Annotated in this window: 57 protein-coding genes, 1 tRNA gene and 1 riboswitch (1 of these 59 only partly in view); of the genes, 25 read left to right on the top strand and 33 right to left on the bottom strand. The window is 70.4% G+C overall.

Features of this window, described 5'->3' with window-relative positions:
- A protein-coding gene (locus F0L68_RS07915) for a cytochrome P450 (protein ID WP_223198585.1) crosses the window boundary here: on the top strand, nt 1–6 show its final stretch. The gene continues 1206 nt to the left of window position 1, outside the view; the window shows 6 of its 1212 coding nt (coding positions 1207–1212); its start codon lies beyond the left edge, outside the window; its stop codon occupies nt 4–6.
- Between the two features lie 21 nt (nt 7–27).
- Nucleotides 28–225 carry a ferredoxin gene (locus F0L68_RS07910; RefSeq protein ID WP_149848818.1) on the top strand — a complete coding sequence of 66 codons (198 nt, stop codon included), beginning with the start codon at nt 28–30 and terminating at the stop codon, nt 223–225.
- Between the two features lie 93 nt (nt 226–318).
- Here F0L68_RS07910 and F0L68_RS07905 read toward each other — a convergent pair whose 3' ends face one another.
- From F0L68_RS07905 to F0L68_RS07885, 5 genes are all read right to left on the bottom strand, one after another.
- Nucleotides 319–1230, bottom strand: coding sequence for a zinc-binding dehydrogenase (locus F0L68_RS07905; RefSeq protein ID WP_149848817.1), 912 nt, complete (start codon nt 1228–1230; stop codon nt 319–321).
- 122 nt (nt 1231–1352) lie between these two features.
- Nucleotides 1353–1649: a hypothetical protein gene (locus F0L68_RS07900; protein ID WP_149848816.1), complete on the bottom strand. Its 297-nt coding sequence runs from the start codon at nt 1647–1649 to the stop codon at nt 1353–1355.
- A 200-nt stretch (nt 1650–1849) separates the two neighbouring features.
- Nucleotides 1850–1924 (bottom strand) — tRNA-Val (locus tag F0L68_RS07895).
- Between the two features lie 43 nt (nt 1925–1967).
- Nucleotides 1968–2432, bottom strand: coding sequence for a peroxiredoxin (locus F0L68_RS07890; RefSeq protein WP_149848815.1), 465 nt, complete (start codon nt 2430–2432; stop codon nt 1968–1970).
- 121 nt (nt 2433–2553) lie between these two features.
- Nucleotides 2554–2985, bottom strand: a complete 432-nt coding sequence (locus tag F0L68_RS07885; RefSeq protein WP_149848814.1) for a DUF3052 domain-containing protein — start codon at nt 2983–2985, stop codon at nt 2554–2556.
- Nucleotides 2986–3366: 381 nt separating this feature from the next.
- On the opposite strand from F0L68_RS07885, the gene aceE reads away from it, so the two are divergent.
- Nucleotides 3367–6144, top strand: coding sequence for a pyruvate dehydrogenase (acetyl-transferring), homodimeric type (gene aceE, locus F0L68_RS07880; protein ID WP_223198584.1), 2778 nt, complete (start codon nt 3367–3369; stop codon nt 6142–6144).
- 67 nt (nt 6145–6211) lie between these two features.
- On the opposite strand, the gene pnuC is transcribed toward aceE, so the two are convergent.
- From pnuC to F0L68_RS07860, 4 genes are all read right to left on the bottom strand, one after another.
- Complete coding sequence (pnuC, locus tag F0L68_RS07875; protein WP_149848812.1) at nt 6212–6856, bottom strand: nicotinamide riboside transporter PnuC; 645 nt, start codon at nt 6854–6856, stop codon at nt 6212–6214.
- An 89-nt stretch (nt 6857–6945) separates the two neighbouring features.
- A riboswitch (FMN riboswitch) is annotated at nt 6946–7074 on the bottom strand.
- Between the two features lie 148 nt (nt 7075–7222).
- On the bottom strand, nt 7223–8044 hold the full coding sequence (locus F0L68_RS07870) for a mechanosensitive ion channel family protein (protein ID WP_149848811.1): 822 nt from the start codon (nt 8042–8044) through the stop codon (nt 7223–7225).
- A 229-nt stretch (nt 8045–8273) separates the two neighbouring features.
- Nucleotides 8274–9893 carry an alpha/beta fold hydrolase gene (locus F0L68_RS07865; RefSeq protein ID WP_223198583.1) on the bottom strand — a complete coding sequence of 540 codons (1620 nt, stop codon included), beginning with the start codon at nt 9891–9893 and terminating at the stop codon, nt 8274–8276.
- Between the two features lie 156 nt (nt 9894–10049).
- Nucleotides 10050–10676, bottom strand: a complete 627-nt coding sequence (locus F0L68_RS07860) for a GNAT family N-acetyltransferase (protein WP_149848809.1) — start codon at nt 10674–10676, stop codon at nt 10050–10052.
- An 89-nt stretch (nt 10677–10765) separates the two neighbouring features.
- Between F0L68_RS07860 and F0L68_RS07855 the strand changes: the two genes are divergently transcribed.
- The gene (locus tag F0L68_RS07855) at nt 10766–11980 is read left to right on the top strand and encodes a PucR family transcriptional regulator (RefSeq protein WP_149848808.1); all 1215 of its coding nucleotides are present in this window, start codon (nt 10766–10768) and stop codon (nt 11978–11980) included.
- Here the strand turns inward: F0L68_RS07855 and F0L68_RS07850 are convergent.
- A complete protein-coding gene (locus tag F0L68_RS07850) occupies nt 11885–13180 on the bottom strand; it encodes a tetratricopeptide repeat protein (RefSeq protein ID WP_149848807.1) in 1296 nt (431 codons plus the stop codon). The genes F0L68_RS07855 and F0L68_RS07850 overlap by 96 nt on opposite strands.
- A gap of 472 nt (nt 13181–13652) precedes the next feature.
- Between F0L68_RS07850 and F0L68_RS07845 the strand changes: the two genes are divergently transcribed.
- The 4 genes from F0L68_RS07845 (at nt 13653) to F0L68_RS07830 (ending at nt 17161) form a co-directional block, all read left to right on the top strand.
- A complete protein-coding gene (locus tag F0L68_RS07845; RefSeq protein WP_149848806.1) occupies nt 13653–14630 on the top strand; it encodes an ACP S-malonyltransferase in 978 nt (325 codons plus the stop codon).
- Nucleotides 14627–15613, top strand: coding sequence for a beta-ketoacyl-ACP synthase III (locus F0L68_RS07840; RefSeq protein WP_149848805.1), 987 nt, complete (start codon nt 14627–14629; stop codon nt 15611–15613). Before F0L68_RS07845 ends, F0L68_RS07840 begins: the two co-directional genes overlap by 4 nt.
- 76 nt (nt 15614–15689) lie before the next feature.
- Nucleotides 15690–15932 (top strand): acyl carrier protein, encoded by a 243-nt coding sequence (locus F0L68_RS07835; protein WP_149848804.1) that lies wholly within the window; start codon nt 15690–15692, stop codon nt 15930–15932.
- Entirely contained in the window at nt 15929–17161 is a 1233-nt protein-coding gene (locus F0L68_RS07830; RefSeq protein WP_149848803.1) for a beta-ketoacyl-[acyl-carrier-protein] synthase family protein, read from the top strand. Before F0L68_RS07835 ends, F0L68_RS07830 begins: the two co-directional genes overlap by 4 nt.
- Nucleotides 17162–17219: 58 nt before the next feature.
- Here the strand turns inward: F0L68_RS07830 and F0L68_RS07825 are convergent, their stop codons facing one another.
- Nucleotides 17220–17819 carry a hypothetical protein gene (locus F0L68_RS07825; RefSeq protein ID WP_149848802.1) on the bottom strand — a complete coding sequence of 200 codons (600 nt, stop codon included), beginning with the start codon at nt 17817–17819 and terminating at the stop codon, nt 17220–17222.
- A gap of 158 nt (nt 17820–17977) precedes the next feature.
- Nucleotides 17978–18481: a DUF3145 domain-containing protein gene (locus tag F0L68_RS07820; protein WP_149848801.1), complete on the bottom strand. Its 504-nt coding sequence runs from the start codon at nt 18479–18481 to the stop codon at nt 17978–17980.
- A gap of 296 nt (nt 18482–18777) precedes the next feature.
- On the opposite strand from F0L68_RS07820, the gene F0L68_RS07815 reads away from it, so the two are divergent.
- Nucleotides 18778–20058, top strand: a complete 1281-nt coding sequence (locus tag F0L68_RS07815) for a hypothetical protein (RefSeq protein ID WP_223198591.1) — start codon at nt 18778–18780, stop codon at nt 20056–20058.
- A 3-nt stretch (nt 20059–20061) separates the two neighbouring features.
- Here F0L68_RS07815 and F0L68_RS07810 read toward each other — a convergent pair whose 3' ends face one another.
- The 4 genes from F0L68_RS07810 to F0L68_RS07795 form a co-directional block, all read right to left on the bottom strand.
- Nucleotides 20062–21480, bottom strand: coding sequence for a dihydrolipoyl dehydrogenase family protein (locus F0L68_RS07810; RefSeq protein WP_149848799.1), 1419 nt, complete (start codon nt 21478–21480; stop codon nt 20062–20064).
- Between the two features lie 80 nt (nt 21481–21560).
- Complete coding sequence (locus tag F0L68_RS07805) at nt 21561–22226, bottom strand: TetR/AcrR family transcriptional regulator (RefSeq protein WP_223198582.1); 666 nt, start codon at nt 22224–22226, stop codon at nt 21561–21563.
- A gap of 49 nt (nt 22227–22275) precedes the next feature.
- Nucleotides 22276–22950: a hypothetical protein gene (locus F0L68_RS07800; protein WP_149848798.1), complete on the bottom strand. Its 675-nt coding sequence runs from the start codon at nt 22948–22950 to the stop codon at nt 22276–22278.
- Between the two features lie 194 nt (nt 22951–23144).
- Nucleotides 23145–24038: an NAD(P)-dependent oxidoreductase gene (locus tag F0L68_RS07795; RefSeq protein WP_149848797.1), complete on the bottom strand. Its 894-nt coding sequence runs from the start codon at nt 24036–24038 to the stop codon at nt 23145–23147.
- A 92-nt stretch (nt 24039–24130) separates the two neighbouring features.
- Here F0L68_RS07795 and F0L68_RS07790 point away from each other — a divergent pair, with 92 nt between their 5' ends.
- Both F0L68_RS07790 and F0L68_RS07785 read left to right on the top strand, forming a co-directional pair.
- Entirely contained in the window at nt 24131–24610 is a 480-nt protein-coding gene (locus tag F0L68_RS07790; protein ID WP_149848796.1) for a MarR family winged helix-turn-helix transcriptional regulator, read from the top strand.
- A 169-nt stretch (nt 24611–24779) separates the two neighbouring features.
- Nucleotides 24780–27092 carry a HelD family protein gene (locus F0L68_RS07785; protein ID WP_149848795.1) on the top strand — a complete coding sequence of 771 codons (2313 nt, stop codon included), beginning with the start codon at nt 24780–24782 and terminating at the stop codon, nt 27090–27092.
- Between the two features lie 47 nt (nt 27093–27139).
- Here the strand turns inward: F0L68_RS07785 and crcB are convergent, their stop codons facing one another.
- The 4 genes from crcB to F0L68_RS07765 are packed head-to-tail and all read right to left on the bottom strand — an operon-like array spanning nt 27140 to nt 28776.
- Nucleotides 27140–27496: a fluoride efflux transporter CrcB gene (gene crcB / locus F0L68_RS07780; protein ID WP_149848794.1), complete on the bottom strand. Its 357-nt coding sequence runs from the start codon at nt 27494–27496 to the stop codon at nt 27140–27142.
- Nucleotides 27493–27837, bottom strand: coding sequence for a DUF190 domain-containing protein (locus F0L68_RS07775; protein ID WP_149848793.1), 345 nt, complete (start codon nt 27835–27837; stop codon nt 27493–27495). Before F0L68_RS07775 ends, crcB begins: the two co-directional genes overlap by 4 nt.
- On the bottom strand, nt 27834–28268 hold the full coding sequence (locus F0L68_RS07770; protein WP_149848792.1) for a fluoride efflux transporter FluC: 435 nt from the start codon (nt 28266–28268) through the stop codon (nt 27834–27836). Before F0L68_RS07770 ends, F0L68_RS07775 begins: the two co-directional genes overlap by 4 nt.
- Before the next feature lie 7 nt (nt 28269–28275).
- A complete protein-coding gene (locus F0L68_RS07765) occupies nt 28276–28776 on the bottom strand; it encodes a MarR family winged helix-turn-helix transcriptional regulator (RefSeq protein WP_149848791.1) in 501 nt (166 codons plus the stop codon).
- Nucleotides 28777–28918: 142 nt separating this feature from the next.
- Here F0L68_RS07765 and F0L68_RS07760 point away from each other — a divergent pair, with 142 nt between their 5' ends.
- From F0L68_RS07760 to F0L68_RS07745, 4 genes are all read left to right on the top strand, one after another.
- Nucleotides 28919–30325 carry an MFS transporter gene (locus F0L68_RS07760; protein WP_149848790.1) on the top strand — a complete coding sequence of 469 codons (1407 nt, stop codon included), beginning with the start codon at nt 28919–28921 and terminating at the stop codon, nt 30323–30325.
- Nucleotides 30326–30502: 177 nt separating this feature from the next.
- Nucleotides 30503–31312 (top strand): SAM-dependent methyltransferase, encoded by an 810-nt coding sequence (locus F0L68_RS07755; protein ID WP_188316448.1) that lies wholly within the window; start codon nt 30503–30505, stop codon nt 31310–31312.
- A 19-nt stretch (nt 31313–31331) separates the two neighbouring features.
- A complete protein-coding gene (locus F0L68_RS07750) occupies nt 31332–33458 on the top strand; it encodes a putative bifunctional diguanylate cyclase/phosphodiesterase (RefSeq protein ID WP_149848789.1) in 2127 nt (708 codons plus the stop codon).
- An 82-nt stretch (nt 33459–33540) separates the two neighbouring features.
- Entirely contained in the window at nt 33541–34083 is a 543-nt protein-coding gene (locus F0L68_RS07745; protein WP_149848788.1) for a hypothetical protein, read from the top strand.
- On the opposite strand, the gene F0L68_RS07740 is transcribed toward F0L68_RS07745, so the two are convergent.
- Together F0L68_RS07740 and F0L68_RS07735 are read right to left on the bottom strand one after the other, a co-directional pair.
- Nucleotides 34080–34781 carry a GNAT family N-acetyltransferase gene (locus F0L68_RS07740; protein ID WP_149848787.1) on the bottom strand — a complete coding sequence of 234 codons (702 nt, stop codon included), beginning with the start codon at nt 34779–34781 and terminating at the stop codon, nt 34080–34082. The two genes, F0L68_RS07745 and F0L68_RS07740, sit on opposite strands and share 4 nt — an antisense overlap.
- A gap of 4 nt (nt 34782–34785) precedes the next feature.
- Nucleotides 34786–35703: a DMT family transporter gene (locus F0L68_RS07735; protein WP_223198581.1), complete on the bottom strand. Its 918-nt coding sequence runs from the start codon at nt 35701–35703 to the stop codon at nt 34786–34788.
- 70 nt (nt 35704–35773) lie between these two features.
- Here F0L68_RS07735 and F0L68_RS07730 point away from each other — a divergent pair, with 70 nt between their 5' ends.
- From F0L68_RS07730 to F0L68_RS07720, 3 genes are all read left to right on the top strand, one after another.
- Complete coding sequence (locus F0L68_RS07730; protein ID WP_149848785.1) at nt 35774–36640, top strand: LysR family transcriptional regulator; 867 nt, start codon at nt 35774–35776, stop codon at nt 36638–36640.
- Between the two features lie 77 nt (nt 36641–36717).
- Nucleotides 36718–37200: a MarR family winged helix-turn-helix transcriptional regulator gene (locus F0L68_RS07725; RefSeq protein WP_149848784.1), complete on the top strand. Its 483-nt coding sequence runs from the start codon at nt 36718–36720 to the stop codon at nt 37198–37200.
- Nucleotides 37197–37643 carry a winged helix DNA-binding protein gene (locus F0L68_RS07720; protein WP_149848783.1) on the top strand — a complete coding sequence of 149 codons (447 nt, stop codon included), beginning with the start codon at nt 37197–37199 and terminating at the stop codon, nt 37641–37643. Before F0L68_RS07725 ends, F0L68_RS07720 begins: the two co-directional genes overlap by 4 nt.
- A 71-nt stretch (nt 37644–37714) precedes the next feature.
- Here the strand turns inward: F0L68_RS07720 and F0L68_RS07715 are convergent, their stop codons facing one another.
- Both F0L68_RS07715 and F0L68_RS07710 read right to left on the bottom strand, forming a co-directional pair.
- Nucleotides 37715–37921 (bottom strand): DUF397 domain-containing protein, encoded by a 207-nt coding sequence (locus F0L68_RS07715; protein WP_149848782.1) that lies wholly within the window; start codon nt 37919–37921, stop codon nt 37715–37717.
- An 11-nt stretch (nt 37922–37932) separates the two neighbouring features.
- On the bottom strand, nt 37933–38772 hold the full coding sequence (locus F0L68_RS07710; protein WP_149848781.1) for a Scr1 family TA system antitoxin-like transcriptional regulator: 840 nt from the start codon (nt 38770–38772) through the stop codon (nt 37933–37935).
- A gap of 141 nt (nt 38773–38913) precedes the next feature.
- Between F0L68_RS07710 and F0L68_RS07705 the strand changes: the two genes are divergently transcribed.
- Complete coding sequence (locus F0L68_RS07705) at nt 38914–39168, top strand: HC3 family zinc finger protein (protein WP_188316447.1); 255 nt, start codon at nt 38914–38916, stop codon at nt 39166–39168.
- Nucleotides 39165–40025 (top strand): helix-turn-helix domain-containing protein, encoded by an 861-nt coding sequence (locus F0L68_RS07700; RefSeq protein WP_188316446.1) that lies wholly within the window; start codon nt 39165–39167, stop codon nt 40023–40025. Before F0L68_RS07705 ends, F0L68_RS07700 begins: the two co-directional genes overlap by 4 nt.
- Here the strand turns inward: F0L68_RS07700 and F0L68_RS07695 are convergent.
- The 3 genes from F0L68_RS07695 to F0L68_RS07685 are packed head-to-tail and all read right to left on the bottom strand — an operon-like array spanning nt 39991 to nt 42786.
- On the bottom strand, nt 39991–41358 hold the full coding sequence (locus tag F0L68_RS07695; protein WP_149848778.1) for an NAD(P)(+) transhydrogenase (Re/Si-specific) subunit beta: 1368 nt from the start codon (nt 41356–41358) through the stop codon (nt 39991–39993). The genes F0L68_RS07700 and F0L68_RS07695 overlap by 35 nt on opposite strands.
- Nucleotides 41358–41663 carry an NAD(P) transhydrogenase subunit alpha part 2 gene (locus F0L68_RS07690; RefSeq protein ID WP_149848777.1) on the bottom strand — a complete coding sequence of 102 codons (306 nt, stop codon included), beginning with the start codon at nt 41661–41663 and terminating at the stop codon, nt 41358–41360. Before F0L68_RS07690 ends, F0L68_RS07695 begins: the two co-directional genes overlap by 1 nt.
- A 4-nt stretch (nt 41664–41667) precedes the next feature.
- Nucleotides 41668–42786 (bottom strand): Re/Si-specific NAD(P)(+) transhydrogenase subunit alpha, encoded by a 1119-nt coding sequence (locus tag F0L68_RS07685; protein WP_149848776.1) that lies wholly within the window; start codon nt 42784–42786, stop codon nt 41668–41670.
- Nucleotides 42787–43097: 311 nt separating this feature from the next.
- Here F0L68_RS07685 and F0L68_RS07680 point away from each other — a divergent pair, with 311 nt between their 5' ends.
- The 4 genes from F0L68_RS07680 (at nt 43098) to F0L68_RS07665 (ending at nt 47633) form a co-directional block, all read left to right on the top strand.
- On the top strand, nt 43098–44078 hold the full coding sequence (locus F0L68_RS07680) for a GNAT family N-acetyltransferase (protein WP_149848775.1): 981 nt from the start codon (nt 43098–43100) through the stop codon (nt 44076–44078).
- Nucleotides 44079–44277: 199 nt separating this feature from the next.
- A complete protein-coding gene (gene ctaD / locus F0L68_RS07675) occupies nt 44278–45981 on the top strand; it encodes an aa3-type cytochrome oxidase subunit I (RefSeq protein WP_149848774.1) in 1704 nt (567 codons plus the stop codon).
- A 51-nt stretch (nt 45982–46032) separates the two neighbouring features.
- On the top strand, nt 46033–46980 hold the full coding sequence (locus tag F0L68_RS07670; protein ID WP_149848839.1) for a leucine-rich repeat domain-containing protein: 948 nt from the start codon (nt 46033–46035) through the stop codon (nt 46978–46980).
- A gap of 242 nt (nt 46981–47222) precedes the next feature.
- Nucleotides 47223–47633, top strand: coding sequence for a hypothetical protein (locus F0L68_RS07665; RefSeq protein ID WP_149848773.1), 411 nt, complete (start codon nt 47223–47225; stop codon nt 47631–47633).
- Nucleotides 47634–47691: 58 nt separating this feature from the next.
- On the opposite strand, the gene F0L68_RS07660 is transcribed toward F0L68_RS07665, so the two are convergent.
- The 6 genes from F0L68_RS07660 to F0L68_RS07635 form a co-directional block, all read right to left on the bottom strand.
- Entirely contained in the window at nt 47692–50253 is a 2562-nt protein-coding gene (locus tag F0L68_RS07660; protein WP_149848772.1) for a CHAT domain-containing protein, read from the bottom strand.
- 264 nt (nt 50254–50517) lie between these two features.
- The gene (locus F0L68_RS07655; protein WP_149848771.1) at nt 50518–50721 is read right to left on the bottom strand and encodes a hypothetical protein; all 204 of its coding nucleotides are present in this window, start codon (nt 50719–50721) and stop codon (nt 50518–50520) included.
- 535 nt (nt 50722–51256) lie between these two features.
- Nucleotides 51257–51871: a GTP-binding protein gene (locus F0L68_RS07650; protein ID WP_149848770.1), complete on the bottom strand. Its 615-nt coding sequence runs from the start codon at nt 51869–51871 to the stop codon at nt 51257–51259.
- Nucleotides 51855–52313 (bottom strand): DUF742 domain-containing protein, encoded by a 459-nt coding sequence (locus F0L68_RS07645; RefSeq protein WP_149848769.1) that lies wholly within the window; start codon nt 52311–52313, stop codon nt 51855–51857. Before F0L68_RS07645 ends, F0L68_RS07650 begins: the two co-directional genes overlap by 17 nt.
- Complete coding sequence (locus tag F0L68_RS07640; protein WP_149848768.1) at nt 52310–52735, bottom strand: roadblock/LC7 domain-containing protein; 426 nt, start codon at nt 52733–52735, stop codon at nt 52310–52312. Before F0L68_RS07640 ends, F0L68_RS07645 begins: the two co-directional genes overlap by 4 nt.
- A complete protein-coding gene (locus F0L68_RS07635) occupies nt 52725–55223 on the bottom strand; it encodes a sensor histidine kinase (protein ID WP_223198580.1) in 2499 nt (832 codons plus the stop codon). Before F0L68_RS07635 ends, F0L68_RS07640 begins: the two co-directional genes overlap by 11 nt.
- Nucleotides 55224–55832: 609 nt before the next feature.
- On the opposite strand from F0L68_RS07635, the gene F0L68_RS07630 reads away from it, so the two are divergent.
- Nucleotides 55833–56241: molybdopterin oxidoreductase family protein (locus F0L68_RS07630; protein WP_149848838.1), on the top strand; the 409-nt coding region annotated here is incomplete at its 3' end.

The following is a 56241-nucleotide window of genomic DNA, read 5'->3' as shown; positions in this document are numbered from 1 at the left end:
TGGTGACAAGTCGAGGGAGGAACGCCAATGCGAGTCGTCGTTGACTCGGACAAGTGCTGCGGCTCTGGTCAGTGCGTGCTGACCGCGCCTGACGTGTTCGACCAGCGGGACGAGGACGGCACGGTCCTGCTTTTGGACGCCGAGCCGCCGGCGGAACTGCACGAGGCGGTGCGGCAGGCCGTGACGCTGTGCCCGTCCTCGGCGATCAGCGTCGTCGAGGACTGACCGAGGCGCCGGAACGCCGGGACGGCCGGGGGTTCACCCCGACGTCCCGGCGCCCCGGCATTGCCGCGTTCCGCCTGCTCGGTCGAGGTCGGGTCAGTCGAGGTCGAGCACGACCTTGCCGAGCACCCTGCGGCTGATCAGCTCGTCGGCCGCCTCGGCGACGCGCGTCCAGCTCCCGCGCCAGTCGACCTGCGGGTCCAGCCGACCGGCCGCGAGCAGGCTGACCAGATAGGCCAGGTCCTCGCCGATGCCGTCCGCGAGCCGGAACGACTCGAGGCGGCGCAGCACGCCGACCGTGGAGTAGGGCGGGAACACCGTCGACTCGCCGGACGCGGCGCCGATGGACAGCACGGTGCTGCCGACGGCAAGCAGGCCGTGCGCGGTCGCCAGCGTCGGGCCGCCGATCAGGTCCAGCGCGCCGAACACGGGCTCGCGCACCGAGTCGAGGCCGACCACGACCTCCGCCGCGCCCAGCTCGGCGAGGCCCGCGCCGCGCGCCTCGCTGCCGACCGAGGCGACCACGTGCGCGCCGGCCAACGCGGCCAGCTGCACGGCGTACCGGCCGACGCCGCCGGACGCGCCGGTCACCAGCACCCGCCGGCCGGCGATCGAGCCGAACCGGCGCAGCGCCTGCAACGCCGTGCCAGCGGCGACGGGCAGCGCGCTGGCCAGGCCGAGGTCAAGCTCGTCCGGCACCACGGCGAGATCGTTGGTGCGCACCGCGCGCAGCGTCGCCCACGCGCCGCTCCAGTCGAAGGTGACCACGCGGGTGCCGACCGCCGGTCCTGAGCCGTCCTCGGCGGCGCGGATCACGACGCCGGCCGCGTCCCAGCCCGCGATGCTGCCCGCCGGGTGGTCCGGCGAGGCGACCATGCCGAGTTCGCCGCGGTTCAGCGACACCGACGACACCTCGACCAGCGCCTGGTCCCGACCGGGCTCCGGGTCGGGCGCCTCGCCGAGCCGCAGGCTCGCCGGGGAGTTGTGGTCTACCAACAGTGCGCGCACCGAAAACCTCCATGCCGAATGAACACCATGTCGATCAGCACGAGGGTTCGTCGCGGTATTCCAGCCGACCGGTGTCGGCAAGATCTCTCCAAGATCCGCTCAGGAGTCCCGGCCCGCCGGGGTCAGGAGTGCCGGCCCGCCGGCCTCGGCAGCGCGACGGCCCCGACGAGCAGCAGCGCCCCGAACCCGGCAACGGGCAGCGCCCATGTCCGGCGGGTGTCCCTGGCCTGCGCGCACTGGCCGGGAAACCGCACCGAGGCGACCCCGGTGGCCCGCTCCTGCGAGCCCCAGCCGAAGGCGTTGCCGCAGGACAGCGCGGCCCCCTCCGCCGAACTGACGGCCACGGGTAGCAGCAGGATCGCCAGCCCGGCGAGGGCGAACGCGACACCGACCAAACCGGCGACCAGCCTGGGAGTCATGCCGCCTCCTCGAACCACCCCACCTGGGCTGCCCGATACGAAACGGCACGATGGATCACAGCAACACCGGCAAACGGCTCAACGCCGTACCGAAGTGCGTCGGGTACCACGGGTGATGTCCGTGCTCGGATCTCACAGTTATGGGGTCACTGAGCGCCGTGCGTCCGTCGCCTACTGCCGAGATTCCGTGTTTCCGCTGCTGGTGGGCGCGGCAGGTTTCGAACCTGCGACCCTCGGTTTGTAAGACCGATGCTCTCCCGCTGAGCTACGCGCCCTGACGTGCCGGACGGTCAGCGACCGTCCGGCACGCGGGAGTTGTCAGGCCGACAGCGCCGCGACGGCCTTCTTCCAGGCATCCTGGTCCCTGGCCTCGCCGGGCTGGTTGACCTCGACGAACCGAAGCGTGCCCTCGGTGTCGACCAGGAACGTTCCACGGGTGGCCAGGCCGGCCGCCTCGTTGAACACGCCGTAGGTCTTGGCGACCTCGCCGTGCGGCCAGAAGTCCGACAGCAGCGGGAACGTGTAGCCCTGCTGCTCGGCCCACGCCTTGAGGCTGAACGGCGTGTCCACGGACACGCCGATGACCTGGACGTTCTCGCCCTCGTACACGGACAGCTCGTCCCGGACCTGGCACAGCTCGCCCTGGCAGATCCCACTGAAGGCGAAGGGGTAGAACACGAGCAGCACGTTGCTCTTGCCTCGGAACGACGAGAGCGTGACCTGCTGCTTGTTGTAGTCGTTGAGCGTGAAGTCCGGAGCCTCCGAACCAACCTCGAGCGCCATTCCGCGCCCCCTCCTCATCTCCTGAGCCGCACTGGCCTTCTCGCGGGCTCGCACGCACGGCGAAGCCCGGCGGTCCACCGCGCTGGGAACCAAACCCAGCCTAGGGCACCGCTTCGCAGGCTCAGCGCTTGGACTTCGCCGACTTGGGCGAGACCAGCCTCGTCCCCGACCAGTCCTCCGCGACGCTGATGTTCGACGTCTGAGCAAGGCCGACAGTCGGCACCGCCTCGGCGATCTCGCTCGGCTCGACGTGCCCAGACCGGCCGTTCTTCGGCGTCAGGACCCAGATCACGCCGTTCTCGGCGAGGGGGGTGGCGGCGTCCACGAGGGTGTCTACAAGATCACCGTCGCCATCCCGCCACCACAACAGGACCACGTCAACGACCTCGTCGGAGTCCTCGTCGAGTAGGTCGCTGCCGACCTTCTCCTCGATGGCGGCACGGACGCTGTCGTCAACGTCATCGTCCCAGCCGATCTCCTGGACCAGGTTGCCCGGTTCGATCCCGAGCCTCTCGGCGACGCCGACCTTGCCGGCATCTCCCGCGGCGACCACGGCTACTCACTCCTCCAACTGCGCAAGTGCGGCAGTCATGTCGACTGCCGCACGGTGTGCCAATCCCGGTCGACGTTAGCGAACACTGCCCACCCCCACCTGCGCAACCGTCCACACCGTGACACGCCGTTAGGACACCCCGCCACCCCCTCGTTCGAGGGCATGAGGCAGGCTGCACATACCTCCTATCCGCGCGCGCGAGAACACGATTCAGAAATACTGACCAGTAGCAGTGACGAGAATGTGATCCCCGCGCCACGATGAGGCACGATGGGACGGTTGGGACCGCTGACAAACGGGGGCCCGGCCCGGCTACGAGGCCCGCCAAAACGGGTCTCGCGGCCTCAACGACGAGAGCCGACTATCAGGCGAGGAGAACCCTTGGCCCCGCAGAACAACGGCACCAGCGCCGCGGGCACCCCGGAGCGGGTGCGCGTCATTCGCGACGGGCTGGCCGCGCACCTGCCGGATATCGACCCGGAGGAGACCTCCGAGTGGCTGGAGTCGTTCGACGAGGTGCTCAAGGGCGCCGGTCAGCAACGAGCCCGCTACCTGATGCTCCGGCTGCTGGAGCGCGCCAGGGAGAGCCGTGTCGGCCTGCCTGCCCTGACCAGCACCGACTACGTCAACACGATCCCCACCGAGCAGGAGCCCTGGTTCCCCGGTGACGAGGAGACCGAGCGGCGCTACCGGGCGTACCTGCGGTGGAACGCGGCGATGACCGTGCACCGCGCCCAGCGGCCCGGTGTCGGCGTCGGCGGGCACATCTCGTCCTACGCCTCCTCCGCCACCTTGTATGAGGTCGGCTTCAACCACTTCTTCCGGGGCAAGGACCACCCCGGCGGCGGCGACCAGATCTACATCCAGGGCCACGCCGCCCCCGGTGTCTACGCGCGCGCCTTCCTCGAGGGCCGGATGTCCGCCGACCAGTTGGACGGCTTCCGCCAGGAGTACTCGCACGCGGGTCCCGGCGGCGGCCTGCCGTCCTACCCGCACCCCCGGCTCATGCCGGACCTGTGGGAGTTCCCCACCGTCTCCATGGGCCTCGGCCCGATGAACGCGATCTTCCAGGCGCGGTTCAACCGCTACCTGCACGACCGCGGCATCAAGGACACCTCCGACCAGCGGGTCTGGGCATTCCTCGGCGACGGCGAGATGGACGAGCCGGAGTCGCGCGGCGTGCTCCAGGTCGCCGCGAACGAGCACCTGGACAACCTGACCTTCGTGGTCAACTGCAACCTCCAGCGCCTCGACGGCCCGGTGCGCGGCAACGGCAAGATCGTCCAGGAGCTGGAGTCGTTCTTCCGCGGCGCTGGCTGGAACGTCATCAAGGTCATCTGGGGCCGGGAGTGGGACTCCCTGCTGCACGCCGACCGCGACGGCGCGCTGGTCAACCTCATGAACACGACGCCGGACGGCGACTACCAGACGTACAAGGCCAACGACGGCGCGTACGTCAGGGAGCACTTCTTCGGCCGTGACCCGAGGACCAAGGACCTGGTCAACGACATGAGCGACCAGGACATCTGGAACCTCAAGCGCGGCGGCCACGACTACCGCAAGGTGTTCGCCGCCTACGACGCGGCCACCGCGCACGTCGGGCAGCCGACGGTCATCCTCGCCAAGACCATCAAGGGCTACGGCCTCGGCCCGCACTTCGCCGGCCGCAACGCCACGCACCAGATGAAGAAGATGACCCTCCAGGACCTCAAGCTGTTCCGGGACAGCCTGCGCATCCCGATCAGCGACGAGGAGCTGGAGCGCGACCCGTACCTGCCGCCGTACTACCACCCCGGTCCCGACGCGCCGGAGATCCAGTACCTGGCCGAGCGGCGCCGTCAGCTCGGCGGCTACCTGCCGGAGCGGCGGGGCAAGGCCAAGGCGCTGGCGCAGCCGGCCGACAAGGTCTACGAGGTCATCCGTCGCGGGTCGGGCAAGCAGGAGGTGGCCACCACGATGGCCTTCGTCCGGCTGGTGCGCGACCTCGCCAAGGACCCGGAGATCGGCAACCGACTGGTGCCGATCATCCCGGACGAGGCGCGGACGTTCGGCATGGACTCGATGTTCCCGACGCAGAAGATCTACAACCCGCAGGGCCAGCTGTACACCTCCGTGGACGCCCAGCTCATGTTGGCGTACAAGGAAAGCCAGCAGGGTCAGATCCTGCACGAGGGCATCAACGAGGCCGGTTCGACGGCGTCGTTCACGGCCGTCGGCACCTCATACGCCACGCACGGCGAGCCGATGATCCCGATCTACATCTTCTACTCGATGTTCGGGTTCCAGCGGACCGGCGACGGCTTCTGGGCGGCCGCCGACCAGATGGCGCGGGGCTTCGTGATCGGCGCCACCGCGGGCCGCACCACGCTGACCGGCGAGGGTCTCCAGCACAACGACGGGCACTCGCTGCTGCTGGCGCACACCAACCCCGCGGTGGTCTCCTACGACGCGGCCTGGTCGTTCGAGATCGCGCACATCGTCAAGGACGGGCTGCGCCGGATGTACGGCGAGCACCCCGAGGACGTGTACTACTACCTCACCGTCTACAACGAGCCGTACCAGCAGCCGGCCGAGCCGGCGGACCTGGACGTGGAGGGCCTGCTGCGGGGCCTCTACCGGTACGCGCCCGCGCAGGGGCAGACGGGCCCAAAGGCGCAGATCCTGGTCTCCGGCGTGGCCATGCCGTGGGCGCTGGAGGCGCAGCGGCTGCTCGCCGACGAGTGGGGCGTGCAGGCCGACGTGTGGTCCGCCACCTCGTGGTCGGAGCTGCGCAAGGAGGCCGTCGAGATCGACCGGCACAACCTGCTGCACCCGGAGAGCGAGCCGAGGGTCCCGTACGTGACCCAGGCGCTGTCCGGCACAGCTGGGCCGGTGGTCGCGGTGTCCGACTGGATGCGCGCGGTGCCCGACCTGATCCGCCCGTGGGTGCCCAACGACATGCTCACGCTCGGCACGGACGGGTTCGGCATGTCCGACACCCGGCCTGCCGCGAGGCGGCACTTCCTGGTCGACGCGCAGTCGATCGTGGTCGGCGTGCTGACGGCGCTGGCGAAGCAGGGCGAGGTCGCACAGGCCACGGTCATCGAGGCCACGCGGAAGTACCGGCTGGACGACGTGCAGGCCGCTGGCCCGCAGACGTCCGACCCTGGTTCCGCCTGACCTGACCGAACCGGACCGCTGTGGCGTTGGCACACCAACGCCACAGCGGTCCGTTCGCTTTTCGGGGTCAGGCGGTCGCGGCCGACCGCGCGGCCGCGATGGCCGTGCTGCGCCGCTGCGCGGTGCGGGTCCAGTCCCGCCAGCCGATGATCACCAGGACCGCGAAGACCACGTACACGGCCGCGCTGAACCAGAGCCCGGACTTGATCTGCAACGGCACGCCGACGGCGTCGACGGCCAGCCACACCAGCCAGAACTCGACGAGGCCGAGGGCCTGCGCGGCGAAGGCGACGACGGTGCCGATGAAGATCCAGGCGTCCGGCCACGGCGCCCAGGACGCGTTCAGCGCGTCGAGCACCAGGGCCATCACGACCGTGCCGACCGCGAGCACGCCGACCATGGCGAGCCGCTCGGCCAGGGTGCCCTTGCGGACCGCGACGCCGAAGATCGGGTCGCGCCTGCGGTGCCACGCCCACCAGCCGTAGACGGAGATGGCCAGGATGACGATCTGCCTGGTCGCCAGCCCGCCGAGATGGGCGGAGCTGTACACCGCGAACAGCAGGATCGGCGCGATCAGATTGACCGGCCAGGTCCACAGGGTGCGCCGTTGGGCGAGGAACACCACGGCCAACGCGCACAGCTGGCCGACCAGCTCCGCGTAGGAGATCTTTTGACCGAACAGCGTCAACCCGTGTTCCAGCAACACATTCACCGCGTTCTCCTTCCCCAGGCTCTCCGGGGCAGAACGCAGCACCGACTAAGCGCACGACGGGCACAGCTCCGCCACGAACTCGTCGGTGGCGTGCGCGCCTCCCATCCGGACTTTCACCGTCGGCCCCGGAATCTCACCGAGTCAGCCGCCAACGAGGTCGTTGACGGGTCGCGGGCTGTACCGCCGGTTCGGACTTTCACCGAGCCCCGGAGCGCACGTCTCCTGACTTCATTGAACACGACCGGGTGCCGATCTGTTCCATGCGAAAAATGTGACCTGGCGCGCGGCCGGACAGCCGAAAGACCCACCCCGCCGCTCCGGAGAACGACGGGGTGGGCCCAAGGCGTGCGTCCCTGACCGGGACCGCTACCGGTTCGGCGGCATCTGGATACCGGACGGCGGGGTCGGCAGGTCGGACTGCGCGGCGGGGCCGGCCGGCTGCATCGGCTGCTGCCGAGGCTGCTGGCCCGACGCGGCGGCCGAGGCTGCCGTGTTCTCGTGTTCCTGGCGCGGGGTCGGCGCGTGCTGCACCTGCTCCTGCATCCGGTCCAGCCAGCCCTCCCAACGCTGCTGCATCGGCCGGATGAGGCCGCCGCCGAGGCCGACCACCAGGATGCCGCCGACGGTGGCCAGCACGGTGATCAGCACCGGCATGGTCACCGAGACCGCGATGCCGAGCTGGTTCAGCGCGGCGATCACGCCGAGCGCGACCACGAAGATGTTCACGATGTTGCCGACCATCGAGGTGAACGGCCTGTTGCCGAGCGCCGAGGTGATGAGGTTGCGCAGCACCCGGCCGACGGCCGAGGCGACCAGCACCAGCACGATGGCGACGACGATCCTCGGCAGGTACGCGATGACGTCGTTGAGCAGCTGGCTCACCGCGTTGCCGGTGCCGAAGACACCGAACGCGAGCTGCAACGCGATCAGCAGCACGAAGTAGTAGACGAGCTTCACGATCAGGCCGGTCGCGTCGATCGGGGACCGCGACATCGCGCCGCCGAGGCCGGACCGTTCGACCAGCCGATCGAAGCCGATCCTGCCGAGCAGGAAGTCGACGGCCTTGGCGATCGCCTTGGCGATCAGCCAGCCGATGAGCAGGACGATCAGGAAGCCGAACAGCTTGGGCACAAAGGTGGCGATCAGTGCCCACGCCTGGCCAAGCCCGTCGCGGATCTGGGTGCCCATGACACCCTCCTCGGTGTGCGTTGCGGGACTTCGGGGTCAGCGTGATCGTTTCGCAGTGCGTGAGGGCCGGCAACCTGAAAGCCATGGCACGAAAGGGTGATGTGCGTGGCGTTTTTCCCGCCGACCGTCCAGAGTGGAGGGACCGGTGGGGACCGGGGAGACGGGGCCGCCCGGCGCACTGCGCCGGGCGGCCCCGCGTTTTTGGCTGTCTCGTGCGTGCGTGCCCGCCCTAGAACGGCCGCGTGGCCAGCCCGCTGTTGTCGATGAACGCGCGCACCGACTGTTCGAGGGTCGCCCCTGCGGACGGCTGCACCGGGCTCGCCGGCGCGGGGTCGGCGGCCACGTTCGGCCTCGGGTCGCCCTTGCAGGAGGAGCTGCTCGCCGGCAGCACGCCGTCCAGCAGGTAGTGGTTCACCTGGGCGTTGACGCAGTCGTTGTGGCCGCCGTACTGGCCGTGCGTGCCGTCGTCGGCGACGCTGATCAGGTTGTCCCGCAACCGGGTGGACATCGCGGGCCCGCTGTCGTACTGGGTCTGCGCGTCGCCCTCCGCCTGGATCACCAGCCCGACCGGGTAGCCGTCCCGCTTGATCTTCACCAGCGGCTCCGGCGGCGTGAAGCTGCGGAACGCGCACGTGGTCGGGGCGGCCCGCACCACGCCGTAGCCGTAGGGGTAGCGGTCCCGGAAGACGCGCATCTCCTCGTAGTAGACGCCGAGATCGGTCGGCCAGTCCGCCTCACAGGTGACGGTGTCGAACACGCCGGAGTGCAGGTTCGCCAGGCCCAGCCCGGCAAGCAGCGTGCCGGCGCGGGCCGCGTCGTCGACCTCGGCCCTGCTGACCGGCGCCGGGGTCGGGTTCGCGGCGGGCGGGGCGGCCCCGTCGCGCAGCTTGCCGACGATCAGCGCCAGGTCCGACCACAGTGGACGGTAGCGGGCGCCGACGCCCATCGCGCCGTCGAAGCTGGTCCTGGTGTAGTCGCCGACCGGCTTGACGAACAGCGCCGAGGACACCTTCTCCACTCCTGCCAGCACCTCGCCGGCGGACGAGCCGAGCTTGAACGTGCCGTTGCGCTCGGCGACCCAGGCCGACCAGGCTTCGACGTCCTTGCGGTACGCGATCGCCTGGGCCTTGAACTGCTCGCGCCACACCCATTCCGGGTGCACCGAGGAGTCCAGCACGCTGCGGTCGAGGTTCTGCGGGAACAGGCTGCCGTACACGGCGCCGAGGTAGGTGCCGTAGGAGTAGCCGAGATAGTTGATCTTGGGTTCGCCCAGCACACCACGGATCACGTCCAGGTCCCGCGCGGTGTTCGGCGTGTTGACGAACGGGCGGATGCCGCCGGCCGCGCGGTTGCAGCCCTCCTCGGCCTGGCGCGCCTCGGCGACCCACTGCGGAAAGTCCGCGTCGGGCGGGCGGGAGTCCTCGGTGGCCAGCGCCGGCCGCGTCTCGCAGTTGAGCGCGGTCGACTTGCCGACGCCCCTCGGATCGAAGCCGACGAGGTCGTAGACCTTGCCGAGCTCGGTCTTGGCGGCGAGGTACTTGGGCATCACCAGCCCGGAGCCGCCGGGGCCGCCGGGGTTGCTCAGCAGCACGCCACGCCGGTGCTCCTGATCGCTGGCCTTCTTGCGGCTGACCGTGACCGCGATCTGCTCGGCGCCGGGATTCGCGTAGTCCAACGGAACCACGAGGGTGGCGCAGTCCAGCTCGGCGAGGTCCCCCTCGCACGCCGACCACGCGGGTTGCTGGCCGTAGAACTGGGCGAGCGCCGGATCCGGCGCGGCCGAGGCGGCCGGCCCGGCCGTCACCGCGACACCGAGCAACGTGGCGACACCGATACCTGCCGTCGCCACGCGTCGCCATCCCCCGACTGACGGAGACGTACGCAAGGTCAACCTCCCTGCTGCGGTCGAGAATCAATCCGACTTGCCGTCCCAGGGAACGTACGGCCGCAGCACACAGCGCGTCAGTCACACGTTGCGGTGACAGGCACGGTCCGGTGTGGACAGTCAGCCTTCCGTGCACTCTTTCGGGTCAGGCCAACCATCCACGTCCGGCAGCGAATGCCGCTCCACCCACTCCTCGCGCAACACACCGAGCACAACCGAGTCGTGCACTCCCCCGGCCCACCGCCGGGCACGCCGGAACCGACCCTCCTCCACAAAGCCGAGCTTGCGGCCGGTCGCGATCATGCCCGGGTTGCCGGAGAAAGTGGCGTAGTCCAGCCGCAGCGCGTCCGTGCTGGCGAACAGGTAGCCGGTCCACAGCCGCAGCGCCTCGGTGCCGTAGCCGCGCCCCCAGCAGGTCTCGTCGTAGATCAGCACGCCGAGGCGGCGCCAGTCGGTCTCCTGCGACTCCCAGTACCAGCTGACCTCGCCGACCAGCCGCCCCGTCGCCGTTTCCATCACGGCCAGCCTGCGCCGAGGTGTCTCCCGCTCGATCGCGGGCAGCGCGGCCAGCTCGCCGGTGCGCCGAACCTGCTCGGCGGCCTCCGCCTCCGTCATCCGGCCGAAGTACGGACCGTTGGTGTCGTGCCACGGCCGAGTCGGATCCAGCAGATCCGGCAAATCAGACAGAAGTGCCGAATTCCAGTCCCGCAGGCAGACGGGGTCCCCGTCGATTCGCACCAGGTTCACAGCGGACCAGCGTGCCTGCTGTCGTTCGCCGACGCGAGGCAGTTCACCTGCGCGTCCCCGTTCCGGACGGCGCGTGCGATTCTGGCCGCATGACTGGCGGGATGACTGGCGACGGGCAGGAGACCTGGCAGGGGCTGTCCTCGATGACCCTGCGCAACCTGGAGCGCGCCTCGGGCGAGCTCGCCACGGCCACCATCGCGGCGATGGAGCAGCGGCTGCCGTGGTTCCGCCGGATGCCCGCCGACCAGCGGGCCAGCGTGCTGCTGGTGATCCAGAGCGGGGTGGCCGGCTTCGCGTCGTGGCTCCGCGATCCCAAACAGGTGATCCGGCTCACCGCCGAGGCGTTCCGCGCCGCGCCGAAGGACATCTCGCGGTGGGTGAGCCTGCGACAGACCGTCGAACTGGTCCGGATCGCCCTCGACGTGTTCGAACAGCAGCTGCCTGGCCTCGCCGCGAGCGAATCGGAGCGGGGACCGCTGACCGAGGCGGTGCTGCGCTACGGGCGGGAGATCGCGTTCGCGGCGGCCACCTCCTACGCGGCGGCGGCCGAGGCGCGCGGCGCGTGGGACGCGAGGTTGGAGGCGCTGGTCGTCGATGGGATCGTCCGTGGCGACGCCGAGGAGTCGCTGCTGTCGAGGGCCGCCGCGCTCGGCTGGGACCCGGCGGCCGAGGCGACCGTGCTGGTCGGCAATCCCCCGTCGGACGACCCCCCGCAGGTGATCTACGAGGTGCGCGCCCGCGCGGCCAGGATGAGCCGCCCGGTGCTGCTTGGTGTGCAGGGCTCCCGCCTGGTGGTGGTGCTGGCCGGCCCGACCGCCGAGAGCGGCCAGGGCAAGGACGTCCTCCTGAGGATGGCCGACGCGTTCGGCGCGGGCCCAGTGGTCGCCGGCCCGACCGTGACGAGCCTGGCCGAGGCGCACCGCAGCGCGGGCGACGCCCTGTCCGGCCTCCGAGCCGTGGTCGGCTGGCCAACCGCCCCCAGACCCGTTCGTTCCCTGGACCTGCTCCCCGAGCGGGCGCTGGCCGGCGACCCCGAGGCCGAGTGGCAACTCGTGGACCGGGTGGCGAGGCCGCTGGAGGAGGCAAGCGGAGCACTGCTGGAGACCGTCGACACCTACCTTGAGGTCGGTGGCGTCCTGGAAAGCTGCGCCCGCAAGCTGTTCGTCCACCCCAACACGGTCCGCTACCGCCTCCGCAGGGTGGCCGAACTAACCGGCCGCAACGCCAACGACCCAAGGGACGCCCTGGTGCTGAGGGTGGCGCTGTCGGTCGGCCGCCTGGCCCGAGCACGCGGCCTGTGGTGACACGTCCACCAGGTAGTCGAACACGTCAAAACCAGCCTTGACCGCCCCGTCGAGGAGCGCGGTCGTTGCCCTGCGCGGACGCGTCGCCCACTCCCACGCCTGCTCGACCGACTCCGGCCGGAGGCGCGCACCGCCGCGCCGCGCGAGGTAGTCCTCGACGAGCTCATCCAGCAACCGCGCGGGAAGCGGCGGCTGAAGGCCGGCCCGGCGGCAGTCGACCGCAGCGGCAACCAGCGCCGCACCTCTGGGATGCGTGCCAGGCTCCCAGCCGTTGCGCCAATCCGTCAGCAACTCCGGACCGGCCGCCAGATACTCCGCCAGTCCGTAGTCACCGCTGTGCTCCAGGGCATCGGCGATGCGTGGATCCCAGGCGCGATCCTGCGCACGGTCCCGCTCGGGCGAGGAAAATCTCCGCTCCACCCGAATCCCCTCGCCCGCCAATTCCAGCACGGCGCGGGCCTCTCGGAAGTTCTGCCGTGACTGGTCATCGCCCGCCGCTTCCTCCGTAAAACGCGACAGCTCCGCCGAGCGAATGGTCGCGACCACCACCGGATGCCCCTGCCCGGACAGGACCTTCGCCACCATGTCCCGAGTCAGGCCATCCGCGCCGAGATAGTGCTCCAGGTCGTTCAGCCACAGGACGCAGTTCGTCGCACGGACCGCCCGGTCCACCGCCGCCGCAACGGCTTGACGATTCTTCGGGGCGATCGCGACATGGTCGGGAACGGTGGCCATCACGGCCTCGTACGCCGTGCGCGTCTTGCCTGCGGTCGAATCGCCCACCAACAACACAAAACCGCCGCGTGCGATCAGGCCGTGCAGCTCCTCATCGACGTCGCGCGGGACGTAGGCCGGCAGGACCGAACCGTTCTCCGCATCAGCCAGCCGGTTCGCGGGATGCACGCCCAGCCATCTCGGGTCGCTGATCTGTCTGACCGTCGGCAACCTGCCTCGGCCGATCACCAGGCACCCGTCCAACACCGACAGATCGCGCTCGTCTCGACGCGTGACCATCCGGCCGTACCGATCCAGCCACACCTTGGCGAACACCGCCGCCACGGCCGCGACCACCCCGGCCCCGACCAACCACCACGGGTTCGCAACCCCAGCGGCCTTCAGCCCGGCCGGCACCGCGACCACAGCAGCCGCGGCCACCGCCGCGAACACCACCCAGCCTCGCCGTTCGACCCGCACCACCACTGCCCCGCAATCCCCGGCACCCGGCAGATCCACCGTGCACGGCAGTGTTCCAAGTCCATCCCCGCATAGACCGTCGGCCGCACAACCATCACCCGAACGCACCCGCGCCCACCCCGCCGAACTGCAACTCGGCAGCTCTGTCCGGTCTCCAACGACGACGCAGCGACCCGGCAGCTCTACCCATCTCCCAAGCCCCGCCCCAACCGCAACACCCACCAGGCGATGTGGGTGTGACAGGTGGATGTGACAGACAGCACCCTCCATCTCCACCAACCACACCCCATGGGATGACACGAAGAGGTAGAAGCTCCCTACGACTACCGAGAGATGTCTACCCAGGTCAGCTGCGTATACGACTGATCACCTCTCAGTCACCTCATAGCCATCTTTGTAGACACCCGACAAATCCTGCGCCCGGACTTGGTCGTCGCCAGCATCACTTTTCGCCCCCGTGACCGTGTTCAGTTAACGGGTGATCGCGCTTCTTGCTCCCGGCCAGGGCTCGCAGAGCCCCGGCATGCTCGCGCCCTGGCTCGAACTGGACGGCGCTCGCGACCGGATCGAGGGCTGGTCGGCGGCCACCGGCCTCGATCTCGTCCGCCTCGGCACCACGGCCGACGCTGAGGAGATCAAGGACACCGCGATCACCCAGCCGCTGATCGTCGCGCAGACGCTGCTCGCCTACGAGCACCTGAGCAACGGCAACGGCAACGGCAACGGCAACACAGTCGCCCTGCCGGCCGACGCCCCGGTAGCCGGCCACTCGGTCGGCGAACTCGCCGCCGCCGCCATCGCCGGTGTGCTCAGCGCGGACGACGCCGTCGCCCTCGCCGCCGTCCGCGGCGCTGCGATGGCCGCCGCGTGCGCGCTCGAACCGACCGGGATGGCCGCCGTGATGGGCGGCGACCCCGACGAGGTCGCCGCGCGTCTCGCCTCCTTCGACCTGGTCCCCGCGAACCGCAACGGCGCCGGCCAGATCGTCGCCGCCGGCTCGCTCGCCGCGCTGGACGCGTTCGTCGCCGAGCCCGGCCCCGGCATCAAGGTCATCCGACTGAAGGTCGCGGGCGCCTTCCACACCCACTACATGGCCTCCGCCGAGGACGCGCTGCGCGAGCGCGCCAAGGACATCACGGCCAAGGACCCGAACCGTCCGCTGCTGTCCAACGCCGACGGCGCCGTGGTCACCAGCGGCGCGGAGATGCTGCTCCGCCTGATCGCCCAGGTCACGCTGCCGGTCAGGTGGGACCTGTGCATGGCCACGCTCGGCTCCGCCGGCATCAGTGGGACCATCGAGCTGCCGCCTGGCGGCACGCTGAGCGGGCTGGTCAAGCGCGAGCTCAAGGGCACCGCGACGCTGCCGCTGAAGACCCCGGACAGCCTGGCCAAGGTGGCCGACCTGCTCACCGAGCCGGTCGCTGCCGGGCAGGTTCCTGACAGGAGTGCGAATTGACCAACCAGCGCCCAACGCTGCGGCAGTTCTCCGGTGCCGCCGGCACCCGACTGCTCGGGTTCGGCAGCGCCCAGGGCAACCGCGTTGTGACCAACGACGACCTGTCGGAACTGGTCGAGACGAACGACGAGTGGATCCGGCAGCGGGTCGGCATCATCGAGCGTCGGCTCGCCGACAAGGACCAGACGCTGGTCGACATGGCCGTCGAGGCCGGGGCCAAGGCCGTCGCCAACGCCGGGGTGTCCACCTCCGACGTGGACACGGTGATCGTCGCCACCTGCACGATGCCGGGCAACATCCCCAACGCGGCCGCGCAGACCGCCGACCGCATCGGCATCAAGTCGCCTGCCGCGTTCGACCTCAACGCCGCGTGCGCCGGGTTCCCCTACTCGCTGATGGTGGCCTCGGACATGATCCGGGGCGGCTCGGCGCAGCGGGTCCTGGTGATCGGCGCCGAGCGGTTCACCGACTGGCTGGACTGGACCGACCGCGCGAACTGCATCATCTTCGGCGACGGGGCGGGCGCGGCCGTGGTCGGGCCTGCCGAGGAGCCGGGCATCGGCCCGGTGGCCTGGGGCAGCGCCGGCGACCTCGTCGACCTGATCTACCTGCGCGACGGCCGCTACATCTACCAGGAGGGCAAGTCCGTCTTCCGGTGGGCCACCACGCAGATCGCCCCGATCGCCGAGCGCGCGGTCGAGCTCGCCGGCCTCCAGCTGTCCGACATCGACGTGCTCGTGCCGCACCAGGCCAACCTGCGGATCGTCGAGTCGATCGCCAAGAAGCTCAAGCAGCGGGGCGCGCGGGACGACCTGCGGGTCGCCGACGACATCGTGCACTCGGGCAACACGTCGTCGGCCTCGATCCCGATCGCTCTCGACCACATGAACTCGGCGGGCCGGATCTCCAGTGGCGACGTGATGCTGCTGGTCGGCTTCGGCGCAGGACTGTCCTATGCGGCGCAGGTCGTGATCTGCCCGTAAGGCACCGTAGGACGTACTTCCGGCGGGCTACCTGCCCAGTCCGGTATCAGCGAAAAGTAGCAGGAAGGAACCGTCAGTGAGCAGCATCGAGGAAATCCAGAAGGGGCTTGCCGAGATCGTCGAAGAGGTCGCCGGTGTGGCCGCGGACGACGTCTCGGTCGACAAGTCCTTTGTGGACGACCTGGACATCGACTCGCTGTCGATGGTGGAGATCGCCGTGCAGGCCGAGGACAAGTTCGGCGTGAAGATCCCCGACGACGAGCTGGCCAACCTCAAGACCGTTGGCGATGCGGTGAACTACATCGCTAGCAACGCATGACCACTAACGATGTTGTCGTCACCGGGCTGGGTGCCACCACCCCGCTCGGTGGGGACGTCGAGTCCACCTGGGAGGGGCTGCTCGCTGGTCGCAGCGGCATCGCCCCCCTCGAGTTCGACTGGGTGGAGAAGTTCGAGCTGCCGGCGAAGATCGCCGCGCAGCTCGCCGTCGAGCCGACCGAGACGCTGCCCCGCGTCGAGGCGAGGCGGCTGGACCGCTGCGAGCAGGTGGCGATGGTTGCCGCCCGCCAGGCGTGGGCCGACTCGGGGCACAGCGAGGACACGGTCGACCTGGAGCGGCTCGGTGTCGTGATCGGCACCGGCATCGGTGGCGCGATCACCCTGCTGCACCAGGACGATCTGCTGGAGACGGCGGGGCTGCGCAAGGTCTCGCCGCTGACCGTGCCGATGCTGATGCCCAACGGGCCGGCCGCGCACGTCGGCCTCGACCTCAAGGCCAGGGCCGGGGTGCACGCCCCGGTGTCGGCCTGCGCGTCGGGCGCCGAGGCGCTGGCCTGGGCGTGGCGGATGCTGCGGTCCGGCGAGGCCGACGTCGTGGTCGCCGGTGGCGCCGAGGCGTGCATCACGGCGATCCCGGTCGCCGGGTTCTGCCAGGCGCGCACGATGAGCACCCGCAACGACGACCCGACCAGGGCCTCCCGCCCGTTCGACATCGGTCGGGACGGCTTCGTGCTCGGTGAGGGCGCCGGGATCATGGTGCTGGAGCGGGCGGACTTCGCGGCCGCGCGCGGGGCGAAGGTGTACGGCCGGCTCGCCGGCATTGGCACCAGCTCCGACGGCTACCACATCACGGCGGCCGACCCGGAGGGCATCGGCCAGTCGCGGGCGATCGCGGCGGCGCTGCGCAACGCCGGCGTCGACCCGATCGACATCGGCCACGTGAACTGCCACGCCACGTCGACCCCGGTGGGCGACGTGATCGAGCCGCAGGCCGTGCGACGGGCCATCGGTGATCACCCGGTGCTCACCGCCCCCAAGGGCAATCTCGGGCACCTGCTCGGCGCGGCCGGCGCGGTCGAGGCCATCGCGACGGTGCTGTCCATCCGCGACAGCGTCATCCCGGCAACGCTGAACCTGGAGAACCTCGACCCGAAGGTTCAGCTCGACGTGGTGTCCGGTGAGCCACGCAAGATGCACCTGACCGCCGCGGTGAACAACTCGTTCGGCTTCGGCGGGCACAACGTGTCCCTCGTCTTCACCTCGGCCTGACCTCGAGTCAGGCCGGGGTGAAGGCCCCCATCCGCCAATCGGCTGGGCGGTGGCGCGGTCAGCAGCCCTCGTAAGACGGGACCTTGGACTCCACGCCCGGATCGAACTTGAGCACGCCGCGCTCGAAGACCATCGGATAGACCACCCGCCACCTGAGGCACGGCAAGGGCATCTCGGCGGGCGCCTTCTCGGGTTTCTGGGTGCTCACGAAACTCAGCAGCACGTGCAGGTTCGAGTCGCCGGTGGTCTCGATGCGCTGCACCAGGATCGTGCCGTCCCTGGTCGTTTCGTAGCCGGACTGCCACGCCTCCTCGGCGATCGGGACCGAGCGCCGGGCGCTGACCACCGCGAGCCATGCGGCGTACTGGCGGCTGTTGATCGCGTCGAACATGCGCTGCAACATCGCGCGGACCTGCTCACCGTCGGGATGCGCCGCCGCGTCGATGGACAGCTTCACGGCGCCGTCGCCCGGCTGTTCGGACCGCGGCACGCTCTGCTGCACACTCGGCTGCACGGCGACCGGCCGCGGCGTCTGGTCCTGCGGCCGGTGGTAGTACTCGCGGGCCAGCAGCCCGCCGGCGACCGAGGTCGCGACCACGAGCGCGACGACCGGCCACAGCCAGCGCGCGCTCGCCCTTGACGCCTGAGCGGGTGACACCTCCGGAGCGTGCCACAACCCCGCGCTCCATGGTCACGCGGGACGGAACTCGCCCCACGCGACACCGCAGACCTCCCGTCAGCCCACGCGATGCAGACAGTGCCCATCGGACAGAGTCAGCCCGCGCGACACCGCACTCGGGCCGTACTCAGCGCCCGTCAGCCCACGCGATGCAGCCAGGTCACCGGCGCGCCGTCACCTGCCCTCCGGAACGGCTCGAGCGCGTCGTCCCACGCCGCGCCGAGCAGTTCGTCCACGCTGTGCGCGAAGGACTCCCCTCCCCTGCTGCGTGCGGCGAGCGCGCGGAGCTGGTCCTCGGAGACGACGATGTCCCCGTTCGCGCTCGTGCGGGCATGCCACAGGCCGAGGACAGGGGCGAAGCAGAATCGCTCGCCGTCCACGCCGCTGCTCGGTTCCTCGGTGACCTCGAATCGAATCATCGGCCAAGCCCGCAACGCGGACGCGAGCCGACCGCCGGTGCCGGCGTCGCCGGTCCAGACGCATTCGGCCCGCAACTGGCCTGGTGCTGCGGGCTGTGCCGTCCAACGGAGGTCTGCCCGGTCCCCGAGGGTGCCCGAGATCGCCCACTCGACGTGCGGACAGACCGCAGACGGCGACGAGTGGACGTAGACCACGCCACTGGTGCTGCCACGGTTGCTCACTACTGACCTCCGCTACTCGACGAGGGACGTCTTCCCCTACGACCTCATCAGCAGACGATCAAGAGCGACCACCCGTTGCGTCATTCTGCCCTGGGTTCCGCTCCGTCCGCCATATGAACCAGGTTGAACAGCGAAACGGATCACCCGTCCGTGTCCGATCAACCCGGATAACCGGGCCCTTGGGGCAGTGACCAACGCCTGTCCGTGCCGGCTACCGGCCCGCGCGGCGCTACGGTGTGAATCCGGCGGCGCCGATCGGGCGGCGGTCGCGAGGAGGTGTCGGTGCGTTGCGTCTGGTGCGGCTTGGTGAACAGCCCTCCGTGGTGGGTGTCGATGTCCGCGCGGCCCTGAGCACCTGGGGCGTCGGAAAGGCGGTCCTTGGCGGCGTCGCGCTGCTCGGGGTCCAGCCGCCCGGCTGCCCGCGGCCGCTCGACGCGGTGATCGTGCTGCCGCGGGGCGTGCTCGTCGTGGTCGGCGTCGACCTGCCCGACCCGGCGATGCGACTGGAGGCCCCGCTCACCGGAGGGTGGGCGATCGACGGCTGGCCGCTGGTGCGCACCGACGGCGCGGTCAACCCGGCCACCGAGGCGCTCGCGGCCGCCACCACGGTGGCCAACCGGTTGCAGGCCATGCGGGCCGAGCCGCTGCCGGTGAGCACGGTGATCGCCGTCGGCCCCTACGTCGGCAAGGTCGTCCAGCCCACCGTCGACCTGAACCGGGGCGTGCGGGTGCTGCACCCCGAGCCGACCACGCTGCTGGCCGCCGCGCGCGAGCTGGCCACCTGCGAACGGCCGTGCACCGTCGACCAGGCCAGCAGGCTGCTGGGCGTGGTCATGTCCGAGGGCTCCCCGCCGGACACCGGGCAGCTGCTCGCCGAGGGCTTCCCCGACGCGGTCACCACCGATCTGGCCAGCGCGAGCACCATGCTGATCCCCAGGATCGGGGGCAAGGACGGCGCCGAGCGCGGCGCGGAACGGAAGCCGAGGCGACCGTTGCCGCCGCTGCCGCACTGGGCGCCGTACGCGGCGGCCGGCGTGTTCGGGCTGCTGGTGCTGCTCGGCATCATCGTGGCGGCGACCTCGGGCGACACGCCGAGCGCCGCGCCGCCGACCACCTCGGCGCGGCCGACGACCGTCGCGATGGCCGGCCTGACCTTCGCGCCGGAGGGCGCGGCGAAGGACACCGACTGCGCAGGCCACTCCTTCGGCGACGCGCGGACGTGGCTGACCCAGCACGGCTGCACCGGCCTGCAACGGGCCCAGTACGAGACGAGCGTGAACGGCCGCAAGGTCGCGGTCAGCGTCGCGGAGATCACCGTCGCCGACGCGGCGGCCGGGGCGCAGCTCCGCGCGGTGCTGGACACCCCGGGCGCTGGCGGCGTCAACGACCTGGTTCGGGAGGGCAGGACGTGGCCGGGCGGCCCGGCCAACTTCGACCGGGCCGCCTACGCGAGTTCCGTCCAGGACAACCGGATCCGGGTGGCGCAGGCCGTGTGGGCCGACGGGCAGTCGACCGCGACCGACCCCGCGCTGCTGAACCTCGCCAAGCAGGCGCAGCAGCTGCCGCTCACCCAGTAGCGCTCACAGGCCGTAGGCCTCCAGGAGCCGCAGCCACACCTCGCTGATCGTCGGGTAGGCCGGCACGGCGTGCCAGAGCCGGTCGATCGGCACCTCGCCGACGATCGCGATGGTGGCCGCGTGCAGCAGCTCGGCGACGTCAGGGCCGACGAAGGTCAGCCCGACCAGCACGCGCCGCCCCTCGTCGACGACCATGGACGCCTTGCCGGTGTAGCCGTCGGCGTGCAGCGACGAGCCCGCCACCGCGATGTCGATCTCGACGACCCTGACGTCGAGCCCGGCCTGCCGCGCCTGCTCGGCGGTGCGGCCGACGAAGGCCACCTCGGGGTCGGTGAACACGACCTGCGGCACGGCGGTGTGGTCGGCGGTCGAGGCGAGGCCGCTCCACGGCTCGGGGTCGCCGGTGAGCGAGCCGGCCGCCCGCGCCGCGATGGCGTCGCCGACCGCCCGCGCCGCGTACTTGCCCTGGTGGGTGAGCGGGGCGCGCCCGGTGACGTCGCCTGCCGCGTACAGCCAGCCACCGTCCACACCGGACACGACGCCGGAGTCGTCCACGGTCAGCGCCCTGCCCGGCTCCAGCCCGAACAGCTCGACGCCGAGGTCCTCGGTGGCCGGGCGGCGGCCGGTGGCGACGAGCAGCTGGTCGGCGACGATTCGCTTTCCGTCGGCCAGCACCAGTTCCACGCCGTCCTCGACGGCCGACACCCGTTCCGTGGTCGCGCCGAGCAGCAGCTCGACGCCGTCCGCGCGCAGCCCGTCGGCGACCAGGTCGCCGACGAAGTCCTCGAACCGCGCCAGCGGCCGGTCCTGGGACACCACGAGGGTCACCTGCGAACCGAGCCTGGCCCACGCCTGCGCCAGCTCGACGCCGACGACGCCGCCGCCGAGCACGGCGAGCCTGCCTGGCACCTCGTGCGCCGAGGTCGCCTCGCGCGAGCCCCAGGTCGGGGTCTCCGCGAGCCCGGGGATGGGCGGCTGCACCGGCACGCTGCCGGTGCACACGACGACGGCGTGCGCCGCGGTGAGGGTCCGCACGGAGCCGTCGGCCGCGCGCACGGTGACCTCGCGCGGGCCGGAGAGCCTGCCGTGGCCCCGGATCACGGCGATGCCGGCGCCCTCGGCCCAGCCGACCTGGCCAGCGTCGTCCCAGTGCGAGGTGAACTCGTCGCGCCTGGCCAGCACGGCGGCGGCGTCGAGCTGCTCGCCGACCGGCACGCCGGGCAGCCTGCGGGCGGCGGCCATGGCGTGGCCGGGTCGCAGCAGCGCCTTGCTCGGCATGCAGGCCCAGTAGGAGCACTCGCCGCCGACCCGTTCGGCCTCGACCAGCGCTGCGGTCAGGCCGCCGCGCACGGCACGGGCGGCGGCGTTCTCGCCGACTGGGCCGGCGCCGATCACGATCACGTCAAAGCTGTCGGTGGTCACCACGCCACCACACACCCTGTGTGGCCACTGGGCAAATCCGTCGGCCCGTGCGGCGGGCGGGACCAGCGAACCGTAAGAAGTCAGTCGGCCCGCTGCTCCGCGTCGAACACCTCGCCGAGCAACTGCATCACCACGCCGTGCGCGGCGAGCAGCACGTGCTCGCGCCGCTCCTGCGGCACCCGCTCGGCCAGTTTGAGCAGCGCGTCCGCCGCCTCGACCGACATCCGGAAGGCGAGCGACACGGTGTCGGCGCTCGGCTCTCCCGGCTCGCAGAACCTGGCCGCGAACAGCTCGCCGAGCCGGGCGGCCATGAACACGTACTGGTCGGCCTCCGGGTCGAGGCGGCGGTTGTCGATCACGTCGCTGAACCGCACCCGGCCGAACCCGGGCACCTCGTCCAGCATCCGCAGGTACACGCCGAACACCTGGTTCACCGCGCCGCGCCAGTCCAGCGCGACGTCGTCGGTGCCGAAGAGGCGTTCCACCTCGGCCACGTACTGCTGCATGCCGCGCAGGGTCAGCGCGTGCACGACCGACCGCTTGTCCGGGAAGTACTGGTAGAACGAGCCGATCGGCACGCCGGCGCGTTCGGCGATCCGCGCGGTGGTCAGCTCGTCGTAGTCGTGGTCGGTGAGCAGCTTGGCGCAGGCATCCAGGATCGCGGCTACGGTGGCGGCTCCGCGCGGCTGCACGGGCTGCCGGCGCATCACGCTGGCCAGCCGCCTACTGGTCGAATCCTCGGTCACGGACACATCTTCCGGCATCGTGCCGAGAAGATTCACAACCAGGGTGAGGTCAGGGCCGGGCGTGGTCGGCGTGCCTTGGCACGTACTCGTCCTCGCGCCGGGCCAGCGGGATCACCGCGCGGGTGGGATCGGGCCTCGGCGGCCGGGTGACGTAGGGGCGGACCAGCCCGGCCAGCGCGAGACCGGGGGCGAGCAGCGGCACCACGGCGGTCAGCGCGGCCGCGGTCACCCCGGCGCGCAGCACGTCCCGTGGGATTAGCACGGTTCTGCGCAGTACCAGGTGGCGCCGGCGCAGCACGGACAGCACGACGAGCGCCGCGACGAACACGAGCATGGTCAGCGCGGCTCGGTGCACGGCCGCGGCGTAGCCGATGCCCTCCCCTGCGGTGAGCACCGCGAGCCAGCCGAGCAGGGCCGGCAGCTGCGCGCGCTCGGAGGTGCCGGCCCACAGCAGCCCCGCCGCGATCGCGAGCCACGCCCACAGCCCGTGCCGGCGCGGGTCGCGCAGCCAGTCCGTGCTGTCGTCCAGCCAGCCAGCCGGGATGCCGGCCCAGCTCACCGCGCCCCGCAGCACGCCGAGCGGGGAGTGCTGCTGGTGGCGCAGCTGCGCGAGGATCCAGGCCAGCGCCCACGCGGAGACCAGCACGCCGAACACCAGCTGCCAGCGCGGCCGATCGACCGCGGCCCGGCAGAGCCTGGCTACTTCCCGTCGCTTCGCGTCCATGGACAGCTCCCGACCGCAGAGTCCCCCTGGGGACACGCCTACCCTGCCGTGATCGTGCGGCCGGCAAGGCTTGGGGCGCGCGAAACCAGCTGTTCGGTGGCGTGCCGACCCGCCTGGCGGACACGGTCCGTAGCGGTTTTCTCGAACGGCTACACCGAACGCGCGATCCGGACCGATCGGACATTGGCCAGGTGTCAGCGGCGGAGGCCGGCGAGGAGCTCGTGCACCTGGTAGACGCCGCTGTGGTCGTCGTCGCCGTGGCCGAGCGAGCAGAGCGCGGAGTAGAGCTGCTCGACGACGGCCGTGACCGGCAGCGGAACCCCGGCATCGCGGGCCTCGGCGAGCGCGAAGCCGAGGTCCTTGAGCTGGTTGACGGCCGAGCCGCCCGGCGTGAAGTCGTGGTTGAGCCACTTGTCCCGCTTGACCTTCAGCGCCTGGCTCCCGGCGAGCCCGCCGTCGAGGATCTCGACCACGACGGCCGGGTCGAGGCCGCTCTTGACCGCGAGGGCCAGCGCCTCGGAGATGGCGGTGAGGTTGGCGGCCACCACGATCTGGTTGCACGCCTTGGTGAGCTGGCCTGCGCCGAGCGGGCCGAGGTGACGCACGGTGGTGCCAAGTGCGGCGAAGAACGGCTGGAGCCGCAGCACGTCGGCGGCGTCCCCGCCGACCATGATGCTGAGCGTGCCGGCGTCCGCGCCGATGTCGCCGCCGCTGACCGGCGCGTCCACCAGCCGGACGCCGTGACCGGCGAGGCGCGCACCGAGTTCGCGGACTCCGGTCGGGGACACGGTGCCCATCACGACGAGCAGCGGCGCGGCGACCTCGGCGCGCCGCCAGCCGGCGAGCAGCCCGTCGTCGCCGGCCAGCACCTGGTCGACCTGCGGCAGGTCGGGCAGCACCGTCAGGACGACCTGGCCCGCCGCGTCCGCCGGGGTCGCGACGGATCGGGCGCCGGCCGCGCGCGACTCGCCGTCCCGGCCGGGGGTGCGGTTCCACACGGTGACCGGAAAGCCGGCCCTGGCCAGGTTGCGCGCCATCGGGCGCCCCATCGCGCCGAGGCCGAGCACCGAGATCGGGTCGTGCTGCATGACCGCATCCTGGCGCGGGCGGTGTGCGCCGGCAAGGCGTCGCACCGGTTCGTGGGGCGCACCCGATCGTGCGGAATACCTATGATGGGCCGATGTCCACGCAGCCGCGGCAGGCCGAAGGCGATCAGGGCCTGCCGACGCAGCTGCTCCAGTTCCCGAGCTACCTGATGCTCCAGCTGACCAAGGAGTCCCGCCGGATCGCGGGCCTGCTCGGCGACGAGGACCTCCGGGTCACGCACGTGACGGTGCTGGCCTGTCTCGCGGAGTTCGGCCCCGCCTCCCAGAAGGAGATCAGCGCGAGGCTGCGCATCGACGCCAGCGACCTGGTGTCGCTGCTCGACGACCTGGAGAACGCGGGGTTCGCGAGCCGCACCCGTGACGAGCGGGACCGGCGGCGGTACACCGTCGACCTCACCACGGCGGGCCGGCGGGCGCTGCGTCGCCGCCTCGGCATGGCCGAGCGGCTCAACGAGCTGCTGTTCGCGCCGCTGAGCGAGCAGGAGCGGACGCAGCTGCACGACCTGCTGTTGCGGTCCTTCCGGCACCACGACACGCAGCGGTCCGGCGGTTAGGTGATTCGGACCGGGAATCAACACCGGGCCTGAAACGTCACAGTAGTGGACGCAAGTAGGCGCAGAACCCGAACAGGCTTGATAGACTCACTGTTCGCGATCGTCAGCAGTGCGCAGAAAACTGAACGAGAAACTCGACAAGAAAAAAGCTAGCAAAAGGTGGGGACAGTTGTCAAGCCCTTCGCACGGCCAGGAAGACCAACTCGGCGACGTCGAGTTGGAACAGGAATACGTGTCAATGCTCTATGGCCGGCTCGACGACCTCCGTGAATACACCTCGAAGCGGCTGTCGGAAGTGCTGCGCCAAACCGGCGGCACTCCGCAGGCGCGCACCGAGCGGGACGCGTCCACCTCGATGTACTCCGACCAGCTCACCCAGCTCAGCGCGGTCGAGAACGGCCTGTGTTTCGGCCGGCTCGACTTCGAGGACGACGGCCGCTTCTATATCGGGCGGCACGGACTGTTCGACAAGGACAAGGAATACGAGCCGCTGTTGATGGACTGGCGCGCCCCGGCGGCGCGTCCGTTCTACCTGGCCACCGCGGCTTCGCCGGAGGGCGTCCGCCGCCGCAGGCACATCAGGACCAAGCGGCGCACGGTGGTCAGCCTCGACGACGAGGTGCTCGACCTGACCTCGGCCGCGCAGGGGCGGCGCGAGGGGTTGACCGGCGAGGCGACGCTGCTCGCCGCACTGAACGCCAGCCGAACCGGCCAGATGAGCGACATCGTCGCGACCATCCAGGCCGAGCAGGACCGGATCATCCGATCCGGGCTCAACGGCGTGCTGGTCGTGCAGGGCGGTCCCGGCACCGGCAAGACGGCCGTCGCGCTGCACCGCGCCGCCTACCTGCTGTACACGCACCGCAGGCAGCTGGCCAAGCGCGGCGTGCTGGTGGTCGGGCCGAACGCGACGTTCCTGCACTACATCGGCCAGGTGCTGCCCTCCCTCGGCGAGACCGGCGTGCTGCTGTCCACGGTCGGCGAGCTGTACCCCGGGCTGACCGCGACCGGCGCGGAGTCCCCGCACGCCGCCGCGATCAAGGGCCGGATCGAGATGGCCGGCGTGGTCGCCGCCGCGATCAAGGACCGCCAGCAGGTGCCGACCGAGAAGCGGCCGGTCGAGGTCGAGTTCGAGCAGGACGTGCTGCGGCTGGACCGGCGCACCTGCACGCAGGCGCGGAGCAGGGCACGGCGCTCGCGGCAGCCGCACAACCAGGCGCGGCGGCTGTTCGTGCGGGAGATGATCTCGGCGCTGGCCGGCCAGGTCGCCAACCGGCTCGGCCGGCACCTGCTCGACCAGGCCGACCTCGACGACATCCGGCGCGAGCTGCGCGAGGACGAGAAGGTGCGGGCGGCGATCGACCGGCTGTGGCCGGTGCTGACCCCGCAGGAGCTGCTCGCCGACCTGTTCAGCTCCCCGGCCAGGCTGGCCACCGCGGCGCGGCACCTCAGCGAGGAGGAGCGGGCGCTGCTGGTGCGCGAGCCGGACGCCGCGTGGACGCCGGCCGACGTGCCGCTGCTGGACGAGGCGGACGAGCTGCTCGGCGAGGACGACGAGGCGATCAAGGCGCGGCAGGCCAGGGAGCGCCGGCAGGAGATCGACTACGCGCAGGGCGTGCTGGACATCCTCGACCTGGACGACGAGGCGGACCCGGAGATGCTGCTGGCGACCGACCTCGTCGACGCGGCCGGGCTGGCCGACCGGCACGAGAACCGCAGCCACGAGACCGCGGCCGAGCGGGCCGCCGCCGACCGCACCTGGACGTTCGGCCACGTCATCGTGGACGAGGCGCAGGAGCTGTCGGCGATGGCCTGGCGGACGCTGATGCGGCGCTGCCCGAGCAAGTCGATGACGGTGGTCGGCGACATCGCGCAGACCGGCGACCTGGCCGGCACGACGTCGTGGTCGGAGGTGCTCAGCCCGTATGTCGCCGACCGTTGGCGGCTGGAGGAGCTGACCGTCAACTACCGCACGCCTGCCGAGATCATGGCGGTCGCGGCGGACGTGCTGGCCAGCGTCGACCCGGCGCTGGTGCCGCCGACCTCCGTGCGGGAGACCGGCGTCGCGCCGTGGCACCGCAGGGTGGAGCCCGCCGACCTTGCGGCGACCCTGCCCGGCATCGTGGCGCGCGAGGCCGCGGCCGTCGGCGAGGGCAGGCTCGCGGTGCTGCTGCCCGGCGGGAGCATCGACTCGCTCGGCGCGGCGATCGCGGCTGCGGTGCCCGACATCGCGGTCGGCACGCAGCCGGACGGGCTGGAGACCAGGACGGTGCTGCTCACCGTCGGCCAGGCCAAGGGGCTGGAGTTCGACGCGGTGCTGATCGTCGACCCGGACACCATCCTGGCCGAGTCGGTCAGGGGCCGCAGCGATCTGTACGTGGCGCTGACCAGGGCGACGCAGCGGCTGGGCGTGGTGCACACCGACGAGCTGCCGGCGCTGCTCGGCGGCCTGCACCCGGCCGACGACGTCGAGGCGGCCTAGACAGCATGGAGGGTCCCTTCAGGACGTTGGTGTCCTGAAGGGACTCTTCATGACGCGAGCGCGTAGCCGAGGGAGGCTGCGGCCAGGGCGGCGACCAGGCTGATCAGGACGTTGAGCGCCGCGTAGAAGTAGGACTTCTGCTCCACCAGGCGGAAGGTCTCGTAGCTGAAGGTGCTGTAGGTGGTCAGCCCGCCGCAGAAACCCGTGCCCAGCAAGGAAAGCAGCGATCCCGGCAGCGCGCTGCCCGCGCCGACCAGCAGGCCGAGGATCAGGCTGCCGACCACGTTCACCGCGAGGGTGCCAAGGGGGAACACGGTGTCGTGGCGGGACTGCACGGCCCGGTCGGTGAGGTAGCGCAGCGGGGCGCCGACGGCGGCCCCGAGAAAGACGAGCAGCGGTGTCACTCGATGGACTCCCGCGCGGCGTATCGGACGACTTCGACCTCGTCGAGGATCGCCATGCCCTCGCTGACCAGCTCGTCCAGCTGCGGCACGAAGGCGCGGACCTTGTCCTCGGTGTCCACGATGACGACCACCACCGGCAGGTCCTCGCTGAGGCTGAGCAGCCTGGTGGTGTGGATGCGGGAGGACGCCCCGAATCCCTCGATGCCGCGCAGCACGGTCGCGCCCGCCAGGCCCGCGTCGTGCGCCCGGCGCACGATCTCGTGGTAGAGCGGCTTGTGGTGCCAGGTGTCGTCCTCGTCGACGAAGATCGACAACCGCAGCGCCCGACCGACCAGCGTCATGGTGCTCCCGCCCTTCTCGGCCGCCGCGCCGCGCGTGTGGCCCACCGAGCGAACCAGACGCCGAGCAGTACCGCCAGCAGCGCGCAGGCCATGGCGGAGGCCAGGTAGCCGAAGGCGAGGAGCGCCGAGCCCGGCCGGAGCAGGCCGCGCACCTCCACGGCGTAGGTGGAGAACGTGGTGAAGCCGCCGAGGACGCCGACGCCGAGGAACGGCCGGAGCAGGTAGTGCCCCGACCACACCTCGGTGATCAGCACCATGAGCACGCCGATCAGCGCGCAGCCGACCGCGTTGATGACGAAGGTGCCGACCGGGAACCGTCCGGGCAGCGTGGGCAGCAGCTGGGCGACGCCGTAGCGGGCCAGCCCGCCGAGCCCGCCGCCGACGGCGATCGCGCCGAGGATGGCTCGTTGACGGGATGTGTTGCGCGCCAAGGGTTTCTCAGCCGTCCAGCAGATGGTCGACGAGCCGGTCAAGGGCGGGCAGGGCGCGCACGACGGCGGCGCGTTCGCGCGCGCCGAGCCGGTCCAGCGCACTGCCGATGCGCTGCTCGTGGCCGCGCTGCCAGGCGGCGAGCTTGTCGTGCCCTGCCTCGGTGACGGTCAGCCGGGCGACCCTGCGGTCGGCCGGGTCGCCGTTGCGCGCGACCAGGCCGCTCTCCATGAGCTGGCTGATCAGGCCCGAGACGGTGTTGGGGGCCAGCCGCAGCGCGGCGGCCAGTTCGCCGACCCGCATCGGCGGCCGCTCCGCGAGCGTCTGGAGCAGCTCGACCTGCGCCATCGGCAGGGACTCCCACGGCCAGTCGGAACGGATGCTGGTCCGCAGCGCGCGGCGCAGCCGGGTCACGACCTCGGTGAGCGTTCTTGCGTCGCCCGCGGTGGTGTCTTCCAGCTCGGCGGGCGGCGCGACGTCCAGCGTTGCTTCCGAGGTTCGCTCTGGCATGACCCAATGCTACTGACCGTTTACCCGGTTTTCGCCGGAAACCACCTGGCGGGACGCCGCAGGCCCGCAGGTGAGCAACGTCTCCGCAGCAGACTATGTCGGTGGCAGATATATTCGGATGGTCGAGCCGTTGGGAGGGGACATGGCCATCCAGGAGACGTCCCGCGCCGCGCGCGGATGGCGCTGGTTCGTCGTGGAGTCCGCCCGGCCGACGCGCATCGCGGCCTGGCCGGGCGCGCCGTGGCTCGCGGTCGCCACGGTCTGCTTCGGCGCGTTCATGGGACAGCTCGACGCAAGCATCGTCACGCTCACCTTCCCCGCGCTGACCGAGCAGTTCCACGCCCCGCTCGCCGCCGTGGAATGGGTCTCGCTCAGCTACCTGCTGACCCTGGTCGCGCTGCTGGCCGCCGTCGGTCGCCTCGCCGACGTGTTCGGGCGGAAGCTGGTCTACATCTACGGATTCGTGGTGTTCACCGCCGCATCGGTCGCCTGCTGCTTCGCGCCGACGCTCGGCGCGCTGCTCGCGTTCCGGGTCGCCCAGGCGATCGGCGCGGCCATGCTCCAGGCGAACAGCGTCGCCCTCGTCGTCACCAGCGTGCCGAGGACCAGGATGCGGGTCGCGCTCGGGGTGCAGGCCGCCGCGCAGGCGCTCGGCCTCGCCGCGGGGCCGACGCTTGGCGCGCTGCTGGTGAACGGCCTCGGCTGGCGGTGGGTGTTCGGCATCAACCTGCCGATCGGCCTGATCGCCATGACGGCAGGCCACTACCTGCTGCCGCGCAGCCGGCAGCTCTGCGCCCGTGGCCGGTTCGACCTGCCCGGTCTGCTGCTGCTCGGCGTCGCCACCACCGCCGCGCTGCTCGCGCTGTCCGGGGTGTCCGGGCTCGGCCTCGCGCCGGCCGCGGCGCTCGGGCTGGTCGCGGCCGCGGTGGCGGCGGGCTGGCTGTTCCTGCGTCGGGAGCGCCGCGCCGCGCAGCCGCTGGTCGACCTCGCGCTGCTGCGGGCCCGACCGGTCGCGGCCGGGCTGGTCGGCGCGCTGTGCGGCTACCTGGTGCTGTTCGGCCCGCTGGTGGTGGTGCCGTTCGCGCTGGCCGCGCCGGGCGGCTCGGCGATGCGGGCCGGCCTGGTGCTCACCGCGCTGCCCGCCGGCTTCGCCGTCGCCGCCACGCTCGGCGGATCACTGCTGCCCAAGCGCTGGTCGGACCTGACCCGAGGGCTGCTCGGCGCGTCGGTGAGCGCGGTCGCCCTCGCCCTGCTGGCCGTGTTCCCGTCGGCCCCGGCGACGCTCGCCGCGCTCCTTGCCGTCCTCGGCCTCGGGCTCGGGGTGTTCACGCCGGCCAACAACACCACGGTGATGGCGGCGATCCCGGCGGCCGGGGCCGGGGTCGGCGGCGGGCTGGTGAACATGACGCGGGGGCTCGGCACGGCGCTTGGCGTCGGCGTGTGCACCCTGGCGCTGCACCTGTCCCCCGCCGACGGGCCGAGGATCGCGTTCGCCGCGCTGGCCGTGGCGGCGCTGCTCGGCGCCGCGTCGACGCGCGCAGCCGGGTGACGTGGCCGGCCCCGGTGCGGGGTCCGGGCCGCCGACCCGGTGGCGAAACGTGCACGAACCGCGTGACCCGGTGGCCCGCGTTCAGCCGAACGGGGTAGATGAGACTCCCACCCCTGCCGCGAACAACACTCGGATCAGTAATCTCACCGTCACCGAACGAAACTGAGGTGGGTGGTCGTGATGGAACGCGTGGCCTGGGTGCCGGACGACGTCGACGAGGGACTGCCGAGCGCCGCTCGGCTGTACGACTACCTGCTCGGCGGCGGGCACAACTTCGCGGCGGACCGCGAGCTGGCGGCGAAGTTCCTCAAGGCACAGCCCAACGCCAGGAACATCGCGCGGGAGAACCGGGCCTTCCTGCGCAGGTCGGTGCTGTTCATGATCGAGTCCGGAGTGCGGCAGTTCCTCGACCTCGGCTCCGGCATCCCCACTGTCGGCAACGTGCACGAGATCGCGCAGAAGGCCGACCCCGACGCCCACGTGGTCTACGTGGACTACGAGGAGGTCGCGGTCGCGCACAGCAAACTGCTGCTGGAGAACAACGACCGGGCCACCATCGTCCAGGCCGACCTCACCGTGCCCGAGAGCATCCTCGAGCACCCCGACACCAGGGCGCTGCTCGACTTCGACCGTCCGATCGGCGTGCTGACCGCAGGCGTGTTCCACTTCGTCTCCCCGGCCAAGGAACCCAAGCGGATCGTGGCCGCCTACCGGGACGCGGTCGCGCCGGGCAGCTACCTGGCGATCTCGCAGTTCACCGCCGACTTCATGCCGGAGGAGATGGCCGGCATCGTCGAGGTCATGAAGAACAGCAGGGACCCCATGTTCCCGAGGTCCTACGACGAGATCCTCGACCTGTTCGAGGGTTGCGACGTCGTGGAGCCCGGCGTGGTCGCCACCCCGCTGTGGCGGCCGGAGTCGGTGACGGCGGCGAGTGACGAGCCCACCAGGGCCGGGATCTACGCGGGTGTTGGCCGCAAACGATAGCCGCTGAACTCGGGATGGCATGACACCTTCTGGCGAGGGCCAGCAGCCGCACGACGCGCGTCGTCAGCGGCGGCTGGCGCTTGCCCGCGCCTGGGCGGCCGCGGTCGCCGACACGACGTACGTGCCGATGTCGCCGCGCGAGATCGAGGAGTACCTGCTCGCCCTCGTCGACCGGATCGGCGACGCGCTGTCCGCCGAGCCGTTCGACCCCGAGCCCGTCGCCGAGATCGGCACGCTGCTCGTGCGGGCGCACTTCTCCGGCCCGGAGACGCTGGAACGCACTCTGGACGTGCTCGGGCGGACGCTGCTGTTCAACCCGGAGACGGGCCCGGTCGACCGGCTGGCCGAGCGGGTCGTCACCGTGCTCGGCGCGGTCGCCTCCGGCTACGCGACGGCCATGCGGCAGGACGCGTTCGACCAGCAGGAGGAGATCAAACGGGCGTTGCTGAACGCCAAGAACGACGTCGAGCGGGTGCTGAAGGTCAGCGAGGCCCGGTTCCGCCAGGTGTTCGCCACGTCCGCGGTCGGCATCGCGATCACCGACCTGACCGGCCGGTGCGTCGAGGCCAACGCGGCGCTCGCCGAGATCCTCGCCACCGAGTCGAGCAGCCTGGTCGGTCGGCAGTTCGACGAGCTGCTCTACGCCACCGACACCGACGGCCTGCACGCCATCTACCGGGACCTGGTCGACGGCGTGCTCGACACCTACCGGGAGCGCGGCAGGCTGCGCCGCGACGACGGCGAGACCGCGTGGGTCTACCTTGCGGTGTCGGTACTGCGCGACGCGGACGGCAATCCGACGCACCACGTCACGATGGTCGAGGACATCACCGAGCTGCACCTGCTCGCCGACCAGCTCAGCCACCAGGCCCTGCACGACGCGCTGACCGGCCTGGCCAACCGGCAGTACTTCGCGTCGCGGCTGGAGTCGGCGCTCGGCAGCCCCGCCCCGATCACGCTGTACCACCTCGGTCTCGACGCGTTCTCCGTGGTCAACCACGGACTCGGGCACGACGTCGGCGACCGGCTGCTCAAGATCGTGGCCAGGCGACTGGAGGCCGCGGTGCAGGGCGAGCGGGCGCTGGTGGCCAGGATCAGCGGGGACGAGTTCGCCGTGCTCGTGCAGCACTCCCCCACCACGCCGAGTGTGCTGGACATGATCAGGATCCTTCAGGACGAGCTGGCCGAGCCGGTGTACCTGGACGACCAGGGCGTCGCCGTGTCCGCCGGCATCGGCGTCGTCGACCAGCCGCCCGCCGGCATCGAGATCGCGGACCTGTTGCGGGCGGCCAACTCCGCGCTGCGGCGGGCCAAGGCCAACGGCAAGCGCCAGTGGTCGATCTACGAGCAGCGCGAGGACGAGGCTGAGCGCGTGCGGTCCCGGCTCGCCGCCGTGCTGCCCGGCGCGTGGGAGAGCGGTGAGATCTCCGTTGCGTACCAACCGATGGTGCGGCTGACCGACGGACGGATCGTCGGCGTCGAGGCGGTGATCACCTGGGAGCACGCGGAACACGGCGTCGTGTCGCCGAGGGACTGCATGCGGCTGGCCGAGGACACCGGGCTGTCCCTGCCCATCGGGCTGTGGGCGCTCGAGGCGGCCTGCGGGCGGGCCCGCGAGTGGCAGGACCTGTTCGGCGACGGGGCGCCGACGCTGTGGCTCCGGCTCACCCCGCTCCAGTCCGGCGACGCCGACCTGGTCGGCGCCGTGCGGCAGACGCTTGCGGACACCGGGCTCGGCCCGTCGGCCGTGCGGATCGCCCTGGACACCGGTGCGGTGCTGGCCGAACTCGGTGACGCGGCGGACAACCTGCGCGTGCTGGCCGACACCGGCGTCGGCACCGCGCTGCACGAGTTCGGTGGGGCGCACCAGGAACTGGGTCTGTTGGTGGAGTCCAAGACACAGGCGCTGCTGCTCTCGCCGGCCGTGGTGCGGGAGATCGTCGGCAACACCCCGGCGTTGCGCAGGGCGCTCGGCGAGATGGTCTCGGTCGCGCACCTCGCCGAGGGCGTCGTCGCGGCCGCCGGGATCGACACGGCGGAGCAGGCGGACCGCTGCCGGTCCATCGGCGTCGACCTCGCCCAGGGCGCGCACTTCGCGCCACCACTACCACCCGAGCAGATCCCCGCCCTGCTCAACGGCGTCTGAGGGGACTCTCAGGATCTCAGCGACCTCTCAGTGATCACGCTGGACGATCTTCCCCGAGTACTGATCGACCGGGGAGGAAACCGTGTCAGCACAACGCCTGTCGACCGAACGTCCCGTGCCGCGCTGGGCGGTCGTGACCGCGCGCGCGATCCCGTTCGTCGTGCTGCCGCAGAGCCTGTGGCGGCTGCCGTTCGCCTTCGGCTTCACCATGGGCATGGTCGAACCGAACGCGCCGGCCATGCCAGAGTGGGCCCCGTACTACGTGTTCGGCCTCAGCCTGCTGTCCGAGGGGCTGGCGCTGCTGTCGTTCGGCCTGGTGCGCGGGTGGGGCGAGGTCGTGCCGGCGTGGCTGCCGCTCATCGGCGGAAAACGCGTGCCGCCGTTCGCCGCGATCGTGCCGGCCGCGGTCGGCGGCCTGGCGCTGACTGTCCTGTGGGGCGGGCAGCTACCCGCCCGCTTCCATCTCCTCGGTCTGTCCAGGGTCGGCTTCGCCAACGGTTGGTGGGATGCGCTGGCGACCGTGTGCTCCTCGCCGCTGACACTGTGGGGTCCGATGCTGCTCGCGGTGACCTTCGCCTACTACCAGCGCCGCTGCCGACCGGCCACCGCAGCCCTGACGGCCTAGCCGCTACCGTTGGACAGCACGACTTTGTTCACCAGTTCGTCCGATTCGGACAGCCCATAGTGGACCAGATAGAGCGCGAGCACGAGGCGGGTCAGCTCGTCCTCGTCCGGAGTCGGCGCGCCCGCCGCGCCCGCGCCCATCAGCAGCATGGGCAGGCCGCCGCCGTGCTCGTTCTCCAGGTCGGGCATCCGGTAGTCGGCGACGGGCAGCAGCGTCGCACCGAGCCGTCGGTAGAACGCGATCCGCCTGGCGCGCAACAACTGCTCGTCCCGGTCGACGTCGGCCTCGGCGGGATCCTCGACCTCCAGCAGCAGGTTGGGCGGCTCGGACTTGGTGCCCAGCTTGCGGAACATCGCACGCCACAGCCGGCCGCCGAGGCCCTGCCCGCGCCGCGCGGCGGTCACCGCGAAGTAGCGCAGGAACAGCCAGTGCCCGTCGTACTCCTCGCCGAGACCGCACAGCGAGACCATGCCGAGCACGTCGCCGCCGTCGACGAGCGCCCAGGCGACGTCGCCGGCATCGGGCTCGACCAGATCGGCGAAGGGCACCCGCTCGCCGGCGGGGAACGCCTCCTCGTACAGCCACCGTGCCTGGTCGACCTGCCCGCCGAACAGGTGCGCGAACGGGATCAGCGGAAACTCGGCCGAGGGTCCGCTTCCTGCCGGCTGGTCGATCTGGTCGATCTGGTCAGCGGTCATAACCTCATGCTATGTCGACTCGCTTGGCCCGCCCAAAGGCCGGGACTCCCCCACGGCTCAACACCACCCCGGCGAGGATGAGCACGCCGCCGACAACCACCGGCCAGCCAACGGGTTCGGCGAGAATGAGCACGCCGAGTGCGGTTGACCACAGCGGGGACACATAGGTGACGGTGGCGGCGACGGTCGGGCCCGCCGCCCTGATCACCTGGAAGTTCATGATGTAGGCGAAGCCGGTGCCGGCGGCGCCGAGCAGCAGCAACGCGCCGGCCGCGCCGAACCCCGGCCATTTCGGCAGCCCGCTCAGCGCCGGCACGACGAGCGCGAGCTGCACCGCGGCGCAGGTGATCTGCATCGTCGACAGCACCGTGGCCGACTCGCCGCGCCCGGACAGGAACCGCCGCGTGTAGGCGAACCCCGCGCCGTAGCAGACGGTCGCGGCGAAACAGGCCGCGCCGCCGGCAAGGCCGCCGCCGGCTCCGTCCCAGACCCGCAGGACCACGAGCACGCCGAGGAAACCGGTGGCGAGGCCGACCAGCCTGGCGCGGTTCGGGTGCTCGCCGGGAAGCAGCAGCAGCGCGAACACCAGCGTGCTCAGCGGGGTGGCCGCGTTCCAGGTGCCGGCCACGACGGAGCTGACCATGGTCTCGCCCAACGGGAGCAGCGTGAACGGCACCGAGTTCAGCAGCACCGCGACGACCGCGACGTGCAGCCAGACGCGCGGGTCGCGGGGCATCGACGCGCGCTGCGCGGCGCAGACCAGCCACAGGGTCAGCGCGCCGAACAGGCATCGGCACAGCGCGACCCAGGCGGGCGGGACACCCGCGTCGACCGCGATCTTGATCAGCAGGAAGCTGGCGCCCCAGATCGCCGACAGGGCAAGGAATCCGGGCAGCCAGCCGCGACCGGTCGACGATGTCATGACCGCAACCCTGCTCGATGGGGCATCATGCGTCCAACAAGTCGTGCTCATCGGCCCATGAGAGTTGCTCATGATCCTGAACCTGGCCCAGCTCCGCTCGTTCGTGGCCGTCGTGGACGAGGGCGGCTTCGGCTGCGCCGCCCGCGCGCTCGGCATCAGCCAGTCCGCCGTGTCGCACGCGGTGGCCGCGCTGGAGCGAGTGCTCGGACACCAGGTGCTGACCCGCGTCGGCGAGCCGAGCCCGACGGAGTTCGGCGAACGCGTCCTGGCGCACGCGCGCAGCGCGGTGGCCGCGGCGGCCGCGATCAGGGACATCGCCGACGAGCAGGCGGGCCTGCCGACCGGGACCGTGCGGCTCGCCGCGCCGCCGACGGTGTGCCAAAGCCTGCTGCCGCAGCTGATGAAGCGCTGGCAGGAGCGGTTCCCGAACGTGCGGATCCGGGTGTTCGAGGGCGAGGACGACGAGGTGGCCGAGTGGCTCGGCCAGGGAGTCGCCGACGCGGCCGTGCTGGTCGACCCCGAGCCCGCCGCGGGCGTGCTGCTGGCCGAGGACGCGTTCAAGGCGTTGCTGCGCAGCGATCATCCGCTGGCCGGCCAGGACGAGATCGATGTGCTGGACCTGGACGACGACCCGTTCCTGTTGTCCTGCGGGGGATGCGAGCGCCACATCCGCGAGATCTACCGGCAGGCGCGGGGTCGGTTGACGCCGACCCACCGCGTGCACCAGCTCAGCACGCTGCTGGCGATGGTGCGGGCCGAGGTCGGCGTCAGCATCACGCCAGGCCTCGTCGGCAGCGTGCTCGATCCGCAGCTGGTGCTCGTGCCGCTGCGGCAACGGGTGGTCCGCCGCCTGGTGCTCAGCGGTCCGTCCCAGCGCCCGTGGCACCCGGCCGTGCGGGCGCTGGTCGAGGACGCGCGGGGCCTGGCCGCCGCGTAGCGACCGATCGCGACCTCGCTTCGGGCGTTCGCGAGAAAATAGTAGCCATGTACATAGTAGCCATGTACGGTATCGATGTGAGTTCAGCAGCTGAAGGCGCAACGGCGGGGTTCCTGGTCTGGCGCCTGTCGATGAAGGTGCGGGTGGCCGTCGACCGGGCGGTCGCGCCGCTGGGCCTGACCCATGCCCAGTACTCGTTGGTGGCGTCGCTGTACGGCATGCAGCGCTCCGGGCTGCGTCCCAGCCAGCGTCAACTCGCCGATCACACCGGGCTCGAACCGCTGTACGTCTCCAAGCTCGCCCGCGCCCTGGAAGCCGCCGGACTCGTCGTCCGCACCCGGGACCCGAGCGACTCGCGCGCCAGGCAGCTGTCGCTCACCGAGCAGGGGCGCGACGTCACACACCGCGCGATCACGGTGGTCCGAGCGCTGGTGGACCAGTTGCTGGAGCCGCTCGGGGGACCGGACAGCCCGCGCGCCCGGCAGTTCGCCGGCGAGCTGACGATCCTGCTCGACGCGCCGCTCGACGCACACACCGAAAACGAGAAGGAGCAGTCATGACCACTGCGACACCTACGCTCAATGCTCGAGTCATCGCCCTGTCACACAATGCCGCGCGTGCCCTCCTGGACGGTGCGCTGGCCCGCCATGGCACCACGTTCCACCAGAATGTGACGCTCCGGGTCGTCGTGGTCGCGGGCGGTTCCATCGGCCGCGATGCGCTCGTCGCCGACGTCACCGACTCGCTGAAGATCGACGGGTCGGTCGTGCGCGGCGTGGTCGAGGAGCTGACGGCCTCGAGGCTGCTGGAACAGGACCCGGCGGAGGCGTCCCGGATGCGGCTCACGGACACCGGACGGACGCTGTACGAGAGCACCGCCGCCGAGTCCGCCACGATCGCCGCTCGGCTCTACGCCGACATTCCGGCCGAGGACCTGGCGATCGCGGGCCGCGTATTGACACTGATCACGGACCGGGCGAACGCCGATCTTGCCGGCGCCTGAGGCAAGAAACCCTGGCGGGGCACCTGGTACGCACGAGGTGCCCCGCTTGGTGTCGAGTCTCGGTTGCCGCCTCAGCGCTGGTCCAGCTCACCAGCCTTGACCAATGCCAGGAAACCGCCGAACGCGGTCGCACTGAACGCGAGGGCTCCGGCGTCGCGGCACTTGGTGTCCCGAACCGCCACCCGTGACGCCACCTGCGCCAGTTCCACGCAGTTCTGTGTCCCGCCGCTGCGTGACGACGTCCGCCAGCGTGCGCCCGTGAAATCTGGAGTGAGCATCCTGCAACCTCCTACGCCAGCTCCCCAATCCTCTGGGTGATCCTCTCCATTGTTCGCTGCTGACTCAAGGTGGTTGCGCGCAGGTTCTCGAACGCCAGGTCGTAGATGCGGGCGTGCTCTCCGCCGAGATAGTCCGTCGCTGTCAGACCCTCGATGAAGACGATGCCGGAGCGGCCTTCGATCAGCGTGACGATGCTGAAGGCCACGCCGTGCGACGCATGCGCGCCACCGTCGAAGGGCACGACCTGAACACAGACGTGCGGTAGTTCAGCCAGTTCGCGGACCTGCTCAAGTTGCGCGCGCAGCACGGCGGGTCCGCCGATCTCCCGACAGAGCGCCTCTTCGCCAACCACCAGCCACAGCCGAGGTGCGTTCGGGGACTTCATGCGTTCCAGGCGCTTCGTTCGATCTTCGGCCATCCGATCGACATCGGCCGGCGAGACGGTCACCGATCGAGCGAGCACCGCACGGGCGTAGTCGGCAGTCTGCACTGTGCCAGGGAAACAATCGGCGTTGAAGATCTTCAACTCGGTGGCGGCACGTTCCAGATTGACGTACTTGACCCCGTGGGCTGGCACGCGGGCGGGTGGGAGCTTTCTCCGGGCGTCAACCGAGAGTTGCCGAAGTTTCGCCGCATGATCGGCCGGGATCTTGTACAGGCGAACGGCTTTGTCCAAGTCCTTGTCGGTGACCTTCATGTCGCCTTGTTCGATCTTCGACAGCTTGCCGGTGTACCAGCCAAGCGCCTTGCTGGCGTCGGCGTTGGACAACGCGGCGGCATCCCGCGCGTCGCGTAGATCCGCGCCGAGCAGGATTCTCTGAACCACGGGACCGGGATCGGGTTCGGTCATGCGGGCAGTCTGCCCTAACGCGATCACGGGTCACGGTAGTTCGCCCTTTCAGGTGTATGCATGACCGGAGAAGCTTCTACTTGCATTTCTAGTGCTAGTTTCGGCGGACCGTCCACTCCGGCGAGCACCGGAAGGTTCCCGATGATCAACCTCCACGCATGGCAGGAGGCTGCCGGCCGACTGCACGCCATCAGCCTCGTCGACTATCCACTCCCGCCGCGCCCCGACGAAACCATCGACACTCTCTGCGGCCAACGGATCACCCTCACCCGCGCCGACTTCCGCGTCTTCCCCGAATACCAACCACACAAAACCACCTGCTGGAGCTGCGACGGCGAATGGCGCCGCCTGGAAGGCCTGCCACCCCACCCCGCACTCACCGGATCCACCTCATGACACCCGAACCACGCCCGAAGCTGGAACACACCTACCAACAACGCCAGTTCGGCCGCTCACTCCGAAACCTCCGCGAACACGCCCGCATCGACACCACCGAAGCCGCCCTCCGCACCAAGATCGACGTAGACAAACTCAACCGCATCGAACGCGGCCAACCCCCCACCCACCACGAACTCACCACCATCCTCGACACCTACGGCCTCCTCTACGACGACTGGCAGCCCTACATCCACCAACTCGACCACAACCGGCAACGCGGCTGGTGGCGCACCCACGGACTCCCCCGCACCCACTTCGCCGGCATCGAACACGACGCCACCACAGTCCGCGAATACCAACTCGGCCTCATCCCCGAACCACTCCAGACCGAGCCCTACATCCGCGCCATTCTCGCCGCCTCCCGACGGCCACACCACGCACACGAATCCGCCATCCGACTCCGCCGGCAACAACGGCTCACCGACCACAACCCTCGGCACTACCACGCGATCATCGACGAAGCCGCCCTGACAATCCCGTTGCCGGACAACAGAATCATGCGCGACCAGCTCCGGCACATCCTCGCCATGGCCGCCCTGCCGAACATCACCATCCAAATCCTGCCCCGCTCGGCCGGTCCGCACGGCGGACGCAAGGGCAGCTTCCAGCTCCTAACCTTTCCGGCACCGGAGACCGATGTCCTGCTGCGCATACCGCACGTCGGCGGCGAAATCTACGTCGACAACCAGGACGACACCGCCACCGCGCGACACCTCTTCGACCACCTGACCGCGCTCGCCCTCAGCCCTGAGGCATCGCGCCGGTGGATCGACGAACACCTCAGAGCTGTTTCACCGCGGCCAGCAGCTTGGTGACGGAGTCCTTGGCGTCGCCGAACAGCAGCGTCGTCCTCGTGCTGTAGAGCAGCTCGTTGACCACGCCGGCAAAGCCGGGACGCATGGAGCGCTTGAGGAACACCACGGCTCGCGCGCGGTCCACGTCGAAGATCGGCATGCCGAAGATCGGACTGGTCGGCTCGTCCCGTGCGCCAGGGTTGACCACGTCGTTCGCACCGACGACCAGGGCGACGTCGGTGCTCGGCAGCTCCGGGTTGACCTCGTCGAGCTCCTTGAGCTGCTGGTAGGGCACATCCGCCTCCGCCAACAACACGTTCATGTGGCCGGGCATCCGGCCGGCGACCGGGTGGATGCCGTAGGTCACCGTGACCCCGCGCGACTCCAGCAGTTCCACCATCTCCCGCACGGCGTGCTGCGCCTGCGCGACGGCAAGCCCATAGCCCGGCACCACGACGACGGTGTGCGCGTAGCCGAGCATGATCGCGATGTCCTCGACCGTGCCGGCGCGCACGCTGCGAACCTCCTCGGCGACCGCGGCGGGCCCGGTCGCGGTGAACGCGCCGAACAGGATGTTGGTCAGCGGTCGACCCATCGCCTGCGCCATCAGCCTGGTGAGCAGCGTGCCGGACGCGCCGACCAGCGTGCCCGCGACGATGAGCAGGGTGTTGCCGAGCACGTACCCCGAAGTCGCCACGGCCAGCCCGGTGAACGCGTTGAGCAGCGAGATGACGATCGGCACGTCCGCGCCACCGACCGGCAGCACGAACAGCACGCCGAGCACCAGTCCGGCCAACGCCAGGCAGAACAGCAGGCCGTTCGACGAGGTCGCGAGCACGGCGACGGACAGCGCGACGGCGGCGATCCCGATGCCGGAGCTGAGCTGTCGGCCCGTCGGCAGCAGCACCGGACGGGTGGTCATCAGCTCCTGGAGCTTGGCGAAGGTGACCAGGCTGCCGGTGAAGCTCACCGAGCCGATCAGCACCGTGAACACGGTCGCGAGCCGGAACGGCACCGAACTGGGCGCGCCGGAACCCAGGAACTCGGTGACCGCGACCAGCGCGGCCGCCGCGCCGCCGACCCCGTTGAACAGCGCCACCATCTGCGGCATCGCGGTCATCTTCACGACCCGCGCGGCCGGCACGCCGATCACCACGCCGACCGCGATGACGCCGAGAATCACCGGTCCATTGTGGAGTGTTCCGTCGGCGAGCACGGTCAGCACGGCGAGCGCCATGCCGGCCGCGCCGAGCAGATTGCCCGCCCTGGCGTAGCGCGGAGTGCTCAAACCCTTGAGCGCCAACACGAAACACAGCGCGGCGACGAGATAGGCGAACTGGGCCCAGGTCGACATCAGCGGTCACCGCCCTTACCGCGCGCGGCCGACCGGAACATCTCCAGCATGCGGTCGGTGACGACGAAACCGCCGACCACGTTCACGGTCGCCAGCAGCACCGCGGCGAGGGCGAGCCCTAGTTGCAGTCCCGAGTCCGCGCGACCGGCGATGAGGATCGCGCCGACCAGGATCACGCCGTGAATCGCGTTGGCGCCCGACATCAGCGGCGTGTGCAGGATCGTGGAAACCTTGGACACCACTTCGAAGCCGACGAACGCGGCCAGCACGAAGATCGTCAGCAGGTCGACACCGGAACTCGTCATCGCGTCACCCCAACAGTTCCCTGGTCGGTGCGTGGCGGATCTCGCCGTCGTGCGTGAGGCAGCAACCCGCCAGCACCTCGTCGCCGAGATCGGGCGCGATCCGGCCGTCCTTGGTCATCAGCAGCACCAGGTTCGCCACGTTGCGGGCGTAGAGCCTGCTGGCGTGCATGGGCATCGAGCTTGGCAGGTTGCGCGCGCCGTACACCAGCACGTCGCCGTGCCAGGTCTCCTCGCCGGCGACCGAGGCCGCGCAGTTGCCGCCGGACTCGGCCGCGAGGTCGACCACGACCGAGCCCGCCGGCATCGTCTTGAGCATGTCCCTGGTGACTAGCACGGGAGCCCGCCGACCCGGCACGGCCGCGGTGGCGATCACCACGTCCGACGCGGCGACGTGCTCCCCGATGAGTTCCCGTTGCCGGTCAAGGAACTCCTCCGACTGGGCGGTCGCGTAGCCGCCCGCGCCCTGCTGCGTCTCCAGCCCGAGTTCGAGGAACCGCGCGCCGAGGCTGCGGACCTCCTCGGCGGCCGCGGCCCTGACGTCGTACGCCTCCACGACCGCGCCGAGCCTGCGGGCCGTGGCGATCGCCTGTAGTCCGGCGACACCGGCGCCGAGCACCAGGACCCTGGCCGGCCGGACCGTGCCGGCCGCGGTGGTGAACATCGGGAAGAACCTCGGCAGCCGCTCGGCGGCGACCAGCGCGGCGCGGTAGCCGGCCACCAGTGCCTGCGAGGACAACGCGTCCATGCCCTGCGCCCTGGTGATTCTCGGCAGCAGGTCGAGGCTGAAGGACGTGACGCGGCGATCGCGCAGCACGCGCACCAGGTCCGGTTCGGCTGACGGGGACAGGAAGCTGATCGTGACATCGCCCTCGCGCAACCGGGCCGCCGCCGCGAGCTCGGGCGGCTGCACTGACGCGACGGCCTCGGTGTCGCCGGTCGGATCGTCGGTGACCACGGTCGCCCCGGCGGCCTCGTAGGCGTCGTCGGCGGCATAGGCGTGCCGCCCGGCGCCGGCCTGCACCACCACGTCCAGCCCCGCGCCGACCAGCATGGTGACGGTGTCGGGTGTGCAGGCCACCCGGCGCTCGGTCGGCCGGGTCTCCTCCGGTATTCCAATTCGCACAATGGATCACGGTAGTCCACTGATTGTGATCTAGTACACACTACTTTCGTACTGCACCAGACGGCCGTCCGCCGATCATCTCAGCGAGCCCCGCCAACTCGCCCGAGGCCGAATCCCCGATCTTGTCGAGATCGGGCGAAGTGCCCTTGACAGGGCGATTTGGGGCTGCCTATGGTCCACCGCATCGAGTTGGTCGAGTTGAAGGGAGGCACCGACATGTTCCGCACTCACTGCCCGGCGCTTCCGAGTCGCCTCGCGTCAGCCAACTGACCGAGCCGGACGCGCCTCCGTGTCACTCCCCGGAGGAATCCTTGCTGTTTCGTCCCACGGTCGAGTCCGATCTCGACCGCGTTCTCACCTGCACCGTCACCGAGCCCATCAGCTGGGCGAAGCCTGACCGCTACCGCATCAACCTCGCCGACGGCGGCTACCGTCCGGAGAGGACCTGGATCGCCGAGGACGGCGACCGGATCTTGGCCCGCGCCGTCTGGTGGGGCTTCCCCGACGAGGAACACCCGCGCGCCCTGGACTGCGTCTACGTGCACGAGTCCGTCACCGATCGGGCCGGCCTCGCCGCCGAACTGCTCGACGCGGCGCACCGCGCCTTCCGCGAGCGGGGCGTGCCGGAACTGCCGGCTTTCCACATCTTCCTGCCCAACGGCTGGCGCGAGGACCCGGCCGTCGCCGCGGCCGTCGACTGGCGACGGGAGATCGCCGCACGCGTCGGCCTCACCGACGAGCTGGAACGGCTCCGGTTCGAGTGGACACCCGAGGTCGGCGTGCCGGCCGCCTCAGATCGGCTGGAGTTCCGGGCCGAGCCGGACGACGAGGTGATGGTGTCGGTGTTCCGCCGGATCGCCGTGGGCAGCCTGGATCACGCCACCCGCCGGGAACTCGCCACGATCGACGCCGAACGGCAGGCGCGCGACGACATGGGGATCTACCTGAGCATGCCCGGCGAGCGGGACTGGTGGCGGCTCGCTTACACACCGGACGGCCGGCTCGCCGGACTGGCCATCCCGTCGGCCAACGGCAGCGGCCCGGTGGTCGGCTATCTCGGCGTGCTGCCCGAGTTCCGCGGCCGGGGCTACGTCGATGACCTGCTCGGCGAGATCACCCGCAGCCTCGCCGAGGGCGGCGCGGAGCGCATCGCGGCCGACACCGACACCACCAACCTGCCGATGGCGGCGGCGTTCGAACGCGCCGGGTACCGCAACTTCGCGGTGCGCCTGGTGTTGTCCGAGTCAGTAGAGGCGTTGCCCGACGAGGTGTTGTCCGAGTCGGCGGAGTAGCCGTCCGCCGTCCCGCACCGACGCTCGGCACGGCCCTGAACACCCGGCCCCCTTCACCCGATCGAGTGAAGGGGGCCGGGTGGCTCTGTTGCCACGGCACCTCGACAGGTGGACCATGGATGCCCAATGACCCGCCCGCGGCGGTTCGCCGGCTGACGCGGTAGGTCGAGCCGCACCTCGGCGACGCGAGGAGGGTCGGATGAGCACGCTGTCCCCGACACCGATCGTTCCGCATCCGGGGGCGGCGCGGCGCAGACCCAAGGGCTCGGTGCTGCTCGGGCTGTTGCGCACCACGGATCCCAAGCAGATCGGGATCCTCTACCTCGTCACGTCGTTCGGCTTCTTCCTGGTCGGCGGCGCGATGGCGATGCTGATGCGGGCGGAACTGGCCCGCCCCGGCCTCCAGTTCCTGTCCCAGGAGCAGTACAACCAGCTGTTCACCATGCACGGCACGCTGATGCTGCTGCTGTACGCGACGCCGATCCTGTTCGGCTTCGCCAACTACATTCTGCCGCTTCAGATCGGCTCGCCCGACGTCGCGTTCCCCCGGCTGAACGCCTTCTCCTACTGGCTGTTCCTGTTCGGCGGGCTGATCGTCCTGTCCGGATTCCTGATGCCCGGCGGCGCGGCCGACTTCGGCTGGTTCGCCTACGCCCCGCTCAACGACATGGTGCACAGCCCCGGCCTCGGCGCCGACCTGTGGGCGACCGGCTTGATCGTCAGCGGCCTCGGCACCATTCTCGGCGCGGTCAACATGACCACCACGATCGTCTGCCTGCGCGCGCCAGGCATGACCATGTTCCGGATGCCCATCTTCACCTGGAACATCCTGGTGACCAGCATCCTGATCCTGTTGGCGTTCCCCATTCTCACCGCGGCGCTGATGGGCATGGAGGCCGACCGGCACCTCGGCGCGCACGCCTTCGACCCGGCCAACGGCGGCGTGATCCTCTGGCAGCACCTGTTCTGGTTCTTCGGCCATCCGGAGGTCTACATCGTCGCGTTGCCCTTCTTCGGCATCGTCTCGGAGATCTTCCCGGTGTTCAGCCGGAAACCGCTGTTCGGCTACAAGGGGCTGATCTTCGCCACGCTCTCGATCGGCGCGCTGTCCATCGCCGTGTGGGCGCACCACATGTACGCGACCGGCGCGGTGCTGCTGCCGTTCTTCTCGATCATGACGTTCCTGATCGCCGTGCCGACCGGCATCAAGTTCTTCAACTGGATCGGCACGATGTGGCGCGGCCAGCTGACGTTCGAGACCCCGATGCTGTTCAGCATCGGCTTCCTCGTCACGTTCCTGTTCGGCGGCCTGACCGGCGTGCTGCTTGCCGCGCCCGCCGTCGACTTCCACGTCTCGGACACGTACTTCGTGGTGGCGCACTTCCACTACGTGCTGTTCGGCACCATCGTGTTCGCCACGTACGCCGGCATCTACTTCTGGTTCCCCAAGATGACCGGCCGGATGATGAACGAGCCCCTTGGCAGGCTGCACTTCTGGACGACCTTCGTCGGGTTCCACACGACCTTCCTGGTGCAGCACTGGCTCGGCAACCAGGGCATGCCGCGCCGCTACGCGGACTACCTGCCGACCGACGGCTTCACCTTGCTGAACACGGTCTCCACGATCGGCTCGTTCGTGCTCGGCGCGTCGGTGATTCCTTTTATCTGGAACGTTTTCCGCAGCTACCGGTACGGCGACGTCGTCGAGGTGGACGACCCGTGGGGCTTCGGCAACTCGCTGGAGTGGGCGACCTCCTGCCCGCCGCCGAGGCACAACTTCACCGAGCTGCCAAGGATCCGTTCCGAGCGGCCCGCCTTCGACCTGCACTATCCGCACATGCTGGAGCGGACCCGGCAGGAAGCGGAGTCGTCGCTGCGCCTCGGGCGACACCGAAGCGACTGACCAGACCCCGGACGCGCGACACCGTCCACCCAGTACGGTCTTCGGGTGATCATGCCGGACCCCGACACGTCCACCCGCACCGAACTGTCGCTGCGCGACCACGGACTCACCGAGCTGCCACCGTGGTTGGGCGATCTCGGCGCGCTCAGGAGCCTCGACCTGGACGGCAACCGGCTCACCGCACTGCCCGACAGCATCGGTTCGCTCGGCCGGCTGCGGCACCTGACCATGTACCGCAACGAGCTGGCCGAGCTGCCGGACTCGTTGTGGCGGCTGACCGAACTGCGCTCGCTGAACCTCGCGGACAACCGGCTGACCGACGTGTCCGCGCAGCTCGGCCGCCTCACCCACCTGCACACCCTCGACCTCGGCCACAACGCGTTGACCGAGCTGCCCTCCGCGATCACCGAGCTGACCGGGCTGGACCGCTACCTGTACCTGAGCGACAACCGGCTCAGTTCAGTACCGGCGGCACTGTGCCGGCTGTCCCGACTCGGCTATCTCAACATCGCCGACAACCGGTTGGTCAGCCTGCCGGAGGAGCTGGGAGATCTGCGCGGCCTGCACGAACTTCGCTTGTACGACAACGCGATCGCCGAGCTGCCGCCGTCGATCGGCGAGCTGGGCCTGCTGCGCGAACTGCACCTGTGCAACAACGCGCTGACCGCGCTGCCGGACTCGATCGGCAGGCTTGGCCAGTTGCGCGAACTGGATCTTCGGGCCAACCGGGTCACCGGGCTGCCCGACTCGATCGGCGAACTCGGCAGGCTCAGCCGCCTCAGTCTGCGCGACAACGCGGTGACCGAACTGCCGGACTCCATCGGCACGTTGACCGGGCTCACGCACCTCGATCTGCGCAACAACCGGCTGCGGGACCTGCCGAGCGGCCTGAATTCCCTGCCAGCACTGGAGAAACTCGACCTCAGGTGGAACCGGGAGCTGCGCAGGCCGAACTGGCTGGCCGATCTGGCGAACCGTGACTGCGTGGTCCTGCTTTGAAACTCACCAACACCGGCCGCAGTGCGAAAGTGACCGCGCGGAAATCGCATAGTTGCTGCCAGGGCCCGGTTTTGTCGGTTGAGCTGCGTGGAAGTCCGTAACGGACAACGGTTTCGTGTCGATGCGGAGAGAGAGCCGCGTCGTCCGTCGAGGCAATCGAGGGAGCACCAGTGCGTCAACCCCTGTTACCCGGGTCGAACCGTGCGTCGACCGCGATCCCCATCAGGGTGGGCGAAAGGGGCATGATCATCGGATGTGTCGCCATGGTCGCCGTCGTCGTCTGGCTGACGATCTCGGTGGTCGGCGACGACGACTGCTTCACGCTGTCCGGCAGCGTGGCCCTCGCCTCCGGTTCGGCCAGGTCCACCGGCGAGGCCTGCGAGGGCGAGGGCAGCTACGGCGACATCCGCCAGGGCGCACCGGTCACCGTGTACGGCACCAAGGGAATCCCGGTGGCGAGCGGCATCCTCGGCAGGGGCACGGCGACGGGCCCGGCCGCGTCGGTGTCCTGCACCTTCGCCATCTCGGTCAGCGACGTACCCTACGGCTCGCCGCAATACCAGATCGAGGTGGCCAACCGAGGCAGGACGCAGGTGCGCGTCGAGGAGGCGGCCGAGGGCCACGTCACGGTGTCCCTCGGCGCGCGGGGATGACGGCGACGGCCGTCTCTCCTGTCAGTGCGCCAGAAACGCGCCCGGCTCGCCCGTCAGCTCACACACCACCGCAACCGAGACCCACGAACGGCCGGCGCAGCGGATCGGCCGCCACAGCCTCGGCGAGCGCGACGGCCGGGGACGCGCCGCTCGCCAGAGCGCGGTGGTAGTCGTCCATCGCGGCGGCGGCGGGTTCGTCGCCGACCCGACTCGTCGCCGCGACAACGGTGTTGGCCCCGCTGGCCAACAGCGCGCCCGCGAAGCCCAACGCCTCGTCCCCCGGCCGGATCCGGTTCAGCGCCAGCTCGCACGCGGCCAGCACGACCTGGCGCGGCGCGCGGCGCAGCCGGGCGGTCTCGTGCGCGAACAGGAAGCCGTCCACCAGTTCCAGCCGGGAGAACAGCGCGTTCTCCGGCTCGTGGGCGCCGTGCGCGGCGATGTGCGCCAGTTCCGCGCCGTCCAACGCGGCGAGCACCGTCTCGACCGTGGCGCTCTCGGCCGGCAGCTGCACGGCGGTTCGGTGGTGTGCGGCCAACTTGTCGATCTCGCCGACCGCCGCGTCCAGGCCGGGGCCGCGCACCAGCACGACGGCGCCGTTGCGCGGTCCGGCCGCGTGCTCCGCGTTCGTCGCGGCCAGCCACGCCGTCGCCGACGGCGCGACGACGGTCGGCCGCGAGCGCAGCGAGGGCAGCACGCCCCACGGAACCGCGTACAGCGCGCCGGTCGGCACGATCACCACGTCCCGGTCGCCGAGCAGCCCGGCAAGCGGCCGCAGCAGCTGGATGTCCAGCAGGTCGGCCTGGCGCTGCGCGGAGGCCGACACGACCTGCACCAGCATCTCCGGCAGGTGGTCAGGCGCGAGCGCGTCGAGGTCGGCGTGCAGTCTGCGCGCCTGCTCTGCCGCCTCGGTGGCCGAGCCGAGCCGCACCATCCGCACGCGTCCCTCGACGACCACGACCGCGACCATCGAGTCCCCCGAGGCGGCGAAGCTGACCAGCGCATGGCCGGCGAGCCGCCCGCTCACCTCGGCGATGCTGGCCACCGAACGGGAACGGCCCCAACGGTTGATGTGCCAGTCCATCCTGCGCGCCTCGCGCTGGCGCACCATGTACCTGGCGTTCAGCTCGGCGGTCGGGCCGCCGTCGAGGCGCGCCTGCTGGAGCGCGCGGCTGAGGTGCCGGATCTCCGCGATCCGCTCGGCCAGCTGCGGGTCCTCGGTGGCCGACACCGGTTCGTAGCGGTAGGTCTGCGCGCGGGTGCGTTCCAGCCAGTCGAACAGGCGGCGCGCGTCCGAGGCCGAACTGCCGCCGTCGAGCACGAGCTGCACGGCGAGTTCGCCGAGTTCGCGGCCGTGCAGGGCGGTGCCGGAGACCAGCTCCAGCCCGCCCATGCGGTCCCGGACGCGGTCCAGCTCGGTCAGCCCGGCCCGCGCCTGCCGCAGCGCGGCGCGCTGGTCGCCCTGGGCTACCGCCAGTTCGGCCTTGCACAGGCGCAGCAGCATCCGGTGGTCGATGGGGGTGATGCGGCGCGGCGCCGGCACACCACCGAGGAGGGCGTCCGCCTTGTCCGGACGCTTGCGGTGCAGTTCCATCCGGACGGCCAACAGGCGGGCAAGCGCGGCCTCATCGGGCAGCCGCAACGTGGCCAGTTGGTCGGCGATCCGCAGTGCCTTCGCGGGAAGGGATGCCGGCACCTTGCCCGTCACCAGTGCCTGCGTGGTGTCCACTCGGAGGCCGATCAGCGCGGCGATCGCGGCGTATGACTCGCTGCCTCGCCTGAGCAGCCGTCGGCGCGCCGACGCGGACATCCGTCGCGCCTTGCCAGGTTCGCCGTCCAGCAGGGCGGCTGCCGCGCGGAACAACTCGGCCTCGCCGAGGTCCTGGCCGATGCGCTGCTTGTACATCTCGGGAAGCACTTCGTCCAGATGCCTGCCGGCCTCGTCGGCGAGTCCGGCCATGAGCAGCGCCTCGGCCTGGTCCAGCCTGAGCCGGGACACCATGCCGGGGGCGAGATCCTTGTAGACCCGCTCGGCTTCGTCGTAGTTGCGCAACGCCTCGGGAACGTCACCGACGCGCTTCTCGAGATTGCCGAGGATGTGACTGGCGAAAGCCGCGCTCATCGGCAGCTTGTGTTGCACCGCAAGCGCGGTCGCCCTGTTGAGGTCCGGCCTCGCCGGGCCGGGACGGCCGAGGTAGGAGTACATCAGGCCCCTGCACACCAGGGACGCGATCAGTGCCTCGGTCAGTTTCGCCGGATCGTCCGTGCCGCCGGCGAGGCACTGTTCCTCGTGCTCGATGGCCGAGTCGAGTAGCGCGACGCTTTCCTCGTGACGGCCGGCCCGACCCACCAACACCGCGTGGTTGTGGTCGAGAAACCCCGTCAGCTCCGAGCGCACCAACCCGTCGGGAAGGTCCTGGATCTCCTGGCGCGCGACGTTGAGGCCGGCCATACCGTCGGCCATGCTGCCCGTCTCGCCCACTGACAACGCCAACGACAGCAGCAGGCGAATTCGCATTCGGCGCCACTCGATGTCGCTGTCTCCGGCCAGGTTGCGGTCTCTGGCAAGGTCGCTGTCTCCAGCAAGGCGCGCCGAGTCGAGCAGGCCGAGCGCGCGTCGCATGATGCGGATCGCTTCGGCTTGCTTGGCGGACGACGCAGCTTGCAGGGCTCGTCGATGCAGCTCGCGAGCCTGATCGGTCGCCTCCGCAACAGTGAGCGTTCCGCGAGTCTTGCGCCGCGCTCCGGTACGGACAGGCGCAGACACGCGTCTATGAGAGCACACAAGGCGTTTGAGTGTCGCCCGCCGGCCGGGGAATACCCGGTCGGCGGGCGCTCACGAGTCGATCAGCGCAGCCCCACGCCGCCGCTGAGACAGCTCGCGTCTTTAGACGCCCGGCATCGGGCCGCCGTCGGTCTTGTCGCCGTCACCGTCGCCGCCCGCGCTGAAGGACACGGCGGGCACGGCGGACTTGACCGAGGCCTTCGCCGACACGTCGGCGGCGGGAAGCTTGGCACCGTCGTCGCCGACGGTCAGGGCAAGTTCCTCGTTGAGGTCAACGACTGGAGTGCGTTCGTCAGTAGTACTCATGGTGTGTGATCCCCCTACTGTGTCTGCGTATCCGTGGGTGCACGCGGCATCCCTGGCCTACGACCTGGTCAGGGATGACTCCCCCCGAACCGGAACACGGGTGACGCTCGGTGATCAGCCGCGCGACTCCCGTCCGCGAACGGCCCAATAGTGACACAGATCCACGCACTAATGGAGCAAGTTTTCGTAACTCACCACTACCGTGGAAGTTCCTTGCCGATCAACGATCACGCAGAAGATCGTTTCCGTTACCGCGCGGATTGTCGGGCACCCGCCTCAAGCAGCACAGTCAGTGTTTGTGTTCACCCGGATGCAGCAGCCCAGCCGGGGTGTCTGGTTGATCACACTCACCCCGGCCCGCGCGGCGGTCAATTCGCCGGCACAGGCGCCCGGACTTTGCCGGCGCAATTTCTCGCACACCTGTTCGGTCGCCCTGAGTGGACCTACCTACGCGCGCCAGGTGCAATGTCGCACCGAGAAAGTTTGACACCTATAGCGAAAACCTCGCATACCGAATCATCGGCACCGCCATGACTCAGCGTAGGGCCGCGTCGACCTGACCTCGCCTGACTCGATGCAGCAACACCTGTTCGATCAGCGCCACCAGGGCCTCCTTCACCGACTCCCGCCCCCGCGCGTCGCACTCCACGATCGGCACGTTCTCGTCGATGCCCAACGCCTCGCGCACCTCCTCCAGCTCGAACCGGTCGGCGCCGTCGAACTGGTTCACCGCGAGCAGGAACGGCAGGTTCCGCTCCTCGAAGTAGTCCACCGCCGGATAGCAGTCCTCGATCCGCCTGGTGTCCGCCAGGATCACCGCGCCGAGCGCGCCCTCCGCGAGGTCGTCCCAGAGGAACGCGAACCGGTCCTGCCCCGGCGTGCCGAACAGGTACAGCACGAGCGACCTGTCCAGCGTGATCCTGCCGAAGTCGAACGCCACCGTCGTGGTGCTCTTGTCCGGCAGCTCCGAGGTGTTGTCCACGCCGACGGAGGCCTCGGTCATCGCCGCCTCGGTGGTCAGCGGCTCGATCTCGGAGATCGCCCCGATGAAGGTGGTCTTGCCGACGCCGAAACCGCCGCTCACGACGATCTTGACGGCAGAAGGGTAGGCCGGCTTCGGCAGCCCGCCGTGGTCAGAGCGCCCGGACAAGGTCCCTGATCCTCTCGATGACGTTGATCGGAAGCTCGGTGGACTCCCGGAAGGTCAACAGGTTTCCGGCGACGAGATCGGCGATGAGCACCCGCGCGACGCCAAGCGGCACCCCGACACCCGCGGCGATCTCCGCGACCGACTTCGGGGTCTGGCACAGCTCGACGATCCTACGGCCCTCGAACGCCAGCGGAGCCGACAGCGCCGAGGGCAGCGCGCCGACGAGCGTGTCGACCCGCAGGCCGTCGTGCAGCGGCCGCGTCCTGCCCCCGGTCACGATGAACGGCCGGACGAACGCGTCGGGCGACTCGCCCGTCTCGTCGTCCACCGTCTCGTCCACCGGCTCCTCGACCGTCGATGTCTCGTCGTAGGGCGCGAACCACGACCGCGCGCGGGACACCGGGATCATGCGCGGGTCGGGCAGGCGCGGCTCGTCGCTCATTCCGGCAGCGACCCTCGTAGCTCGGTGATCAGCGCGGGCGTCAGCACGCTGCCCGCACGCTCGACCAGCATCGCGATCTGGTAGCCGACCAGGCCGATATCGCAGTTGCTCTCGGCCAGCACACCGACGCAGCTCCCGTCGGCGATCATCGACACCAGCAGGAAACCCCGCCGCATCTCGATCATGATCAGCTTGAGGCCGTCGAAGTCGTAGGACCGCGACGCGCTGCGGCCGAGGCTCGCCATCCCGGACACCAGCGCGGCCAACCGGTCGGCCGAGGTGCGGTCGAAGCCCTCGGACATCGCGATCAGCAGGCCGTCCGAGGACACCGCCACCGCGTCCCGCACGCCGTCGGTGCTGCGCACGAAGTTGGCCAGCAGCCAGTTGAACGTGTGGCCATTGGTGTCGAGATCAACGGTCACGGGGACCCTCCTCGCGGACTCTGCGGGCATGCTGAGCGGTGGACGCCGGGTCGCCGGAGTCCCCTTCGGTCGTCTGGCTCTCGCCGCGCTGGTGGCCGCTGCGGAAGGCGGCGAGCGTGTTGCGGACCTCGCTCGGCGAGCGTTCCTCCATCGGCCGCTCCACCGCGGCCTGCCGGCTGACGGTCGGCTGCGGCTCGGCGCCCGCGCGAGAGCGGGGCTGCCGCTTCACCAGGCCGTTGCGGGTGCGCTCCTGGCCGCCGGGGCGTTGCGCGCCAGGCGACTCACCGTGCGCCGGGCCGGAACTCGCCGCAGGCTCCTGCGGGATCCGGCGCGGGCGTGCGGCGCCGTTGGCCGCGCCGGACCCGCCCTCGCCTCGGCTCTGCCGCCGCGCGGTCGCGCCGTCCGTCACGGGCAGCGAACCGGTCGACTCGACTCTGTCCACGCGAACCGGCCTCCTGAGGTCGCCGACGATCGGGCCGTCCACCACCGCCGAGGGTTGGGCCGTCGCGGCCCGCGCCGCGACGAGCTCCCGGCGTTCCGCCTTGCCCTGCCCCGGTTCCGCGCTGGGCACCGCGGCCGACGGGTCCGCGAGCAGGCTGCCAGGCAGCACCAGCTTGGCGGTGACTCCCGCCGCTGGCGACTCCGCCAACCGGACGTCGACGCCGAGCCGCTTGGCGAGCCGGCCGACCACGTAGTGCCCCAGGAAACGCGTTGGCGCGACCAGGAAGCTCTCCGCGCCGCTCAGCCTCCTGTTCGCGGCCTCGAGCTCGTCGGCCGACATGCCGACACCGTAGTCGATGATCGCCAGCAGATAGCTGGAACCCATCCGCCTGCCGTAGATCTCCACCTCGAGATCCGGCGGCGAGAAGGACAGCCCGTTCTCGATCAGCTCGGCGAACAGGTGCGCGACCTCGGTCACCACGGACCCGGTGATGAACGCGTCGTCCATGCGGCGCAACACGACCCGCCGGTAGTCCTCCACTTCGGACAGTGCCGCCCTGATCACGTCGGTGATCGGCAGCGGGGCCGCCCACCTGCGCGGGCTGGACTCCCCGACCAACACCAGCAGGCTCTCCGCGTTGCGGCGCATGCGGGTCGCGAGATGGTCAAGCTCGAACAGGTTCGCCAGCGCCGAGGGATCCAGCTCCTCGCGCTCGAAGTCGCTGATGAAGTTCAGCTGCCGGCGCACGAGGTTCTGGTTGCGGCGGCCGAGGTTCGCCAGCGACTCGGTGGTGTTGCGGCGCAGCACGGCCTGCTCGGAAGCCAGCGCGAACGCCGTGCTCTGCACCCGGTCGAGCGCCTCGGTGACCGAGCGGATCTCGTCGGTCGCCCTTGCCGGCACCAGCACCGGGGCGGGCGCCTCCGGTTCCTGCTCCGGCGACTGCTGAAGCTTCGCCACCGCCTCCGGCAGCCGGTGCGAGGCAACGTCGTTGGCCTCCTTGGACAACCACGCGAGCGGGCGGATGATCGACCGCGCGCTGCCGATGACCAGCGACACCTCGCCGAGCACGGCCAGCCCGGCGAGCAAGGCGAAGCCGAGCAGCTCCATGGTCGCCTGGCTCTGTAGGTCGCCCGCCCTGCGCCGGATGTCGTCGCCGACGGTCTGCTGCACGGTGCGCAACTGGTCGACGACCGTGGTCATCGCGGCCCACCAGGCCAACGGATCCACCCGTTCCAGGGTCTTCCCGTCGGCGCCGCCGAGGGCCGTCGCCTCGAACGTCGACGCCTGGGTCGCCGCCGTGGACCGCAGCGTGCCGTCCAGCCGCGCCTTCTGATCCCCCGTCGCCTCGCGCGCGTACTGACCGAGCGCGGACTGCTTGTTGGCGCGGATCTCGGTGAAGCGGAGGAACTCGTCCTGACCGAAGTGGCCGGCGGCGAAGACACCGTTGAGGAAGCCGCGTTCCTGGCCGGTCGCCTCCTTCGCGTCGCCGAGCGCGCCGAGCGCCTGGAGGTCGTGTCGCAGCTCGGGATCCTGCGCGAGGTCGAGGCCGACGTTGAGGACGTTCAACGCTGTGACGCCGTCGGTGTAGTACTTGAAGGTCGCCGCGCGGTCGGCGTGCCCCGCGTCGACGCCGCCGCGCACGCCGGCGAGCCCGTTGAGCTTGTCCAGCGCGGATCGCACCGCCACCGCGCCCGGCACGCTCTGGTCCGCGATGAGTCGGTCGAGCGCGGCCACCGCGTTGTCCGTCCTGCCGCGCTGCGTCTGCACGTCGGCGCGGAACCTGGTGTCCCCGGCGAGAAGTCCGTTGGTGAGGCCGCGTTCGCGTTGGACCTCGTGGATCAGGTCCTGCACGGTCAACGTCACCGACACGGCGTCGGAGGTGTCCGACGCGGCCTGGTAGCTGCGCACCCCGCTCAGGATCGTGGCGGTGAGCAGCGCGATCACGATGGCCAGCGACACCACCAGGATTCGGGACAGCTTGCCGGCGATGGTGCGCGGTCGGAGTAGCGAACCCGTCCCCCGCGCGCGAGCCGACCGACGCGGCACGGGAGCAACTTCACGATCATCTGTGTCTGACATGCCATCCCGCTGCGCACTCGATTGCCCGATTCCGTTGTCCTGTCCGGCATCCATCGCGAAAAGCATTCACCTGGCACCTGGGACAGCCCGACCGCAAAAGTCGGCATACCTGCCTGTTACGGGCGGACGAAACGCTGCCATGGGGGTCCGGAATCGGCAATAGGACGAACGAGTGAGGACGGCTCGCTGATCAATCACGGTCCGCCACATCCATTGCGGCAGACGCCGGATTTCCCCAGTTCAGCGAGATTGCCGCAGGTCCAGGGGCCGCTGGTGCTTACATGTACTGCGGGCGAACTTCATCGGAACTGGCGACTGACGTTCGTTGCCCGGCAACGTTGGACCGTGCTAACTTCCGTGACCGTTACGGGCGGACGCACGACACGGCCTCACCGTCACCGGAAGCCGTGTTTCGGTAGCGAGCCACAAATGTCGGACAGGCAACCACTTCGCTCTCTCGTCGAGTGTGGGGGCAGCATTTTCTGTTCGCCATCTGGTGCGAGAGCCACTGGACCACAAGTCCCAAGCCGACTGTGACAGGAGATGCGGATGGCCGCCGCTCCGGCTGTCCCGCCAATGGCGACGCCGGCCCACACCACCGCCGGGCAGGCGACGCCGACACACTGCCCGTACTGCGCGTTGCAGTGCGGGATGTCGGTGTCGCGCGAACTCGAGGTGTCGCCGAGGGACTTCCCGACCAGCCGGGGTGGGTTGTGTCAGAAGGGGTGGACGTCGGCTGAGGTGTTGTCCTCGCCGGGTCGGTTGACGACGCCGTTGTTGCGGGAGCGGCGGGACGAGCCGTTGCGGCCGGTGTCGTGGGATGTGGCGTTGGATTTCGTGGCTGGGCGGTTGGCGAGGTTGCGTGTCGAGCACGGGCCGGATTCGGTGGCGGTGTTCGGTGGTGGTGGGTTGACCAATGAGAAGGCGTATGTGTTGGGGAAGTTCGCGCGGGTGGCGTTGGGTACCGCGCAGATCGACTACAACG

Origin of the sequence: Solihabitans fulvus, from assembly GCF_008386585.1 — a bacterium.
Taxonomy (GTDB): domain Bacteria; phylum Actinomycetota; class Actinomycetes; order Mycobacteriales; family Pseudonocardiaceae; genus Solihabitans; species Solihabitans fulvus.
This window is presented reverse-complemented; position numbering and strand designations above follow the sequence as displayed.

Bases quoted from the DNA above. Each gene is read 5' to 3' on its own strand.
- F0L68_RS07870 (WP_149848811.1), bottom strand. From the start codon at position 8,044: ATGGGCACCCAGATCCGCGACGGGCTTGGCCAGGCGTGGGCACTGATC.
- F0L68_RS07660 (WP_149848772.1), bottom strand. From the start codon at position 50,253: ATGCGACGCGCGCTCGGCCTGCTCGACTCGGCGCGCCTTGCTGGAGAC.
- F0L68_RS07900 (WP_149848816.1), bottom strand. From the start codon at position 1,649: ATGACTCCCAGGCTGGTCGCCGGTTTGGTCGGTGTCGCGTTCGCCCTC.
- F0L68_RS07775 (WP_149848793.1), bottom strand. From the start codon at position 27,837: ATGACGCTGGTCGGTCGGGCGCTGCGGTTGTCGATCTTCGTCGACGAG.
- F0L68_RS07670 (WP_149848839.1), top strand. From the start codon at position 46,033: ATGCCGGACCCCGACACGTCCACCCGCACCGAACTGTCGCTGCGCGAC.
- F0L68_RS07720 (WP_149848783.1), top strand. From the start codon at position 37,197: ATGACCACTGCGACACCTACGCTCAATGCTCGAGTCATCGCCCTGTCA.
- F0L68_RS07830 (WP_149848803.1), top strand. From the start codon at position 15,929: ATGACCACTAACGATGTTGTCGTCACCGGGCTGGGTGCCACCACCCCG.
- F0L68_RS07730 (WP_149848785.1), top strand. From the start codon at position 35,774: ATGATCCTGAACCTGGCCCAGCTCCGCTCGTTCGTGGCCGTCGTGGAC.
- F0L68_RS07715 (WP_149848782.1), bottom strand. From the start codon at position 37,921: ATGCTCACTCCAGATTTCACGGGCGCACGCTGGCGGACGTCGTCACGC.
- F0L68_RS07750 (WP_149848789.1), top strand. From the start codon at position 31,332: ATGACACCTTCTGGCGAGGGCCAGCAGCCGCACGACGCGCGTCGTCAG.
- F0L68_RS07740 (WP_149848787.1), bottom strand. From the start codon at position 34,781: ATGACCGCTGACCAGATCGACCAGATCGACCAGCCGGCAGGAAGCGGA.
- F0L68_RS07695 (WP_149848778.1), bottom strand. From the start codon at position 41,358: ATGTCGACCTGGGCCCAGTTCGCCTATCTCGTCGCCGCGCTGTGTTTC.
- F0L68_RS07795 (WP_149848797.1), bottom strand. From the start codon at position 24,038: ATGCAGCACGACCCGATCTCGGTGCTCGGCCTCGGCGCGATGGGGCGC.
- F0L68_RS07855 (WP_149848808.1), top strand. From the start codon at position 10,766: ATGACTGGCGGGATGACTGGCGACGGGCAGGAGACCTGGCAGGGGCTG.
- F0L68_RS07890 (WP_149848815.1), bottom strand. From the start codon at position 2,432: ATGGCGCTCGAGGTTGGTTCGGAGGCTCCGGACTTCACGCTCAACGAC.
- F0L68_RS07700 (WP_188316446.1), top strand. From the start codon at position 39,165: ATGACACCCGAACCACGCCCGAAGCTGGAACACACCTACCAACAACGC.
- ctaD (WP_149848774.1), top strand. From the start codon at position 44,278: ATGAGCACGCTGTCCCCGACACCGATCGTTCCGCATCCGGGGGCGGCG.
- F0L68_RS07645 (WP_149848769.1), bottom strand. From the start codon at position 52,313: ATGAGCGACGAGCCGCGCCTGCCCGACCCGCGCATGATCCCGGTGTCC.
- F0L68_RS07735 (WP_223198581.1), bottom strand. From the start codon at position 35,703: ATGACATCGTCGACCGGTCGCGGCTGGCTGCCCGGATTCCTTGCCCTG.
- F0L68_RS07760 (WP_149848790.1), top strand. From the start codon at position 28,919: ATGGCCATCCAGGAGACGTCCCGCGCCGCGCGCGGATGGCGCTGGTTC.
- F0L68_RS07800 (WP_149848798.1), bottom strand. From the start codon at position 22,950: ATGGACGCGAAGCGACGGGAAGTAGCCAGGCTCTGCCGGGCCGCGGTC.
- F0L68_RS07790 (WP_149848796.1), top strand. From the start codon at position 24,131: ATGTCCACGCAGCCGCGGCAGGCCGAAGGCGATCAGGGCCTGCCGACG.
- F0L68_RS07705 (WP_188316447.1), top strand. From the start codon at position 38,914: ATGATCAACCTCCACGCATGGCAGGAGGCTGCCGGCCGACTGCACGCC.
- F0L68_RS07655 (WP_149848771.1), bottom strand. From the start codon at position 50,721: ATGAGTACTACTGACGAACGCACTCCAGTCGTTGACCTCAACGAGGAA.
- F0L68_RS07665 (WP_149848773.1), top strand. From the start codon at position 47,223: ATGATCATCGGATGTGTCGCCATGGTCGCCGTCGTCGTCTGGCTGACG.
- F0L68_RS07910 (WP_149848818.1), top strand. From the start codon at position 28: ATGCGAGTCGTCGTTGACTCGGACAAGTGCTGCGGCTCTGGTCAGTGC.
- F0L68_RS07765 (WP_149848791.1), bottom strand. From the start codon at position 28,776: ATGCCAGAGCGAACCTCGGAAGCAACGCTGGACGTCGCGCCGCCCGCC.
- F0L68_RS07690 (WP_149848777.1), bottom strand. From the start codon at position 41,663: ATGACGAGTTCCGGTGTCGACCTGCTGACGATCTTCGTGCTGGCCGCG.
- F0L68_RS07710 (WP_149848781.1), bottom strand. From the start codon at position 38,772: ATGACCGAACCCGATCCCGGTCCCGTGGTTCAGAGAATCCTGCTCGGC.